The following is a 49,231-nucleotide window of genomic DNA, read 5'->3' as shown; positions in this document are numbered from 1 at the left end:
GCCGGGAGCGATGCCCTGATGGCCGTCCTGATGGGGGAGCCGGTACGGGAGGGGGACCCCGCGGCGGAGAGCGCGGCGCGGGATATGGCGGTGCTCGGCGAGCAGCTCAAGCTGATCGGGGACGCGCTGGCGACGGCCCCGGCGGAGCCCGGGCCGGAGCCGGATCCGGATCCGGAGTCCACAGCGCCGACCGGGCCGGGGGCGGAACCCGGGGCGCGGTCCCGGACCGTCCCTGCTGCCGACGAGCCGGCCCGGGAGCAGCCGCCCCGGCAGTGGTGGGTGCGGGAGGAGGTGCCGGACACCGTACTGCCGGTGGCTGCCCCGGGGGGCCGTCGCCGGCGTCGCCCGCTGCTGGTGCTCGCCGCCTCCTTCGCCGCGCTGGCCTCCCTGGTCGGGGCCTTCGCGCTCATCCAGTACTACGTGGCGCACCCGTCCTCGATGTCGGCGGCGAAGGACTCCGCCCGGAGCGCCGACGGTGCCACCGGCTCCGTACGGCTCTCCCCGGGCGAGATGGTGGCCTGCTCCAGCCTCATCGTGGAGGGGGCCGTGGCCCGGGTGGAGCGGGGTCCGGCCGCATGGCTGACGGTCACCCTCGACATCGACACCTATCTCAAACCCGCGCGCGGCCCGGCGCGGGATCAGTTCCGGCTTCCCGCGGAAGCCGAGAACGTCACGGTCGGGACCCGCCTGCTCGTGATCATGGGGCGGGCCGACCACGACCGGGAACCGAGTCACTACTACGTGGGGTCGGACGTCGCCTCCGAACGTGACTGGGTGGACCAGGGGCTGCTGGAGGCGGCGACACAGGAACTCGACTGCCCGGGAAGGGGCTGAGCCGGAACCGGGCGGCCGGGAACGGGGGAAACGGGGGACCCCACGGGGGAAACACGGGGCACGGGGGAAAACGGGGGACCCCCGGAAAAGGAGCGGGGCGGGCGCCCGTCAGGACGCCCGCCCCCTCCGTACCGTCCGGCCGCGGCCTCTGACCAGGGCCGCGGCCGGACAATACACCCGGCGTGGGTACGCCGGTGCGGTTCGGAAGGGGGCCCGGAGCTCCGGGCGTACCCCTTCCTTCAGGACCTCCCGGTTACGGGACGACCTGTCCGATCACCACACTGCCGGTGCCCGCCGCGGTGCCGCGGGTGTTCACCAGCCGTACGTCACCGAAGAACTGACGCCCCTCGGGAGCCGCTCCGGCCACCACGACCTCTGCGGCGACCTGCGCCGACTCACCGGTGCCGAGCTTGATCTGCCGGTTCTCGTCGACCTGGATCCTGCCGAGGCCCGGGGCGAAGAAGACGTCCCGGTAGTCGTACTGGGTGCCGGACGGGCCGACCTCGTAGCCGTCCACCACGATCCGGTACGTGCCCGGCGCGGGCTTCTCCAGGCTCACGGCCTCCTCGGAGTCCGCGTCCGCGGACATCGCGACCCGGGCGCCCGCCTGGTTGTAGACCATCAGGTCCAGGTCGGCGTTCCGGTCGGAGGTGTTGCCGATGGCGACGTCGAGCCGCTCGACGCCCTCGCCGATCACCACGGTGGTCTGCTGGAGCTCACCCTTGGCGATGGTCGGCCGGGTCACCTTGGCGGAGCCCAGGGAGCCGCCCGCGAGCCGTCCGTCGATCGGCGCGATCTTGTTGGTGACCTGCCACTGGACCGGCGCCGGGGTGCCGACCTTGACCTCGGGCAGCGTCTGCACCGCCGGGGTGAAGTCGGCGCCCAGCAGGGTGACGTCCAGCTGGTACGGGTTGTTCAGCAGCGGCGAGGTCCGCCGCGACTCGACCTCGATCTCCCAGACGCCCGGCGCCGGCTCGTCGTACGAGCGCACGTCGGGGCGGCAGGTGTTGGACGGGTTCGGGTAGTTCGGGTAGCAGTAGATCGTGGCGCTGTCCTCCATCTGCACCCCGTACGGGTGGATGGAGATGAACCGGGTCTGGCTGTCCTTCGCCAGTCCGCCGAGCGCGACCTCCAGGGTCTTCGCGCCCTCGGGGACGGTGATGAAGTACGAGCGGTGGCTGTTGCGCTCCACCGAGCCGGACGCCGAGAAGGCGTACGAGGGGGCCGCCAGCGGCGTGGAGACCACGACGGTCGACATGATCTGCTTGTCGATGCCCTCGGTGCGCGGGTCGTCCGCCTCCAGGATGGCGCTGTGGACGCCGTCCGTCCGGGGCCTGGCCTGCACGGTCACGGTGACCGGCTGGTTCAGCGGCAGCCGCACCCGGTCGCCGGTCAGCAGCCGGAAGGTGCCGTCGTTGTTCCGCCAGTCCAGCTCGTGCCAGACGGCACGGTCCGGGCCGGTGGTCCGGGTGACGGTGATGTCGTACGTCTTCGACTGGCCGGCCTTGAGGCCGCCCTCGCGGTCGTAGAGACCGGTACCGAAGCCGGGGGTCTTCAGCGCGAAGTCGATCGCGGTGTCGACCGGGGCCTTGACGGTGTACTCATGGGCGGCGACGCCGTCCTTGATGGACTTCCACGCGTCGACGGTGTCGATCAGACCGGCGCCCTGCTCGTGCGCCTTGACCCCGGGGATCCGGTCCGCGGTGCTGGTGAGGGCGGTCCGCAGCTTGGCCGGGGTGAGGTCGATGCCGCGCTGCTTGGCGGCCGACAGCAGCAGCGCGCCCGCGCCCGCGACCTGCGGCGAGGACATCGAGGTGCCCTGGATCATCGAGTAGCCGGGCGGCAGCGCGTAGCCCGCCTCGCGGACCGGGCCGCCGGGCGACCAGGTCTGGGTGGTCTGGATCGCCGAGCCGGGGCCGGTGACGGTCGGCGTGAAGCCGCCGTCCTCCCGCGGGCCGCGCGACGAGAACGGCATCATCTGGTACTTCTTCGTCACCAGGGAGCCGTAGTTGGCCGCCCAGCTCTCCTTGGAGATGGACGCGCCGACGGAGATCGCCTTGTCGGCGACGCCCGGGTCGCCCAGGGTGTTGGTGCCGGGACCGTCGTTGCCCGCGGAGATCACCAGCTGGACGCCGTAGGTGTCGATCAGCCGGTTGTACAGCTCCGAGCGGGCGTTGTTGCCGTCGTTGAGCGCCGGGAGACCGCCGATGGAGATGTTGACGATGTCCACGCCCCGGTTGATCACCAGATCGGCGAGGCCCTCGGTGAGCGCGATGTTGGTGCAGCCGCCGCTCCAGGAGCAGGCGCGGGAGGAGACCAGCTTGGCGCCGGGGGCGGCACCGTTCATCTTCCCGCCGAACAGGCCGTTGGCGGCGGTGATGCCCGCGACGTGCGAGCCGTGCGAGCCCTCGATGATGCCGATGCTCGCGTAGTCGGCCTTGGCGCCGGTGGACGGGTTGTAGACGACGTCCTTGCGCAGTTCGATCACGAACGGGATGCGCTCGGCGATCGGGGTCGACGGGTCGTCCTGACCGAAGTAGCCGATCTGGAAGCCGTCCTTGTACTGCTTCATCGGCGTGTCGTCGGTGAAGTCGGCGTTGTTGTTCAGGTCCACCCGGACGGTCCCGGCGGCCGCGTCGTACAGCATCGCCCAGGTGTCGGTGGTGTCGCCGTCGCGGTTGAGGTCGCCGGCCATATCGCCGTTGCGGGTGACCGCCTCGGCGAAGATGTTGAACCGGTAGGTCCCGGCGGGCGCGGTGTAGGCACGGCTGTTGACCGTGAACGACGGTCCCGCGACCTCCAGCCGCATCTGGCGCCAGGTGCCGTCGCCGTCGATGACGGGGTCGGTGGCGGTGACCCAGTCGACGATCTTGCGCTCGCCCGTGGTGGTCTTCTGGAGCGCGGGGTGCGCGATGTCGACGCCGGAGTCGAGGATGCCGATGGTGATCCCGCGGCCGTCGTACGTCGGGTTCTTCTTCACGAAGTCCACGGCGCCCGTCTCGAAGGACGGGTTGTACGGGTTCTTCGCGGGGGTGTTCGCGTCGGGCGCCGGGTAGCTGCGGACCTGCTTGCCGGTGGCGCCGGCGGCCGCCTTGACGGTGTCCGCGGCCGGCGTCGGGTCGTCGAGCTTCACCTCGTGGCGGAGGTCGATGCCATGCACGCTGGGGAGCTTGGCGGCCGTCTTGAGGGCGCTCTCCGCCTTCGCGGTGGGGAGCGTGGCCCGGACATAGCCGAGGGCGTCGTACGTCTTGCCGACTGCGGCGCCGTCGACGGCACCGAGCTGGGCGGCGACCGCCTCGGTCGCACCGGGGGCGGTGGCGACCATGACGGTGACCTGCTTCTCGCCCTTGGCCTGTGCCTCGGCGAGGAGTTCGGCATCGGCCGAGCCGAGCTTCTTGTCGGCGGCCGGTACCGGCTTCGCGCCGCTCGCCGTGCCCGCGCCGGGGTCGTCGGCGGGCGAGGTCGCGAGGGCCGGAGCGGTACCGGCGGCGACCAGAGCGGTCACGAGCGACGCGGCGGCGGCGATCCGGGCCACGCGTCTGCGCCGGGTGGGGGAGCCTCCGGTTATGGGGCTCTGGGTTTCGGGGGTCATCGGCATCCCTGTTGGTGAATGAACGGTTTCCCTGAGGTGCTGCTGTGCAGCGGTGGTGCGGGGGGTGATGCAGGGGTGGTGCGGTGGTGGTGCCGTGGTCGTGGAGCGGTCGTGCAGCGGTCCGGAATTCGGTGCCGGACGACCGCTCAGCCTTTCGTACGGAGCGGGGGTTTGGGGAGAGCCCGCGCGGAATTGTGATGTGACCATGGCAGAAAACCGCCCTCAGGGAGGCGCAGTCAAGGCGTACAAGGAGGTGCAGAAGGGGAGTTAGCGCACGGTGTGGTGCGGTACGCGCGACATGCGCCGACGCGCGGGGCGCCCGGGACGGATGGTGTGACTGGCCGATTGGGCACCGTGGCATGCCGACGCCCCGAGCACCCGGGTGCTCGGGGCGACGGGCCGGCGGCGCTCCGGACGTCCGTCGAACGTCCGTCGGAACGTCCGTCGGGACATGTCCTCGCCGCCGCGTGCCGCGGTCAGGAAGGGCGGGTCGCCTTGCCGTCGAGCCAGAGGGTGTCGGAGTCGTCGCGGTGCGAGCCGGTGGTGCCGACGTGCTTGGCATCGATGCGGGGGCCGTGCTTGATGACGTGGACCAGCGCCATGCCGTGGCCGCGCCCCAGGCCGTAATCCTCCTTCAGCCAGGCGAGGATGGTGCCCGCCTTGGTGGCCGGGGCGTCGAAGCCGCGCTCCTGGGCCAGGGCGATGAAGGCGCGGGGGGTCAGTCCGGTCTTGGTCTCGATGGTGTCCAGATATGCCTGGAACGACATGGGGTCCCTCTTTCCGGTGGGCGATCGTCGACGGTCGGTGGCCGTGGCCGGGCCGGGTCCGGGTCGGACCCGGCCCCGTGGCCGGGCGGCTCAGGCGGGCTGGTAGGTCAGGTCCAGTACGCCGGTGGAGAAGGTGTTCGAGGCGGTGAGCCGCAGCGGGACCCGGCCCGCGTCCCCGGGGAACAGGCGCTTGCCGCTGCCCAGCACGATCGGGTGCACCAGGAGCCGCAGTTCGTCGAGCAGGCCCGCTTCCAGGAGGGTGCGGGTCAGGGAGATGCTGCCGGAGAGGTTGATGTTCGCGCCCGGCTGCTGCTTGAGGTCCTTGAGGAAGGCAATGAGGTCGCCGTCGATGACGGTGGTGTTGTTCCAGTGGGCCTCGGTCAGCGTGGTCGAGGCGACCAGCTTGCGGATGCCGTTGAGCGCGTCCGCCATCGGGCCGCGCCGCTTCGGCCAGGACGCGGCGAACGTCTCGTAGGTCAGCCGCCCCATCAGCAGCGTGTCCGCTCCGGCCTGCATTCCGGCGAGGGCCGCGCCCATCTCGTCGTTCAGATACGGGAAGTGCCACTCCTCCGGCGCTTCCGCCACGCCGTCCAGCGATACGAACAGGCCCGCCACGATTTTGCGTCCTTCGACCGTCATGACCAATCTCCTCCGTCTGATGGCGGCGCCCGGGGTTTCCCGGGGCCGGTACTGGACCGTACAGTACTCAGACGAGTACTGGTCAGTCCAGTACTCTTCGAGGGAGAATTCAGGAGGCTCGTATGCAAGGACCCGAGGACGGCCGGTCCGCCCGCAAACACAAGGCGATCATGGAGGCGGCCACCGGGCTGTTCCTGCGCAAGGGATACCCGGGCACCAGCATGGACGAGATCGCCGCGACGGCCGCGGTGTCCAAGCAGACCGTGTACAAGCACTTCGCGGACAAGGAGACGCTGTTCGGCGCCATCATCACCAACGCCAGCAGCAAGGTCGGCCCGTTCGTCGAGGTCGTCGAGGCCCTGCGGGACACGGACGACCTCGACCGGGATCTGACCGGACTGGCCCGGCATTACATCGTCACCGTCATCGAGCCCAGAGGGCTGCAACTGCGCAGGCTGCTCATCGCGGAGGCCGGCCGGTTCCCCGATGTGGCGGCCGACTACTACCGGCGCGCGCCCGAACGGACCATCGCCGCACTGGCCTCCTGCTTCGAGCACCTCGCGGGCCGCGGGCTGCTGAGGCTGGACGATCCGCTGCTCGCCGCCCGGCACTTCGCCTGGCTCGTCCTGGCCGTCCCCATGGACCGCGCCATGTTCTTCGCCGGCGACGACATCCGGCCCGCGGCCGAACTGGAACGGCTGGCGGACGAGGGCGCCCGCGTGTTCCTCGCCGCCTACGCCGCCCGCTAGAGGCGGCCGGGCCGCGCGCGCCCCGCGGGGCGGCGGGGTCGGGGGTCGGGCGTCCGTGAACCGGTGCTCTCCGGCCCCACGGTCCATGGCCGGCGCGCCGCGGCCCGGTGCCGGCACGCGGGTGTCCGGGCCTCCGGTGCCCGGGCCTTCCGCGCCCGGAGCGGCGAGGCTCAGTGGGGGAGGACCACCACATACGCCGGGGGGTCGCGGTCCAGCGCCGCCAGCAGGGACGTCCGTACCGCGGCCGCCTGCTCGTCCGGCCGGTCCCGCAGGTCCCGTGGCGTCATGAGGACGACGGTGACGCCGAGCTGCTCCAGATGATCGCTGCGCGCGGCACAGCCGCCCGGCGGCCGCCCGCCGGGGCCGGCTCCGGCCTCGGAACCGGCTCCGGGGGCGGTTCCGGTTCCGGGTACGCCGTACTCCGGGACGGTCAGGACCACCGCCACGCACTGCTCCGGCCAGTAGGCGTCGACCCGGCCGAGCGGAGTGCCGCCGGGGAGCTTCAGGTCCACGTTCCACAGCGGGTCCGGCAGCGCGTACGCGTACACCAGCGCATAGAGCCGCTCCTCGGCGCGGGACCTGCCCTCGGCCAGCAGCGCGTCCACCGCACCCGCGACGGGCGGGCGGCGCAGAGCACCCGTCCGGTCCAGCTCCGCGACCAGGGTGGCCGGATCACAGTGCCCGCCGCCGACCGCCTCCGTCACCAGCAGGCGTACGGCGACGGGATCGACCAGCTCCGCGACGGCGTCCGCGACCGCGCGGACCACCGGTGCCACGGGCAGCCCCGTGACGTACTGCGGCTCCGGTACCGAGCCCGCCCGGACGATCCTGGCGAAGCCGGTCGAGCGCAGCCGGCGGGTCCGCGGCACGAGCACGTCGATCCGGTCCAGCTCGCGCAGCGGCGGCACGGTGGCGAACCCGTGCAGGGCGAGGGCGGCGAGGCCGGTGAGTACGGCGGTGACCCGGGAGTACGGCTCCGGCTCCGGTACGGCGGGATGCTGCGGGGTGACGGGCCGCCCGGCGTACAACAGAGCGCCGCGCAGCCGCTCCTCACTCGTCGGAACGCCCCGGCGCAGCAGGTACACCCCGGGCAGCAGCGCCTGCCACGGGCCGCCGGCCCGGCACCGGGCGGCGAGCCGTGCGCCTCCGACACCGCGCTCCCGCAGCTGGGCGGCGGACAGGACACGGTCGCGGACGTCGTCGGCGCGGCCGGGGGCGTAGGTGGTGGCGAGGGCCGGGGACGGGGCCTGGGGGAGGGGCGCGTCGGGGTTCATGCGGAGGGGATGCCCGGGCTGTCGGCGGGCGATAACCCCTGTTACACCCCCGTCGACAACCTGACACGCCGCCGCCCTAAAGTCCCCACGAGACGGGCTCCGCCCGGGGGTGCCCACGACCGGGTGCGGTGACCGTTCCGGTGGGTTCCGCCCCAAGTGCCCGTGACCATGCGCGGCCACCGTTCCGGCAGGCTGTCGTCCGTGGGCCCGGTCGGGCCTCGGGCACCCGCGGGGGTGGCCGCCGCCGCGTTGTGGGCAGGCGTTCCGTGGGCGGAACGGGTGGGCACAACGCCCCGCGGCGCGGTCACTTTTCCGGTGCGCCACGCCCAAGGCCCCGGCCCCGCCCGGCTGCCCGCGCCGGGCTGCTCGGGGCGAGGGGCCCTTGGCGCGGGCGGGCGCTTGTGGGTTGTGCCCACCCGTTCCGCCCTGCGGAACGGTTGCCCACAACGGTGGTTCCCCGGCCCGCCCCGGGCAAGGCCGCTCGGAGGTACCCCGGGGCGGGCGGGCGAGGCGGCCCGGCCGGCCCGGAGGTGCCGCCCGCCGCCACCGCCCCCGGGACCTTGTCCGGGCAAGGCCCCCGCCCCCGGGCATCCTGGCCGGGCAAGGCCCCGTCGGGGAGAGGCGCCGGGCTATCGGGAGGCGTCCCGGGACTGGGCGCGGAGGGCGCGGGTCAGGTCGTCGTGGGCCTCCAGGACCAGCCGCCGCAGGGCCGGCGCCGCATCCGCCCGCTCCGCCAGCCACCGCTCCGCCGCCGCCTTCGCCGACTCCCCCTGGAACGCGGGGAACAGCCCCGAGACGATGCTCATCCCGATCTGGATGGACCGCTCGCTCCACACCCGCTCGACGGCATCGAAGTACTTCGGCGCGTACGGCGCCAGCAGCTCCCGCTGCCCCGACTGCGCGAAGCCGGAGATCGTCGCCTCCACCAGCGCGTTGGACAGCTCGTCGGACTCGACGACCCGCTCCCAGGCCAGGTCCTTGACCTCCGCGGACGGCCGTGCCGCCAGGCACCGGACATGGTGCCGGGTCCCCGACGCGGTGTCGTCGCGCGCCAGCTCCGCACCGAGCGCGTCCGCGTCGGCGACGCCGTGCGCGGCCAGCGGCTCCAGGAAGGCCCAGCGCAGCTCCTGGTCGACGTCCAGGCCGTCGATCTTCGCGGTGCCGTCCAGCAGCCCCGACAGCAGCTGCAGATCCGACGGGGTATCCGCGACGGTCGCGAAGAACCGCGCCCAGGTCAGCTGGTGCTGACCGCCCGGCTCGGCGAGCCGCAGCTCCCGCAGTGCCCCCTGGGCCAGCAGCTTCCCGCCCTCCGCGCGCCACTCCGGCGCCGCGTAGTGGACCAGGGCGATCCGGGCCCAGGCGTGCAGCATCTGCAGCACCCCGATATCGGTCTCGCGCCCGGCGAACCGCAGCACCAGGTCCACGAAGTCCCGTGCGGGCATCAGCGCGTCGCGGGTCAGGTTCCACAGGGCCGACCAGCACAGGGCCCGTGCCAGCGGGTCGTTCACATCGCCGAGGTGCGCCCGGAGCGTGTCCAGCGACCCCTCGTCGAAGCGGATCTTGCAGTACGTCAGGTCCTCGTCGTTGACCAGGACCAGCGCGGGCCGCTCGGCCCCCACCAGACCGGGCACCACGGTCCGGGCGCCGGTGACGTCCGCTTCGGCGGAGGCGTACCGGACCAGCTCCCCGCCCTCGTGCCGGTAGAGGCCCACGGCGATCCGGTGCGGCCGCAGCACGCCCTCCCCGCCGGGGACCCCGTTGCCCGGGTCCTGGACGATCGCCAGCTCGGTGATCCGGCCGGCCGCGTCATGGGTGACCATCGGGGTCAGGGAGTTCACACCGGCGGTCTGGAGCCAGGCCCGCGACCAGGCGGTCATATCCCGGCCGGAGACCTCCTCCAGCACCGACAGCAGATCCGCCAGCCGGGTGTTCCCGTACGCGTGCCGCTTGAAGTAGCGCCGGGCGCCCTCCAGGAACGCGTCCTCTCCGACGTACGCCACCAGCTGCTTCAGAACGCTCGCGCCCTTGGCGTAGGTGATGCCGTCGAAGTTGAGCTTGGCGTCCTCCAGATCGCGGATGTCCGCGGTGACCGGGTGCGTCGACGGCATCTGGTCGGCACGGTACGCCCACGCCTTGCGGTTGTTCGCGAAGGTGGTCCAGCCGTTGGTGAAGCGGGTCGCGCCGACCATCGCGTACGAGCCCATGAAGTCCGCGAAGGACTCCTTCAGCCACAGGTCGTCCCACCAGACCATGGTGACCAGGTCGCCGAACCACATATGGGCCATCTCGTGCAGGATCACATTGGCCCGGCGTTCGTACGCCGCCCGGGTCACCTTGCCCCGGAAGATGAACTCCTCCCGGAAGGTGACACAGCCCGGGTTCTCCATCGCGCCGATGTTGTACTCGGGCACGAACGCCTGGTCGTACTTGCCGAACGGGTACGGGTAGTCGAAGCGGTCGTGGAAGAAGTCCAGCCCCTGCTTGGTGACGAGGAAGACGTCGTCCGCGTCGAAGTGCCGGGCCAGGCCCTTGCGGCACATCGCGCCCAGCGGGATCTCCAGCACGGTGCCGTCGTCCAGCGTCCGGGTGTAGAGGTCGGTCTCGTAGTGGTAGGGACCGGCGACGACCGCGGTGATGTACGTGGAGATCGGCCGGGTCTCGGCGAACCGCCACACCCCGTCCGCAGCGTCCCGCTCCCCGGCGCCGTTGCTCCACACCGTCCAGCCCTCGGGCGCGGTCACCTCGAACCGGAACGGCGCCTTGAGATCGGGCTGCTCGAAGTTGGCGAACACCCGGCGGGCGTCGGCGGGCTCGTACTGGGTGTACAGGTACACCTCGCCGTCCTCCGGGTCGACGAAGCGGTGCAGCCCCTCGCCCGTCCGGCTGTACGCACACTGCGCGTCCACGACCAGCACATTCTCCTCGGCCAGGCCGTCGAGCCTGATCCGGGAGCCGTCGAAGACCTCGGCCGGGTCCAGCTCCCGCCCGTTGAGGGTCACGGCGGTCACGGAGGGCGCCAGCAGATCCGCGAAGCTGTCGGCGCCCGGCCGGGCGGAACGGAAGCGGATCGTCGTCACGGACCGGAAGGTCAGCGGCCCGGCGGCGGTCGCGTCCGTAGTCGTTTCCGCGGTCGCGGTCGCGGACGTCACGTCGAGGGCCACCTCGTACCCGTCGACCGACAGCAGCTCGGCCCGCTCGCGGGCCTCGTCGCGGGACAGATTCTCACCCGGCACGGGCACTCCTTCGTCTCTCGGCTCAACGGCCCGATCCTCCCATGCGCCTCCGGAGGCCGGACGGGGGGAATCGGCCGGTCACCTCGCCTGTTGTTCGAAGGAGCGTCCGAACGGCAACGGTTCCCCTCGAGGAGAGACATGTCTGACAACGGCAGGACCCCCGCGGACTTCTGGTTCGACCCGCTCTGCCCCTGGGCCTGGATGACCTCGCGCTGGATGGTGGAGGTGGAGAAGGTCCGGGACGTGGAGGTCCGCTGGCATGTGATGAGCCTGGCCGTACTGAACGAGGACAAGCTGGACCAGCTGCCCGAGGAGTACCGCGAGGGTCTGAAGCAGGCCTGGGGGCCCGTCCGGGTGGTGATCGCGGCCCAGCAGCTCCACGGCGACGCGTACACCGGCCCGCTGTACACCGCCCTGGGCACCCGCTTCCACAACGAGGGACAGGGCCCGTCCCGGGAGGCGATCGCCGAGGCGCTGGCGGAGGTGGGGCTCCCCGCCGGACTGGTCGAGTACGCCGACCGGGACACCTACGACACCGAGCTGCGCGCCTCCCACCAGGAGGGCATCGACAAGGTCGGCCAGGAGGTCGGCACCCCGGTCATCGCCGTCCCCGGCGCCGACGGCGAGCAGATCGCCTTCTTCGGCCCGGTCGTGACCCCCGCGCCGCAGGGCGAGGCGGCGGCCCGGCTCTGGGACGGCACCCTGCTGGTGGCGTCCACCCCGGGCTTCTTCGAAATCAAGCGCACCCGTACGGCGGAGCCCGACTTCTCCAACCTCTGAGCAACCCGGCCCGCCGGACCGGCAGCCGTCCGGCGGCATGCCAGTAGCCGGGACGAACGGAAGGACCCCCGCGAGTCACGTCCTCACGGGGGTCCTTCTTCATTCCGCCCACACGTGAAGGTTGAGAAGACGATCACGAGCAGGACGACGGGTGACGGCCGGGGCTCCCGCCCCGGCCGCGCCGGGTCAGGGGGCGATCAGCGGGGTGCGCTCCTTGGCCTGCTCGAAGCGCTTGGCGACGTCCTGCCAGTTGACGACGCGCCACATCGCCTCGATGAAGTCCACCTTCTGGTTCTTGTACTGGAGGTAGAAGGCGTGCTCCCAGGCGTCGAAGACCAGGATCGGCACCGAGCCCTGGCCGACGTTGCCCTGGTGGTCGTAGACCTGCTCCACGATCAGACGGCGGCTGACCGGCTCGTAGGCGAGCACACCCCAGCCGGAGCCCTGGGTGGTCGCGGACGCCTTGGTCAGCTGGGCCTTGAACTTGTCGAACGACCCGAAGGACTCGGCGATGGCGTCCGCCAGCTCGCCGACGCCGTCCTTGTCCAGCGGCTCGCCGCCGCCGTCGCCGGTCATGTTGTGCCAGTAGATGCTGTGGAGGATATGGCCGGAGAGGTGGAACGCGAGGTTCTTCTCCAGCCCGTTGATCGCTCCCCAGGCGTCCTTGTCCCGCGCCTCGGCGAGCTGCTCCAGGGTGTCGTTGGCGCCCTTGACGTAGGCGGCGTGGTGCTTGTCGTGGTGCAGCTCGATGATTTCCGGGCTGATGACAGGCTCAAGAGCCGCGTAGTCGTAAGGCAGCTCGGGAAGCGTGTAGATGGCCATGATGTCCGGTCCCTCCGGGTGACGCTTATTGCACATCCTATGCACCTGCACGCTATCAGCGGGAACAGCCGACTCACGGTCATGCCTTGGTCCTAGTCCGGAGGGTGGGTAGCCCTCCTGCCAGGGGCGGAGCACGGCCGTCCGGGGGCTTGCGCATGGGCCTGTCCGGAGCCCCGGCCGGGCACGCGGAGCTCCCTGCCGGGGACGTGCCGGGACCCCCGGGCGGGCCGGACCCCCGGGGATGCGCCGGGACCCCCCGAGCATGGCGGGACACCCCGGACGCGCCGGAGCCCCCGGGGGGCGGACCCGGGGGCTCCTGGCGCGGGCGGCGGTCGGCCGCACCCGGCTTCCGCGGGCGGCGGTCAGCCGCGCCCGACGGCGTAGCGGCGGATCTCCGCGGCGATGAACGTCGCGGCCTTCCGGGCGACTTCCCGGCTCGCCCCGCCCACATGCGGTGTCAGCACCAGATTGGGCGTGGCGAAGAGCCGGGATCCCGGACGCGGCGGTTCCTCCTCGTAGACGTCGAGGGCGGCCGCCGCGAGGTGTCCGCTGTCGAGGGCGTCGCAGAGGGCCTCGGTGTCCACGATGGCCCCGCGGGCCGTGTTGACCAGGACCGCGCCGCGCGGCATCAGGGAGAGTTCGTGCGGCCCGATCATGCCGCGGGTCTCGGGGGTGAGCCGGGCGTGCAGCGTCAGTACCCGCGAGCGGACCAGCAGCGCCTCCAGGGAGGCCGTCCGGGTGCCGTGGACATCGCCGCGCACATAGGGGTCGTAGACCGAGACCGTGGAGCCGAAGGCGCCCAGCACCCGGGCGACCCGGCTGCCGACCGCCCCGTGCCCGACGACGCCGACGGCGGTGTCCTCCAGCTCCGTACCGCTGTGCTCGTACGTATAGCAGGAGCCGTCCCAGTGGCCCTTCGCGGTGAGGGAGTTGTGCGCCTCGGGGATGCGGCGCATGGCGCAGAGCATCATCCCGAGGGTGAACTCCGCGGTCGCGGCGGCGTTGCGGCCGGGCGCGCAGACCACCCGGACGCCCCGCGCCCGCGCCGCCGCCGTATTGACGTTGACGGGCCAGCTCCGGCAGACCGCGATCAGCCGGAGCGCGGGCGCGGCGTCCAGCACCCGTTCGGTGAAGGGCGCCATCTGCGTGACGCACACTTCGATTCCGTCCAGCGCGGCGATCAGCGCGTCCTCGCTGTCGCTGGCCTCCTCCACCTCGCCGACCGCCCCGAAGGGCTCCAGTGGCCAGGGCAGGGTCAGTTCGCTGAGGTCGAGCGCCGCCGCGTCGGCCAGATCGCGCCGGAGGGCCTCCGCGATCAGGGCGTTGCGGACGAAGTGGTCACCGGCAGCCAGGACTCTCATGCATCGCCTCCGCGGATGGCGGCGCGGGCCCACCGTTCCCGGCCCGGTCTCCCGGCCGCCCGGGCCGTCCGCCGATCGTCGCTCGGGGACCGCCGTCCACCGGCGCGCGGGGCCGGTCCCGGCGATCCGCCGATGGGATCCGAGCTTGGAACGGCGGGGGCGCAGCGTCAATCCCGTGTGCGGGACTATCGCTCGGTGCGTGCGGACCGCTGCCGTGCGTAGCCGACGGCCGCGAGCGCGGCGATCAGTCCACCGGTGTAGTAGAGCTGGTTGCGGGTCTCCGGCTCCCGGGCCATCAGCAGGAAGACGGCGACCATTCCGGCCAGCGCCAGCCAGGTCAGATAGGGGTACGCCCACATCCGCACCACCAGCTTGGACGGGTCCTCCCGCTCGGTGCGGCGGCGCAGCACCAGCTGCGACACGGCGATGAAGATCCACACGACCAGGATGATCGCGCCGATCATCTTCAGCAGCCACATGAAGACGTCGTCGGGCCGCCAGTAGCTCAGCAGGACGCAGCCGAAGCCGAAGACGGAGGAGGCGAGGACGGCGTACCGCGGGACCCCGTTGCGTGTGGTGCGGCCCAGTGCCGCCGGGCCCTGGCCGCGGGCGACCAGCGAGCAGGCCATCCGGGAGGCGCCGTAGATATTGGCGTTCATCGCGGAGAGCAGGGCGATCAGCACGACCACGTTCATGATCTGGTCGGCGGCCGGGATGCCCAGATGGTCGAGGGTGGCGACGTACGGGCCCTTGGTGACGACATCGGGGTCGCCCCACGGCACCAGGGTGACGATGACCGCCATGGAGCCGATGTAGAAGACGGCGATGCGCCACATCGCGGTGCGGACGGCCTTGGCCACGCCCTGCACCGGGTGCTCGGACTCGGCCGCGGCGATGGACACGGTCTCCAGACCGCCGTACGCGAAGACGGAGGCGAGGAGGCCGACGATCAGCCCGTCGACACCGTTGGGCATGAATCCGCCGTCGCCGGTGAGGTTCGCGGTGCCGGGCGCGTCGGTACCGGGCAGCAGTCCGGTGATGGCGAGCCCGCCGATCACCAGGAAGAGCACGATCGCGCCGACCTTCAGAGCGGCGAACCAGAATTCGAACTCGCCGAAGTTCTTCACCGCCGCCAGGTTGGTGAGACAGAAGACGGCCATGAAAAGGGCGACCCAGGCCCACTCCGGGGTGCCCGGCAGCCAGCCCGTCATGATCTTGGCGGCGCCGATCGCCTCCAGGCCGACGGCGACGCAGAGCAGGAACCAGAAGGCCCAGCCGGCGGTGAAGCCGGCCCAGGGGCCGATCGCCCGCTCGGCGTGGACGGAGAACGAGCCGGAGGCCGGATTGGCCGCCGACAGCTCGCCCAGCATCCGCATCACCAGCATGACCAGCAGCCCGGAGAGCGCGTAGGCCACGACGATGGACGGACCGGCGGCGGCGATGCCCGCGCCGGAGCCGACGAACAGTCCGGCGCCGATGACACCGCCGAGGGCGATCATCGACAGATGGCGCTGCTTGAGACCGGGGGAGAGCGTGACGTCGGCCGGGCGGCGCTCGCCGCCGTCGCCGGGCTGCCCGGTGGGTTCCGCCTGTTCGGCGGGGGCGGAGGTACGGGACATGGGGACGCCCTCTTCGTAGCGGTCGGGGAGATTCGTCGAAGGGGCCACAGTCTGAGTGGGCGTACCGCCCAGAGGGAACGGGTGTCCGCTATACGGTCACCAGGCTCACACACCGCATCCACGCGCCTACTCGCGGGTAATACGGGATCGGTTCCCTGCCCATTGGTGAGATCCTACAGAACACCCAGGGCTCGCCCCGGGGCTCCGATGGCCTGTTAGGGGCGTGACCAGCGTCACGTGCCGCCCCGGGTGTAAGCGGTGCTTTGTGGATTCCCCATGAACGGCTCGGGTCCGCCTTTGTCGGCGACTGATGGTGAGGCGGTGAAGGACCGTCGGTTACGGTCACCGTGTTCCCGCCGCCCGGGCCCTCTCCCGCACCTCTCTTCCTGCCGTTCCTGCCGTTCTGCCGTTCTGCTGTTCCTGCCTTCCGACCTTCCGGAGTTCCGATGAGTACTGCCACCCTCACCTCCCGCCCCGGCGTGGTCCTCGCGGACCTGCTCCCCGCCTCCCGGACCCGCGATATCGCGCTCGTCGTCGGCGGCGCCGCGCTCACCGGTCTGGCCGCCCAGATCTCCCTCCCGGTCCCCGGCTCCCCGGTACCCGTCTCCGGCCAGACCTTTGCCGCACTGCTCGTCGGCACCGCGCTCGGCGCCCGCCGCGGCTTCCTCTCCCTCGGGCTCTACGCGGTCGCGGGCATCGCGGGCATGCCGTGGTTCGCCGAGGGCGCCTCCGGCTGGGGCATGCCGTCCTTCGGCTACATCCTCGGCATGCTGCTGGCCGCCACCGTCGTCGGCGCGCTGGCCCGCCGCGGCGCCGACCGCTCGGTCCCGCGCACCGCGGCCGCCATGGTCCTCGGCTCCGCGATCATCTACGCGATCGGCGTCCCCTATCTCGCCCTCGCCACCGGAATGACGCTCTCCCAGGCGGTCGCCGCGGGCCTCACCCCGTTTTTGATCGGCGACGCGCTGAAGGCGGCCCTGGCGATGGGCGCGCTGCCCGCCGCATGGAAGCTCGTGGGCCGCAAGGGCTGAGCGGGTCCGTCCCGCCGCGGGTGCCCCGGGCCGGTCCCGGGGCACCGCCGTAACCGGGCACTCCCGGTCCGTATCCGGGCACATCCGGTCCGCGGAGGCGCGCCGGTGGTACGGCCGGTACCCGGCCACGGTCCGGCGGCACGGTGCGTGCCACACTCGGACCATGCGCGTGTACCTCGGTTCCGACCATGCCGGATACGAACTCAAGAACCACCTCGTCGAATGGCTCACGGCCCATGGCCACGAGCCCGTCGACTGCGGTCCCCATATCTACGACGCCCTCGACGACTACCCGCCCTTCTGCCTGCGCGCCGCCGAGCGCACCGCCGCCGATCCCGACAGCCTCGGCATCGTCATCGGCGGCTCCGGCAACGGCGAGCAGATCGCCGCGAACAAGGTGAAGGGCGTCCGCGCCGCGCTGGCGTGGAGCGAGCAGACGGCCGCCCTGGGCCGCGAGCACAACAACGCCAACGTGATCGCCGTCGGCGGCCGGATGCACTCCGTGGAGGAGTCCACCAAGTTCGTGGAGATCTTCCTCAACACGCCGTACTCCGGCGAGGAGCGGCACACCCGCCGTATCGAGATGCTCTCGCGCTACGAGGAGACCGGCGAGCTCCCCCCGATCCCCGAGGGGCACCCGCAGCAGCCGTAGGCCCGCCCCGCGCCCCCGCCGTCCGGCGGGGGCGCGGCCGTTTCCCCGCCGCCGTACCACCGCCCGTACGAGGAGCAGCACCGTGCCCGAGGGGCATACGATCCACCGGCTCGCCGCCGACCACCGGGACCGGTTCGCCGGCCGCCCGGTCCGGGTGAGCAGCCCCCAGGGGAAGTTCGCCGACGCCGCCGCGCTGCTCGACGGGCAGCCCCTGGAGGAGACCGAGGCGCACGGCAAGCACCTGTTCCTCGGCTTCGGCGCCCAGGGCTGGGTCCATATCCATCTCGGGCTCTTCGGCCGGGTCGACTTTGGTACGCCTCCGCTGCCCCCGCCGCTGGACACCGTCCGGCTGCGGCTGGCCGCCCCCGGCGCCTATACGGATCTGCGCGGACCGACCACCTGCGCGCTGATCACCGACGCCGAGAAGGGCGCGATACACGACCGGCTGGGCCCGGACCCGCTGCGCCCGCCCGGGGACCCGCTCTCCGGCGACCCCGACCGCGCCTGGGCCCGGATCAGCCGCTCCCGTACGACCGTCGCGGCCCTGCTGCTGGACCAGAAGATCGTCGCGGGTGTCGGCAACGTCTACCGCGCCGAGGTCCTGTTCCGGCTCGGTATCGACCCCTACCGCGCGGGGCGCGATCTGCGGCGCGCGGAGTGGGACGCGATCTGGGCGGATCTGGTGGAGCTGATGCACGAGGGTGTACGGCACAACCGCATCGACACCGTGCGCCCGGAGCACACGCCGGAGGCGATGGGGCGCGCGCCGCGGGTGGACGACCACGGCGGCGAGGTGTACGTCTACCGCCGGGCGAACCTCCCCTGCCATGTGTGCGGGACCCCGGTCCGGACGGCGGACCTGGCGGCCCGGAACCTCTTCTGGTGCCCCGGCTGCCAGCGCGCCTGAACCCCCGCCCCGGGGCCCGGGACGGGGGTTCGGACTCCTCCGGCGGTCCCGGCCGCGCCGGGACCGGACGGTCAGAAGTCGTGCGGATACCAGGGCGCCGCCGCGGAGCCGAACGCCGTGGAGGCGGCGGCCAGCGCCCCCGGCCGCAGCTCCCGGACCTGCCCGGCCGAGGCCAGTGAGGCCAGTGAGGTCCCGCCCAGATAGGCGGCGCCCAGGGCCCGTACCGGAAGGGCCAGGTCGGCCGGGTCCGCCGTACGCTCGCAGACCGCGCCCGAGGCGTCGGCCGACAGCCGCCAGCGGCCGGTGTTCCAGTCGCAGAACCCGTCCTCGATGTCCAGGACGACGTCCACCGGCGCCGCGTACCCCCGTGCCGTGAGCGCCGCGCCCGCCTCGACCAGCCGGACGTACAGCCCGTCCCACTGCCGCAGCCCGCACCGCCGCTGGTCCGAGACGAGATGGAGCAGCGGATCGTCGAGGGGCAGGCTGTGCCTGGTCAGCGTCGACGCCAGGTCGATACCGAAGAGATAGCGCCAGAGCGCCGCCCGCGAGGCGGGGTCGTCCGCGTACAGTTCCTGGACCTCGACCGTGCCCGACGGGCCCGAGGCGTCCCACGCCGAGCGGTTGCGGTAGCGCGCGAAGCCGGTGACCTCGCCGTCCGTCTCCGCGAGCACACAGCGCAGCGGCGCGGACGGATCGTTCTCCAGTACCTGGAGGGTGTCCCAGCCGGGCAGCCGGGCGATCATCCCGGGCCGCTGCGGTACCGCCCGGGCGTATACGGCCTCGCACTGCGCGAGGGCCTCCAGGGGCGGGGCCGTCCGTATCCGGACCGCGTCGGTCCCGTCCGGCAGCGGTCCCAGGCCCACCCGGGACGTGTCGATCTCGGCCCGCAGGAGCCGGCTCGCCCCGCCGTATCCGTAGCGGCCGTAGATCGCGGGCTCGGAGGCGGTCAGCATGGCGACCGCCTCGCCCGCTTCCCGCATACCGTCGAGCTGGCGGCGCATCATCGCGCCGAGGATCCCGCGCCGCCGGTGTGTGGCCGCGACGCTCACCATGGTGACGCCCGCGATCGTCGCCGAGCGCCCGCCGGGCACCGTCACCTCGAACCGGAACGATCCGGCGGTCCCCACGATCAGCTTGCCGTCCCGGACGGCCAGGGACCGTCCCGGGTCCGTGATCCGGCGGACCGCGTCCCGGTGTTCCGCCCCCTTGCCGGCACCCCCGAAGGCGCGCTCCAGCACGCCGTACCACTCGTCCCAATCCGCCTCGGACAGCACATGAAGCTCAGTACTGGTCATACGACCATCCCTACCGCAGCGGACCCTCGACTACCAGCGGTTTTTCCGCTGCCTCAACGGTCACACAGGACACAGGTAGTGAGTCCTGTCATATGCCATGATGATCGGGCGATATGTCGACAGTGCGATCCGATTTCGAACGCATTGTCTGAGGGGTCCCCCTGCACGAACGGCCGATGGGTCGATAGGGTCACACGACAATGGCCCACCGCAACGCAGCAGCTTCGATGAGGGCCCGGATGCGCAAAGCCGTGCACCGGGTCCGGGTCGCGCTGCGCAAATCCGCCGTCGACTACTTCCGCGGTGACGGCTCCGACACCATCGCCCTCACCGGGCTCCTGCTCACCGTCCCGCTGCTGACCTGGGGCACCACCCTCAACTCGGAGTGGCTCTCCCCGGCCGCCCTGGTCCTGCCGATCGTGGCCGGCGCACTGCTGCTCCGCCCCGCCAGCCTGCTCGGTCTCTACGCGGCCTGCGCGGGCGGCCTGATCGTCGAGTCCTTCGCCCTGGGACCGTACGGGGACGGCCCGGCCCGGGTCACCCCGGGCATCGTGCTGGTGGTCGCCGCCTGCGGATTCTTCGGGCTGCTGATCGCCCAGTTCCGGGCCAGGGTCGGCGTGCCCTGGCGGCGCGGCGGCACCATGCTCTTCGACCTCCGCGAACGCATCCGGGTCCAGAGCGCCCTGCCCCGGCTGCCCAAGGGCTGGCACCGCGAGATGGCGCTGCGCCCGGCGGGCGGCCAGTCCTTCTCCGGGGACTTCGTCGTCGCGGCCCGCACCAACGGCGGCCGGACCCTGGAGATCGTCCTCACCGATGTCTCCGGCAAGGGGATGGACGCGGCCTCCCGCGCCCTGCTGCTCTCCGGCGCCTTCGGCGGGCTCCTCGGCTCCCTGCCCCCGCACGGCTTTCTGCCCGCCGCCAACGGCTATCTGCTCCGCCAGGACTGGGACGAGGGCTTCGCCACATCCATCCATCTCGTTCTCGACCTGGACTCCGGCGACTTCGAGCTGTACTCCGCCGGACACCTCCCGGCGCTCCAGCTCAACGCGGGCAGCGGGATCTGGGAGGAGAAGGCCGCCGAGGGGCCGCTGCTCGGGGTCTACGACGGGGCGCAGTTCGACCCGGTGAAGGGCTCCCTGCGGCCCGGCGACGTCCTGATGCTCTTCACCGACGGCCTGGTGGAGGCGCCGGGCCGCGACCTCAGCGAGGGAATGGACCGGCTGACCGGCGAGGCCGACCGCTATGTCCCCACCGGCTTCGAAGGCGCCGCCTGGCATCTGATCGAAGCGGTCGCCAAGGACGTCAACGACGACCGCGCCCTCCTGCTGCTCTGCCGCGGATCCTGACGCTCCCCGCCGAGGGGGTGCGGGCGGCTTTCGCCGTCAGGCCGTGAGCCCGCGGGACAGCCGCCCGCTGATCACCGACGCCCACACCATCGCGGTGATCCCGCCGGACGCGATCGCCAGGGAACCGCCCGCGCCCCCGCTCATCGCCCAGACATTGCCGGCCAGCAGCGCCGTACCGGCTGCCAGGGACACCGCGGCAAGGCCCCGCTCACCGCCGCGGGCGAAGGCCCGGCCGAGCACGTACAGCGCGGCGATCAGGCTGATGAACGTGAGTGACCCGGCGGCCATATGCGCGGCGCTCGCCGCCGAGACCGTCTCCGGAACCCCGGCGGGCGCACCGGCGAAGCCGTCGCCCGGATCCACCACGAAGACCCCGGCGAGGACCGTCCCGACACCGTAGGACAGCAGCAGCCGGGGCGCCCAGATGCCGCCCGGCCTGCCGCGCAGTGCCCGCCGCAGCCCGGCCGAACCCGCGATCGCCAGCAGACCGGTGACCACGAAGTTGGTGATCTGGATCCAGCCGGGGCCGCCGTTGGCGAGCATGCTCAGCGGGTGCCGGGTGATGTCGTAGCCGTCCCGTGCCACCGCCTGGGCCAGGGAGACGGCCGCCCAGAGCGGACCCGCGGCGGCACCGGCGGTGAGCAGGGCCCGGGTACGCCGCACGGCCGGGTCGGCGGGAAGGGCGGCGGCGGGGGAGACGGCCGGGGAGACGGTGGGAGTGGTGACGCTCATGGCGGGCTTCCTTTCCTCGGCGGGACCGTCCCCGCCTGCTCGGTTCTCACCCCGTCGTCGAACGGCCGATACGACAGGGAATGCCGCCGTTCCCTGTCGCATACTCTGTTCGATGCCTGGGCAGAGCACGGCGATCGGACGCCGGGCCGGAACGAAAGCGAGAGCGCGATGCGGTACCTGATGATGACCAAGGCCCCCGCCGAGCCCACCGCCCCCGACGAGAAGCTGTTCACCGAGATGGCCGCGTTCATCGAGGAACTGACCGCCTCCGGGACGCTGCTCGCCACCGGCGGCCTCGCCCCGCAGGGCGTCCGGGTCGTCTCCTCCGGCGACGAGATCACCATCACCGACGGCCCCTTCACCGAGGCCAAGGAGGCGGTCGTGGGCTTTGCGCTGGTCGAGGCCCGGGACCGGGACGAGGCGATCGAACTGGCCCGCCGCTTCCGCCGGATCGCGGGCGACGGCGAGAGCGTCATCCAGGAGGTCTTCGGCGGCTGACCGGCGGCTTGACCGGCGGCGGGCGGAGCGGCCCGAACGAAACGAGCAGCGGGAAAGAACAGCGGGAGGGAGAGCGCACGGTGGCGGATGTCCGCGGCGCCGTCGGCGCGGTCTGGAAGCAGGAGGCCGCGCGCATCGTCGCGGCTCTCACCCGCCTGGTCCGCGATATCGGACTGGCCGAGGAACTCGCCCAGGACGCCCTGGTGTCCGCCCTCGAACAGTGGCCGGAGTCGGGTGTCCCGGAGAATCCGGGCGCCTGGCTGATGGCCGTGGCCCGGCGGCGGGCCGTCGACACCATCCGCCGTGCCCGGAACCTGGAGGAGAAACAGGGGCAGTTGGCCTACGAGGCCCGGGAACGGCAGCGCCGGGACGCGGCCCCGGACTCCGCCGCCGGCGGCCCTGAAGACGGCCCCGGAGACGGTACGGGCGGGGCCGGCGCCCCGGACGACGACGCCTCCGGGGAGCCCGGCGGGGCCGACGACGTACTGCGTCTGATGTTCCTCTCCTGCCACCCCGTGCTGCCCACCGCGGCCCGGGCCGCCCTCACCCTCCGGCTGGTCGCCGGGCTCTCCGCCGCCGAGATCGCCCGCGCCTTCCTGGTCACCGAGACCACCGTCGCCCGCCGGATCGCCGATGCCAAGAGGACCCTCGCCGAGGCCGGGGTCCCCTTCGAACTGCCGCCCGGCGCCGAACTTGCCGAGCGGCTCGGCTCCGTACTGGAGGTCGTGTATCTGATCTTCAACGAGGGGTATACGGCCACCGGCGGCGACGATCTGCGCCGCCCCGGGCTCACCCTGGAAGCCCTCCGGCTCGGCAGACTGCTGGCGGGCCTGGCCCCCGCCGAACCCGAAGTCCACGGTCTGGTCGCGCTGATGGAGATCCAGGAGTCCCGCGCCGCCGCCCGCACCGGCCCGGCCGGGGAGCCGGTCCCGCTGCACGAGCAGAACCGCGGCCGCTGGGACCCGCTGCTGATCCGCCGCGGCTTCGCCTCGATGCTGCGCGCCCGCGACACCGCGCGGACGGCGGGCGGATCGCCGGGGCCGTATGTCCTCCAGGCCGCGATCGCCGTCACCCATGCCCAGGCGCCCACCGCCGCGGACACCGACTGGCCGGGTATCGCCGGGCTCTACGCCGCGCTGGTCCAGCTGCTGCCCACCCCGGTCGTCCGGCTCAACCGGGCCGTCGCCGTCGGCCACGCCCACGGCCCGGCGGCCGGGCTCGCCCTCGCCGACTCACTCGCCGCCGATCCCGCCCTGCGCGACTACCACCTGCTGCCGGGAGTACGGGGCGATCTGCTGGCCCGGCTCGGCCGCCACGACGAGGCCCGGCTGGAGTTCGAACGGGCCGCCGCCCTCACCGCGAACACCGCGGAACGGGCCTTCCTGCTCCGCCGCGCCGACGCCTCGGCCCTCGCCGGGGCCCGCGCGGCGGCCTCCGGCACCACCGACCCCGGCCCCACGGGTCCCGCACCCGCGTCCGCCGGTTCCGCGGGCGGCCTCGGTGCCGCCGTCGACGCCTTCCTCGCCCACGGCGGTCTCGGCGCCGCCGGCGTCCGCTCCTACGCCCAGACCCTGACCCGGCTGCGCCGCGCCCTCGGCGAGCGGTTCCCCCTCGCCGGGCTCACCCCGGAGACCGTGGCCCGGGTCTTCGCGAGCGCCTGGCCGACCGCCGCGCCCGCCACCTGGAACCGGCACCGCTCGGCGTTCCGCTCCTTCGCCGCCTGGGTACCGCTGGACCCGGCCGCCGCCGAGGGACCGCCCCGGCGCTCCGGCGCCCCCGCCGCGGTCCGCCCATTCGCCCCGGAGGCACTCGAAGCGCTCTGGCACCGGCCCGGCCTCCCGCTGCGGGAACGGACGCTGTGGCGGCTGCTGTACGAGTCGGCGGCACCGGTCACCGCCGTACTCGCGCTCGATGTGGCCGATCTGGACCTGGCCGACCGCACGGCCCGCTCCGGCCGGTACCGGATCACCTGGCGGTCGGGGGCCGCGCGGCTGCTCCCGGAGCTGATCGGCGACCGTACCGCAGGACCGCTCTTTCTCACCGACCGCCGTCCGGGACCGGCCCGCGCCGCCGGGGCGGACCCGGTGACGGGCCGGGCGCGCCTGAGCTACGAACGGGCCGAGTACCTCTTCAAACGGGCCGGAGCCGGGCTGGACCCGGACGGCGCGGACTGGACCCTGGGCCGGCTCGGCCGTTCGGACCCGGCCCGTGACCGGGCCGCCCCGGCGGACAAGGGAAAGGGGACCGGGCGCCGTTGACCCGGCGGCCGGTCCCCGCTCGCGCGTGACGCGCGTTCCGTCAGGCGCTCAGCAGAGCACCGAGGACGCGGTGTCGTTCTCGTTCCCGGGCAGGTTCACCCGGTAGCCGTTCCGCATGTCATGGATGGCACCGTTCCGGTTGGCGTCCACCCACCAGTAGCAGGTGCCTCCGCTGTCGTTGGACCACGACGACAGCTGATCGTTGAAGCCGTAGTCCCCGAGGAAGCCGATGGCATCACCCGGCCTGATGGCGATCCCCCCGCCGGTGAAATTGACGTCCCGGTAGAGACAGAGGCTGTTGGACGGACAGTTGGCGCCCGAGAAGTGCACGGGCGCGGCCGCGGCGGCCGCCGTCACCGGCCCGGACACCGCCGGAGAGGTCGAGGCGGTGGCGGACGGCGCGAGGGCCAGCCCCGTGGTCAGCGCGGCGGCGGCGAAGAGGGCGATACGGCGCATGGTGAAGCCTCCTGGTCTGCGGCGAAGAGCCGGGATCTCCCGGTACCGGGGAACGATGTCCGGCCACCGGACCGCCCAATCCCGGCCCTCACCCGGACGGCACGGGCGCGCGGGGGCGCGGAGGGTGCCGCCGGTGCACATGCGGGCGCGGCGGCCGCCCGAGGGCAACCGCCGCGCTCCGTACCGCTCTTGACCTCACGGCTCCGGCCGCAGGGCGGCCGGCCGCGGGAATCCCGGTGGTACGGCTCCGGGGTGTACGGCTCCGCGCGCCCCGCTCAGGCGACGCCGGCCCGTTCGCGCGCGGGGAGCACCTTCGCCAGCAGTCCGGACTGCCCGGCCGCCAGCGGGCCGAGGACCGCCAGGATCAGGACGTATCCCGCGATGAACGGGGAGAGCCGGTCGTCGAGTCCGGCGGCCGCCGCCATCGTGGCGAGGATCAGCGCGAACTCGCCGCGCGCCAGCAGGGTGGTGGAGATATTGGCGGCCGGGCCGGGGCCGAAGCCGTACATCCTGGCCGCGGCGACTCCGGCGAGGACGTTCATCGCCAGGGTCAGGACGACCGCGGCGAGCACCGGCCAGAGGACGGTCGGCAGATCGCCCGGGTCGATGGAGAGGCCGAAGGCGAAGAAGAAGATCGCGCCGAAGGCGTCCCGCAGCGGATGGACCAGCTTGCGGATCCGGTCCCCGGAGGAGGTACTGCCCAGCATCAGGCCGACCATGAAGGCGCCGATGGCGTCCGCGACCCCGAACCACTCGGAGACACCGGCCAGGAACACGGCGGCGCCCAGGAAGGAGATGACGAGCAGCTCGTCGTCGCGGGTGTCGATGAGCCGGCCCACGACCCGGGTGCCGAACCGGGCGGCGAGCGCCAGCAGCAGCAGGAAGCCGAACGCCTTCCCGGCGTCCATCACGGCCGCCGACAGACTGTCCGCCCCGGAGAGGATCGGCTGGAGCGCGGCCAGGTAGAGGGCGAGGAAGATGTCCTCGACCACGATGATGCCGAGGATGGGCTTGGTCTCGGGATTGCCGAGCCGGCCGAGGTCGACGAGGACCTTCGTCACGATCGCGGACGAGGAGATGCCGAGGACTCCGGCGAGCACCAGGGCCTCGGAGGTGCCCCAGCCCAGGGCGAAACCGAAGCCGAGTCCGGCGCCGACGTTCAGGGCGAGATAGGTCCCCCCGGCCAGCGCCATCCGGCGGCCGCCGCGCTTGAGGTCGTCGAGATGGAATTCGAGACCCAGGTAGAAGAGGAGGAGGACCAGGCCGAGCGCGGAGAGCATCTCCAGGTCGTGCGGGTCCGAGACCAGGACGAAGCCCGGGGTGTGCGGGCCCAGGAGGATCCCGGCCAGGATGAAGAGCGGAATGGTCGGCAGGCCGATGCGGCCGCCGAGCCGGGCGAGGAAGGCGGCGGCCAGAAAGGCCCCGCCCATGGCGATGAGGGTGTCTGCGTGTCCGATGGCTCAATCCTTCGCGGTTTCGCCGGCCGGTGATGACGGGGACGGCGGCCGGCTGGGATGAGTCAAGAGGGCGTCAAGGAACCGTCAGTAATTAGTTTACCAAAAGATTGATGTCCGCAACTAAAGGGGGTCGTAGACCGCCACCCGGCCGGGGCCGCACCCGCCACCCGGCCGGGACCGCACCGCCGCCCGCCACCGCCGCCCCACCCCGGGACCACTGGGGCCCGCCCGCCCCCGCACGGGCCGTTCGCCCCCCGGCCGGATTCCGCCCTCGGACGAATCCGTTCCGGATCCGCATGGACCGCGCCGCCGCCGGTCACGATCTCCCGCAGGCGCGGCGGCACCCCGGACCACCGGGCCCGCCCGCCCCCGCGAGACCGAGCGACCGAGAGTGTGATCAGCTGTGGCGATTTCCCTGTCCGTGGTGCTCCTGATGGGCATCGTCCTGGTCCTGCTGATGCGCTCCGGGGCGCTCAAGGCCGGACCCGCCCTGGCGGCCGTCCTCTTCGGCTTCTTCCTGGCCTCGACCGGAATGGCCCCCGACATCAGGGAGTTCCTCGACTCCCTCGCCGACGGCATCAGCGGCATCGGCTTCTGACCCCGGCGCCCGGCGGCCTCCCCGTACCGCCGGGCAGGGGCCGCCACCTGCCGGAAGTCCGGCCCCGAGGGGCCGGGTACGGGCCCGGGGGAGGGGGCGGAAATCGCCACAGCGCGACCCGGAGCGGATACGGCAAAGGCCCGTGGCCGGTTCGGAAACCGGCCACGGGCCTGTGTCATGGAGCGGGCGACGGGAATCGAACCCGCGTAGCCAGTTTGGAAGACTGGGGCTCTACCATTGAGCTACGCCCGCAAGCGCCCAGGAGGCGCCGTGCCGCAGGTCCGCGGCACGAAGAGCATCGTAGCGGGTTCCGGGCGCCCCCCGCACGCCCGTATCGCCGCGAGCGGTTCCCGGCGCCGCCGGCACCACCCGGCGTCCGCCTCCGCGGCCCTCCGTGCACCCGTGCGCCCTGCTCCCGACCGCAATAACCAGCGGCCGTACGGCCTGCGAACATGTACCCTACGTGTCGCACCGACGGGGTGTGGCGCAGCTTGGTAGCGCGTCCGCTTTGGGAGCGGAAGGTCGTCGGTTCGAATCCGGCCACCCCGACCACCGTCATCGGCGCCCCGCAAGATCGCATTGTGGGGCGCATCCTGCATGCAGCTACTATGCAAACTGCGTGCCCGCGTGTCCGGACACTGGCCGGCGCCGACCAGCTTGTGCGAAACGGCCCGGGCCGGTGAGCCGAGCCGCGCCGAGGGGCGGGGACGCGGTATGACCCCAGTATTCAGCCATCAAGGAGACCGAACCGTGAAGAGCGCCGTGGAGACCCTGAACCCGACCCGGGTTCGGCTCACTGTCGAGGTGCCCTTCGAGGAGCTCAAGGACAGCCTCGACGCGGCGTACAAGAAGATCAACCAGCAGGTCACGGTCAAGGGCTTCCGCAAGGGCAAGATCCCGGCCCGGGTGATCGACCAGCGGTTCGGCCGTGGTGCGGTCCTGGAGGAGGCGGTCAACGACGCGCTTCCGAAGTTCTACTCCGAGGCCGTGCGTGAAGCGGAGATCAACCCGCTGGGCCAGCCCGAGGTGGACATCACCGAGCTGAAGGACGGCGAGACGCTGAACTTCACCGCCGAGGTCGACGTCCGCCCCGAGATCGAGATCCCGGACTACTCCGGCATCGAGGTCGAGGTCGACGCGGTCGAGGTCACGGACGAGGACATCGACAAGGCGGTCGAGCAGCTCCGTGAGCGCTTCGTCACCACCTCCCCGGTCGAGCGCGCCGCCGCCGACGGCGACACGGTCACCGTCGACCTGGAGGCCAAGGTCGACGGCGAGGTCCTCGCCGACGGTGTCGCGAGCGACGTCTCCTACACGATCGGCTCCGGCCAGCTGCTCGACGGCATCGACGACGCCGTCACGGGCCTGGAGGCCGGTGGCGAGGCCACCTTCACCTCCGAGCTGAAGGGCGGCTCCGCCGAGGGCAAGGAGGCCGAGGTCACCGTCAAGGTCACCCAGGTCTCCGCCCGCGAGCTGCCCGCCCTGGACGACGACTTCGCCCAGCTGGCGAGCGAGTTCGACACCCTCGAGGAGCTGCGCGCCGACAGCCGCAAGCGCCTGGAGAACAGCAAGACCTACGACCAGGCCACCCAGGCCCAGGAGCGGGTCCTCGAAGAGCTGCTGAAGATCACCGAGGTGCCGATCCCCGAGAAGCTTCTCGAGGAGGAGGTCAACACCCGCAAGCACAACCTGGAGCACCACCAGCTCGGCCAGATGGGCCTCGACCTGGAGAAGTACCTGGAGATCCAGGGCAAGACCGTCGAGGAGTTCGACGCCGAGACCCGCGAGCAGGCGGTCAAGGGCATCAAGACCCAGTTCGTCCTCGACGAGCTGGTCTCCAAGGAGAAGCTGAACGTCAGCCAGGAGGAGCTCACCGAGCACCTCGTGCGCCGTGCCGCCTCCTCCGGCATGAGCCCCGACCAGTTCGCCCAGGCCGTCGTCGAGGGCGGTCAGGTCCCGATGCTGGTCGGCGAGGTCGCCCGCGGCAAGGCGCTGGCCGTGGTCGTCGAGGCCGCCAAGGTCGTCGACACCAACGGTGAGGTCGTGGACCTGGACGACGAGGACGAGACCGAGACCGCCGCCGAGACGGTCGAGGCCGCTGTCGACGCCGACGCGGACGCCGACGCCGACGCGGAGAAGGCCGACAAGGCCTGAGGCGCAAGCAGTCGCAGGGACGGCCCCGGCCGTCCCCGGGAACGCCGGCAGGGCCCGGACGCACACCGCGTCCGGGCCCTGCCCCTTCCCCGCTCCGGTACGCCCCGGACCCGGCACCCGCCCGGAGTCCGCGGCCCGGCCCGGGAAGCTCCCCGCGCCCGGCCCGGCCCCGCGCCCGGCCGCATTCCCCCGGGCGTGACCTTGCGCTCCGAGCGAACAGTTCGGGAACCGGGATGGCGTTGTCCGACCTGCGCGTTAGGGTCCATGAATACGAGGGGCAGGCGAGTATCCCGCCCCCGGCTGAAAAGACGCTGAGACGGCGGGCAGCCGTCAGAGACGAGCAGGTGGACACGTGACGAATCTGATGCCCCAAGCCGCCGGTGAGCCGTCCCTCGGTGGCCTCGGCGACCATGTCTTCAACCGGCTGCTCGGCGAGCGCATCGTCTACCTCGGCCAGCAGGTCGACGACGACATCGCGAACAAGATCACCGCACAGATGCTGCTCCTGGCCGCCGACCCGGAGAAGGACATCTACCTCTACATCAACAGCCCCGGTGGCTCCGTGACGGCCGGTATGGCGGTCTACGACACCATGCAGTTCATCCCGAACGACGTGGTCACCATCGGTATGGGCATGGCGGCCTCGATGGGCCAGTTCCTGCTCACCGGCGGCACCCCCGGCAAGCGCTTCGCGCTGCCGAACACCGACATCCTGATGCACCAGGGCTCGGCCGGTCTCGGCGGCACCGCCTCCGACATCAAGATCCAGGCCCAGTACCTGCTCCGTACGAAGCAGCGCATGGCGGAGATCACCGCCCGTCACTCCGGCCAGACCGTGGAGGCGATCCTGCGCGACGGCGACCGCGACCGCTGGTTCACCGCCGAGGAGGCCAAGGAGTACGGCCTCATCGACGACATCATGTCGTCCGCGTCGAACGTCCCGGGCGGCGGCGGCACCGGCGCCTGAGCGACCGCGTACCCCCACCGCACAGCCACCCCGGCCCGCGGCGGCGCCCCCGGCGCCACCGGGCCCCTCGAACCGGAAGGCCGAGAACACCCATGAGCACCTTCTCCGCGAGCGGCCTCTACACCGGCCCGCAGCCGGACAACCGCTACGTCGTCCCGCGCTTCGTCGAGCGCACCTCCCAGGGCGTCCGTGAGTACGACCCGTACGCCAAGCTCTTCGAGGAGCGCGTGATCTTCCTCGGAGTGCAGATCGACGACGCCTCCGCCAACGACGTCATGGCCCAGCTGCTGTGCCTGGAGTCGATGGATCCGGACCGCGACATCTCGATCTACATCAACAGCCCCGGCGGCTCCTTCACGGCGCTGACCGCGATCTACGACACGATGCAGTTCGTGAAGCCCGACATCCAGACCGTCTGCATGGGCCAGGCGGCCTCCGCCGCGGCCGTGCTGCTCGCCGCCGGCACCCCCGGCAAGCGGATGGCCCTGCCGCACGCCCGGGTGCTGATCCACCAGCCGTCCTCGCAGACCGGCCGGGAGCAGCTCTCCGACCTGGAGATCGCCGCCAACGAGATCCTGCGGATGCGCAGCCAGTTGGAGGAGATGCTCGCCAAGCACTCCACCACCCCGCTGGACAAGGTCCGCGACGACATCGAGCGCGACAAGATCCTGACCGCCGACGACGCCCTGGCGTACGGTCTGATCGACCAGATCGTCTCGACCCGCAAGACCACGGCGGCCGCAGCCGCCTGACCCGGTGCCGTCACACTTGGCGCGGTCCACGACAATGTGAACCGCGCCAAGAGGGGCCCGAACGGGGCCCCCGGCACGGTACCGTCGAATATGAGGCACCAGGAGCGGCTGCACCAGGCCGCTCCCAGGCGAAGGGGAAGCACCTCGTGGCACGCATCGGTGACGGCGGCGATCTGCTCAAGTGCTCGTTCTGCGGAAAGAGCCAGAAGCAGGTGAAGAAGCTCATCGCAGGCCCCGGTGTGTACATCTGCGACGAGTGCATCGAACTCTGCAACGAGATCATCGAGGAGGAGCTGGCCGAGACCTCCGAGGTGCGCTGGGAGGAACTGCCCAAGCCGCGCGAGATCTACGAGTTCCTGGAGGGGTACGTCGTCGGGCAGGAGCCCGCGAAGAAGGCCCTCTCCGTCGCGGTCTACAACCACTACAAGCGGGTGCAGGCCGGCGAGACCGGCGGGCCGAACGGCCGTGACGACGCCATCGAGCTGGCCAAGTCGAACATCCTGCTGCTGGGCCCCACCGGCTCCGGCAAGACCCTGCTCGCCCAGACCCTCGCCCGGATGCTGAACGTCCCGTTCGCGATCGCCGACGCCACGGCGCTCACCGAGGCCGGCTATGTCGGCGAGGACGTCGAGAACATCCTGCTGAAGCTCATTCAGGCCGCCGACTACGACGTCAAAAAGGCCGAGACCGGGATCATCTACATCGACGAGATCGACAAGGTCGCCCGTAAGAGCGAAAACCCGTCGATCACCCGGGACGTCAGCGGCGAGGGCGTCCAGCAGGCGCTGCTGAAGATCCTGGAGGGCACCACCGCCTCCGTACCCCCGCAGGGCGGACGGAAGCACCCGCACCAGGAGTTCATCCAGATCGACACCACGAACGTGCTGTTCATCGTGGGCGGTGCCTTCGCCGGTCTGGAGAAGATCATCGAGTCCCGGGCCGGGGCCAAGGGCATCGGCTTCGGCGCCACCATCCGCTCCAAGCGGGAGATCGAGGCGAGCGACCAGTTCCAGGAGGTCATGCCCGAGGACCTGGTGAAGTTCGGGATGATCCCCGAGTTCATCGGCCGGCTCCCGGTCATCACCTCGGTCCACAACCTCGACCGCGAAGCGCTGCTGAAGATCCTGGTCGAGCCGCGCAACGCCCTGGTCAAGCAGTACCAGCGGCTTTTCGAACTCGACGGGGTGGAGCTGGACTTCGACCGTCCGGCCCTGGAGGCCATCGCCGACCAGGCGATCCTGCGCGGCACCGGCGCCCGTGGACTGCGCGCCATCATGGAGGAGGTCCTCCAGTCGGTGATGTACGAGGTGCCGTCCCGCAAGGACGTCGCCCGCGTCGTCATCACCGCGGACGTGGTCCGCAACAACGTGAACCCCACCCTGGTGCCCCGGATCGTCCAGAGCGACGGCCGCCACGAGAAGTCGGCGTAACGCCCCGCCCGCCCCGCAGGCAACGGCCTCCGCCCCCGTACCGCGTGTACGGGGGCGGAGGCCGTTCCGGCGTTCTGGTCCGGTGTTCCGTTCCCGCGGTCAGACCTTGGTGCGCGAGGTGTTGTAGAGCTTCGCCGCCAGGTCCGCCAGCTTGGCCTGGTCCATCGGCTTCGCCGCGGTCCCGGTACCCGAGAGCATCGACAGCTCCATATGCATCACCACGACCACGCTGCTGTAGTCGGCCCAGACGCACATCGGGACCTCGAACTCCTGCTTCCCCGAGGTGTCCTTGGCGTTCTGGCACTTCAACACGGCGCCGCTGAAGCCGTCCGGCTGCACCGCGTCGCGGCTGCCGAGGAGCTTCACCTTGCCCTCCTTAGCGGCGTCCTTCTCGACCAGCTCGAAGAAGTTGTCGGCCGCCTGCTCCGGCTTGTCGACCTTGCCCCAGAAGCCGGTCAGCACCAGCATCTTGCCGGTCGTCGGGTCGGCGCCCGCCTTGTAGCCCGCGGCCACCTGCACGGGGTCCTTGATCCCCATTGCCTCGGCGTCCTTGCGGTCCGACTCCTTCATCTTCTCGTCGCCGGAGTCGCTCTGCCGCTCGTACTCGCCCACCGAAGCGGCCGGGGTGATCTTGTAGCCGCGGGTGCTGTCGGCGACCGAGCCGCCCGAGCCGTCACCGTCGCCGAGCAGCAGATAGCCACCGCCGCCGATCACCGCGAGCGCCACCACGGCCGCGGCTATGACCAGACCGGTTTTCTTCTTCTTCGGCGCGGCCGGCACCGGGGGCTGGCCCGGGTAGCCGGGCTGCTGACCGTACGGACCGGGCTGCTGGGGCGCACCCCACTGGCCCGGCTGCTGCGGCGCACCGGGGTGACCGGGCTGGCCGGGGTGTCCGGGAGCGCCCGGTGCCGCACCGGGCTGGCCGGGCTGGGCGTACGGATTGGGCCCGCCCTGCTGGGGGAAGCCGTAGCCGCCCGGCGCCGGCTGACCGTAGGGACCCGGCTGCCCGGGGGGCTGCTGCGGGTAGCCGTAGCCGGGCTGCTGGGCCGGAGGCTGCTGCGCCGGACCGCCGTAGGGACCCGGCTGACCGTACGGTCCCGGCTGCTGCGGCTGGCCGTCGTAGGGTCCCGGCTGGTTCTGGCTCATCCTCTGAGTTCCCCCTGTGGATACGCTTATCTGGATCTCACATCCTCACCCACGGGCCGATCTCCCGCGGCGACGGGGGTCACACCGTTACCGAACCTTCCCGTTTCCGTACCGCCCTGTGACACCCCCTAGACTGAGCCCGTGACCGAGAACACTCAGCAGCAGCCAGCCAGCACCCCCGAACTGCCGACCCAGTACGCGCCGGCCGAGGTAGAGGGGACGCTGTACGAGCGCTGGGTAGGACGCGGTTACTTCGAGGCGGACGCCAAGAGCGACAAGACCCCGTACACGGTCGTCATCCCGCCGCCGAACGTCACCGGCTCGCTCCACATGGGCCATGCCTTCGAGCACACCCTGATCGACGCCCTCACCCGCCGGAAGCGGATGCAGGGCTACGAGACGCTGTGGCAGCCCGGTATGGACCACGCCGGTATCGCCACCCAGAACGTCGTCGAGCGGGAGCTGGCCAAGGAGGGCAAGTCCCGCCACGACCTCGGCCGGGAGGCGTTCGTCGAGCGCGTCTGGCAGTGGAAGGCGGAGTCCGGCGGCCAGATCCAGGGCCAGATGCGCCGCCTCGGCGAGGGCGTCGCCTGGAGCCGGGACCGCTTCACCATGGACGAAGGTCTGTCCCGGGCCGTCCGCGCCGTCTTCAAGAAGATGTACGACGACGGGCTGATCTACCGCGCCGAACGCATCATCAACTGGTGCCCGCGCTGTCTGACCGCCATCTCCGACATCGAGGTCGAGTACCAGGACGACGACGGCGAGCTGGTCTCGCTGAAGTACGGCGACGGGGACGAGACCCTCGTCGTCGCGACCACCCGCGCCGAGACGATGCTGGGTGACACCGCGGTCGCCGTCCACCCCGACGACGAGCGGTACGCCCATCTCATCGGCAAGCGCATCAAGCTCCCGCTGACCGACCGGAGCATCCCCGTCGTCGCCGACACCCATGTCGACCCGGAGTTCGGCACCGGCGCCGTCAAGGTGACCCCCGCCCACGACCCCAACGACTTCGCCATCGGCCAGCGCCACGGCCTGGAGTCCGTCGAGGTCCTCGACGAGCGCGGCATCATCACCGTCCCCGGCCCCTTCCAGGGCCTGGACCGCTTCGAGGCCCGCTCGGCGATCGTCGCCGCACTGCGCGCCGAGGGCCGGATCGTCGCCGAGAAGCGCCCGTACACCCACTCCGTCGGCCACTGCTCCCGCTGCCGCACCACCCTGGAGCCGAGGGTCTCGCTCCAGTGGTGGGTCAAGGTCGAGCCGCTCGCCAAGGCCGCGGGCGACGCCGTCCGCGACGGCAAGGTCGCGATCCACCCGGCCGATATGACCCAGCGCTACTACGACTGGGTCGACAACATGCACGACTGGTGCATCTCGCGCCAGCTGTGGTGGGGCCACCGGATCCCGGTCTGGCACGGCCCGGACGGCCAGATGGTCGCCGTCGGCCCCGACGAGGAGCCGCCGTCCGGCGAGGGCTGGGAGCAGGACCCCGATGTCCTCGACACCTGGTTCTCCTCCGGCCTGTGGCCCTTCTCCACCCTGGGCTGGCCCGAGCAGACCCCGGACCTGGAGAAGTTCTACTCCACCGACGTCCTGGTCACCGGCTACGACCTGATGTTCTTCTGGGTCGCCCGGATGATGATGTTCGGCCTGTACGCCATGGACGGCGAACCGCCGTTCCGTACGGTCGCCTTCCACGGCATGGTCCGCGACGAGTTCGGCAAGAAGATGTCGAAGTCCGCGGGGAACACCGTGAACCCGCTGGACTGGATGGACACCTACGGCTCCGACGCGGTCCGCTTCACGCTGGCCCGCGGCGCCAACCCGGGCACCGACGTCCCGATCGGCGAGGACTGGGTCCAGGCGTCCCGCAACTTCGCCAACAAGATCTGGAACGCCACCCGGTTCGCCCTGATGAACGGCGCCACGGTCGAGGGCGAACTGCCCCCGGCGGAGCAGCTGTCGGCGGCCGACCGGTGGATCCTCTCCCGGCTGAACAAGACCGTCGCCGACGTCGACGCGTTCTACGAGGACTACCAGTTCGCCAAGTTGTCGGACGCGCTCTACCACTTCGCGTGGGACGAGGTCTTCGACTGGTACGTCGAGCTGTCCAAGACCACCTACTTCGCCGGCGGCGACCAGGCGAAGGTCTCCGCCCGGGTCCTCGGCGAGGTGCTGGACGTCAGCCTGCGGCTGCTCCACCCGGTGATGCCGTTCGTCACCGAGGCCCTGTGGACCACGCTCACCGGCCGGGAGTCCGTCGTCGTCGCCGACTGGCCCGCCGACAGCGGCTTCCGCGACGAGGCCGCCGAACGGGAGATCGAGCTGGTCCAGCGGGTCGTCACCGAGGTCCGCCGGTTCCGCTCGGACCAGGGCCTCCAGCCCGGCCAGAAGGTGCCCGCCCGGCTCGACCTGGCCGGTACGGCGCTCGCGCCGCACGAGGCCGCGATCCGCCAGCTGCTCCGGCTCCAGGCGGCGGGCGAGGACTTCAGCGCCACGGCGACCCTCCCGGTGGCCGGGGCGACCGTCGCCCTCGACCTCTCCGGCACCATCGACGTCGCCGCGGAGCGCAAGCGCCTCGCGAAGGACCTGGCGGCGGCGGAGAAGGAGAAGGCGCAGGCCGAGGCCAAGCTGGGCAACGAGGCGTTCCTGGCGAAGGCGCCGGACCAGGTGGTCGACAAGATCCGCGGCCGGCTGGCGGCCGCGGAGGCGGACATCACCCGCATCACCAACCAGCTCGCCGCCCTCCCCGCGGCCTGACGCTGCGCTCCGCGGGCGGCGGAATCTCTCCAGCGCCCCCGGCCCCGGGTTCCGACCCGTGGTCCGGGGGCGCTCCCTTTTCCCGGGGGGTAGGGGAGGGGGTTTAGGGGCGCTGGGGGTCCCCCCACGCCGCTAGGCGTAGGGGGCGGAACTGCGCGAACGGCCACGACGGCGCCGCAGTCGGAACCCGGTCTCATCCTGACGGCGGGATGCCGCCGCCCCGGGGCATCGGCCCCGTTTGCCGGGAAAGCCCGTCTCCCGACCACCTGCCATGGGTGGCTTGTCGCGCAGTTCCCCGCGCCCCTGGGTACTCGAACTCCAGCGCCTTGCCCAGGCCGGCCCAAGGCCCGGAGGCGGTGCTCCCCGGGAGGGCCCGGCGCTCGGGGTGCGGGACCCCCGGATGCGCCCCGCGCAGGGGGTGGCGCGCATCATGGGGGGCATGTCGCCCGCCCGGTACGCCCTCCTCCGCATGGTCGCGGCGGTGCGCGGGCGCACCAGCCGCTGGGCCGGGTCGCCGCCCGCCCTCGATGTGATCGCCGCGGCGAGCTGCTTCTCGCTGATGGTCCTGGACGTCCCCGGGCTGGCCGGTGCCGACAACTCACTCACCGGTTTCACCGCGACCCTGGTGCTGGCCGCGGGCGCCTCGACCCTGGTGCTGCGGCGCCGGGCGCCCTGGGTGCCGTACGCGGTGGCGCTGGCGCTGCTCGGCTGGCTGCACGAGCTGACCCTCATCCAGTTCGCGCTCTACTCGCTGGGCCGGTTCCGGGGCCGGGCGGCCGCGGTCGCGGCGACCGCGGGCTATGTTGTCGTCGCGTACGCCCTGTTCCTGCTGCCCGGCTGGCCGGAGTACCGGGGGGACTCCCTCAGCTCCTTCCTGAGCCTGGTGGTGCCGATCGGGGTGCTGGCCGCGGGGGTGGGGATCGCCGCCTACCGGCACGACCTGGTCCGGGAGCTCCAGGAGCAGCGGGCCCGTACCGCCGCGGTGGAAGCCGTCCAGAACGAGCGGATCTCCGTCGCCCGGGACGTCCACGACCTGGTCGGCCGGGAGCTGACGGTGCTCGCCGTACGGGCCGAGGTACTGGCGGCCCGGTCCCGCGGCGGCGCCCATCAGAAGGACTTCGAGGAGCTGGCGGACACGGCCCGCCGGGCGCATCTGATGCTGAACGACACCCTGGTGCACCGGGCCGACGAGCGGACGGCCACCCCGGGGCTCGACGGGCTCGCGGCGCTGGCCGAGGAGAGCGGGGCGATGGGCAGCCCGGTGATACTGCGGATCGCGGACGCCGCGCACGCCCTGTCGCCGCTGCGGCAGGCCGCGGTCTACCGGGTGGTCCAGGAGTGTCTGACCAATGCCGCGAAGCACGCCCCGGGGGAGCGGGTCACGGTGACCATCGGCCCGGACGGTGCCGGGCTGCGGGTGGTCGCCCGCAACGCCCTCCCGGCGGCCGCCCCGCCCACCGAGCCGGTCTCCAGCGGCACCGGCACCTTCTCGATGCGGGAACGGGTCGCCAGCATGGGCGGTGTGCTGACCGCCGGTGCGGTGCGGGACGCCTACGAGGTGGTCGCCGTCCTTCCGGCGGGCGGTGACGGACCCCGGGCACCCGGCGCCGGCCGCGGATCGGCGGGCAAGCCGGCCGGCGGGCGCTGACGGACCCGCGGCGCGAGCCGTCCGCCGCGCCGTGAACCCCTGGGAGTGATCACCCGCCCGCGGCCTAGACTGGGTCCGTGAGTGAGCACCCCGCCGACCCCCAGCCGCACGAGCCGGAGCCGTACGAGCGCGATGTCTTCGACGACATCGTCGACGCGGAGACCGACCGCGACCCCGATCTGGCGGTGATCGAGGCGGGCAGCCGTACGCTGCGCGCCCAGGCCGGTCCGCCGGACGCCCAGGTTCCCGAGCCGCCCGCCGACCCCGAGGTCGCGGCCGCGCTGCGGGCCGTGGAGGCCGAGCTGGCCTCGCGCTGGGGCGAGACCAAGCTGGAGCCGTCGGTCCGGCGGATCGCGGCGCTGATGGACGTGCTGGGCGAGCCCCAGCGGGCGTACCCCTCGATCCACATCACCGGGACCAACGGCAAGACGTCCACGGCCCGGATGATCGAAGCGCTGCTGGCCGCGTTCGAGCTGCGCACCGGCCGCTACACCTCGCCGCACGTCCGCTCCGTGACCGAGCGGATCAGCCTGGACGGCGCCCCGGTGAGCGCCGAGCGCTTCGTCTCCGTGTACGAGGACGTCAAGCCGTATGTGGAGATGGTGGACGCGGCCGAGGACTACCGGCTGTCGTTCTTCGAGGTGCTGACCGGTATGGCGTACGCGGCCTTCGCGGACGCGCCGGTCGACGTCGCCGTCGTCGAGGTCGGCATGGGCGGCGAGTGGGACGCGACCAATGTGATCGACGCGACGGTGGCCGTGGTGACGCCCATCGACCTCGACCACACGGACCGGCTCGGCGGGACGACCGGCGAGATCGCCACCGAGAAGTCGGGCATCGTCAAGCAGGGCGCCACCGTCGTCCTGGCGCAGCAGCCGGTGGACGCGGCCCAGGTACTGCTGAAGAAGGCCGTCGAGGTGGACGCGACGGTGGCCCGTGAGGGCATGGAGTTCGGGATCGTGTCCCGGGAGGTCGCGGTCGGCGGCCAGCTGCTGACCCTGCGGGGTCTGGGCGGCGAGTACCCGGAGGTCTTCCTCCCGCTGTACGGCGCCCACCAGGCGCACAACGCGGTGGTGGCCCTGGCGGCGGTCGAGGCGTTCTTCGGCGTGGGCGCGGAGCATGCCCGGGAGCTGGATGTGGAGACGGTCCGCCGGGCCTTCGCCTCGGTGTCCAGCCCGGCCCGGCTGGAGGTCGTACGGCGCAGTCCGACGGTGGTGCTGGACGCGGCGCACAATCCGGCGGGCGCCCGGGCGACCGCCGAGGCGATCACCGAGGCGTTCGGCTTCTCCCGGCTGATCGGTGTGGTGGCGACCAGCGCCGGCAAGGACGTACGCGGTCTGCTGGAGGCGTTCGAGCCGGTCTTCGCGGAGATCGTGGTCACCCGGAACTCCACCGAACGGAGCATGGACCCGGACGAGCTGGCGGCGATCGCCGTGGAGGTCTTCGGGGACGAGCGGGTGGTCGTCGAGCCGCGGCTGGACGAGGCGCTGGAGGCGGCGGTGACGCTCGCCGAGGAAGAGGCCGAGTACGCGGGCGCCGGGGTGCTGGTGACGGGTTCGGTGTTCACTGCCGGGGAAGCCCGGCTGCTGCTGGGGAAGGGCTGACCTCTGATGCGTACGCTCGCCGCGTCCACCCTGATAGGGGAGTTCTTCGTGATCGGCTTCGCCGGTCTGGTGGCGATGAAGGACGACAGCCTTTCGCCGGGCACGGTCTGGACGGTCTGCGGGATCGCCATGGTGCTGTCGCTGCTGCTCTGCGGCATGCTGACCCGGCCCGGCGGGGTCCAGTTGGGCTGGGCCCTCCAGATCGGGCTGGTCGCCAGCGGTTTCGTGGTGCCGATGATGTTCATCCTGGGGGTCGCCTTCGCCGGTCTGTGGTGGGCTTCCGTCCACTACGGCCGGAAGATCGACGAGGCGAAGGCCCGCTGGGCGGCGCAGGCGGCGGCCCAGGGCAGTCCTGATCCGGTCTGAGCAGGTGTGCGGTACGGCCCGGTCCGATACGACGAGGCCACGGCCCGGCGGGGGTTCTCCCGCCGGGCCGTTTCCGTTTCCGGGCCCGGAGCCGCCCCGGAGGGCCCGGTCGAACCCCCGGACGCGCCGGTTGAACCCCCGGATACCCCGGTCGAACCCCCGGACGGGACCCGGTGCGACTGTTCGAGTGACGGGATGTAGCCTCACACCACCGCACAGGACCGTCCAAGGAGCTCCAGAACATGACCCAGCGCACCCTCGTCCTCCTGAAGCCGGACGCGGTCCGCCGCAAGCTCGTCGGCGAGATAGTGGGCCGTATCGAGGCCAAGGCCGGCTGGACCGTCGAGGCGCTGGAGCTGCGGCAGCTCGACCGCGCACTGCTGGAGCAGCACTACGCGGAGCACATCGGCAAGCCGTTCTACGAGCCGCTGGTGGAGTTCATGCTCTCCGGGCCGGTCGTGGCCCTGGTGGTCGACGGCGAGCGGGTGATCGAGGGAGTACGCCGACTGGCGGGCCCGACCGACCCGATTGCCGCGGAGCCCGGCTCCATCCGGGGGGATTTCGGCAGCATCGTCCGGGAGAATCTCATCCATGCCTCGGACTCCGAAGAGTCCGCCATTCGGGAACTGAAGATCTTTTTCCCCGGTCTTTCCTGAACCCGCTCTTTTCTGATCGGACGTCAGTCCTCACCGTTACGGCGGAGCCGTACGGCGCCCCGAGCAGCGCCCTCCGGCTCCGCCGACGGGGTCAATGGAGATCGGTGACCTGGGGCGACCGAAGGAATTCGGTCGCCCGTCGGCATATGCGGAAACTTTTCGGGAACGCATCGCTGCGACACCACGTCACCTATACAGAGGCGGTCCACCGCGCCGCTTCACCCGGTGCGGCACTACGATGGAAGCCGCCACTCCACAAGCATCCACCCTCGCCCTCCTGAAGAGCCGTCAAGGCTCCGTGAAGGAAGGCCACACGCATCCTCTTGGGGAAGAACATGTCGTTCATCGGCCGTGATATGGCTGTCGACCTCGGGACCGCCAACACGCTGGTGTACGTCAGGGGCCGGGGGATCGTTCTCAACGAGCCGTCCGTCGTCGCCATCAACACGAACACCGGTGGCATTCTCGCGGTCGGCGCCGAGGCGAAGAAGATGATCGGCCGGACGCCGGGCAACATCGTTGCCGTCCGGCCGCTGAAGGACGGCGTCATCGCCGACTTCGAGATCACCGAACGCATGCTCCGCTACTTCATTCTGAAGATCCACAAGCGGCGCTATCTGGCCCGGCCGCGTGTGGTGGTCTGTGTGCCCTCCGGTATCACCGGAGTCGAGCGCCGCGCCGTCATCGAGGCGTCCACCCAGGCCGGCGCCCGCCAGGTGCACATCATCGAGGAGCCGATGGCCGCGGCCATCGGATCCGGGCTGCCGGTCCACGAGGCCACCGGCAACATGGTCGTCGACATCGGCGGCGGCACCACCGAGGTGGCCGTCATCTCCCTGGGCGGAATCGTCACGGCACAGTCCATCCGGGTGGCGGGCGACGAGCTGGACAACGCGATCATCCAGCACATCAAGAAGGAGTACTCTCTCCTCCTCGGAGAGCGGACCGCCGAATCCATCAAGATCACCATCGGTTCGGCCTATGATCTCGACCAGGACGAGCACACCGAGATCCGCGGTCGCGACCTGGTCTCCGGGCTGCCCAAGACCGTGGTCATCTCGGCCGCCGAGGTCCGCAAGGCGATCGAGGAGCCGGTCAACGCCATCGTCGACGCCGTGAAGACCACCCTGGACAAGTGCCCGCCGGAGCTGTCCGGCGATGTGATGGACCGGGGGATCGTGCTCACCGGCGGCGGTGCGCTGCTGCGCGGCCTCGACGAGCGGCTGCGCCGGGAGACCGGGATGCCGATCCATATCGCCGAGGACCCGCTGGACTCGGTGGCGCTCGGCTCCGGCAAGTGCGTCGAGGAGTTCGAGGCGCTCCAGCAGGTGCTGGACGCCCAGCCCCGCCGCTAGCCCCGGACGGCGCGAGCCGCCGGGGCCGGCGCCCCGGCGGTACCGCACCGCCCCGGAGCGCCGGACCGGCCGGACGCACCGGCGGTGGCACGCCCAACAGAAGAACGTGCAGGAGGGCACACCGGCGGACGCGGTGTGCGGGGGAGGGCGATCGGCCCCGGAGCCGTGGCGGCCTCGGGGACACCCCCTGGACGGGTGTCTGCCGACCCGTGCGGACGATCGTTGAGCAGGACGGACGAAACACCACATTCCGACGAGGAAGGCACGGCCGCCGCACGTGAGGGACACACGAGAGAGCCGGCTGCTCCTGGTGCTGCTGATCGCCATCGCGTTCGCACTGATCACGGTGGACATCCGCGGCGGCGAGGACTCTCCGGTCGACGGCGCCCGGCAGGCCGCCGCCGCCGTCTTCGGGCCCGTACAGAACGGCGTCGCGACCGCCGTGGATCCCGTGGGCAACGCCATCGGGGCGGTCCGGGACTCCGGGGAGCGGCACGACCGGATCAGCGAACTGGAGCGGGAGAACGCCGAGCTGAAGGCGAAGCTCGGCAGCGACGACCGCAACCGCAGCCGGGCCCGGGAGCTGGACAAGCTGCTGCGGACGGCGGGGGCCGGCCAGTACCGCGTCAAGGCCGCCGAGGTCATCGCCATAGGAGCGGCCCAGGGCTTCTCCTGGACCGTCACCATCGACGTCGGCTCCCGGGACGGCATCAAGCGGGACATGACCGTACTCAACGGCGACGGTCTGGTCGGCCGGGTCACCACCGTCGGCCCGGGCACCTCCACGGTCCTGCTCGCCAGCGACCCCGGCTTCACCGTCGGCACCCGGATGGAGAAGACCGACGAACTCGGCTTCGCCACCGGACAGGGCGACCGGCCCCTGTCGGTCCAGCTCCTCAACGGCAAGTCCAAGGTGAAGAAGGGCGACCGGCTGGTCACCTTCGGCTCCCAGGCGTCCCGCCCGTTCGTGCCGGGCGTACCCATCGGCGAGGTGGTCCGGGTCGACCCGCTCGGCGGCGACCTCACCCGGACCATCCACGTTCGCCCCTATGTCGGCTTCAGCCGCCTAGACATCGTCGGCGTCGTGGTCTCGGCGCCCTCCAGTGACCCCCGGGACGCCGTACTGCCCGCCCGCCCCAAGGCCACCCCGATCCCGACCGTCACCGTCACCGTGACGCCCTCCGGTTCCCCGGGCGGCGCCCAGGAGGCGGGCGACGGGGCCGCCGCACAGGGCACCGACCCGCAGCTGGGCGACCGGCAGCCGGACACCCCCGTCGGCACCCCGGATCCGGCCGGCACCCCGGATCCCGGCGGCAGCCGGGGCCCGGGGCAGGACACCGGCAGCACTCCCGGCCGCACCGAAGACCAGCAGTAGGAGACCTGATGAGCCTCAACCGACTGCTCCTGTCGTCCGCCCTCGTGGTGGTCGCGCTCGTCGTGCAGGTCTCCGTCCTCGCCCGTCTCCAGCTCCCGGGCGCCGTCCCCGATCTGCTGCTGCTCACCGTCCTCGGCCTGGCCTTCGTCTACGGCCATGTCTCCGGCGCCCTGATCGGCTTCGGCGCCGGGCTGCTCGCCGATCTCGCGCCGCCCGCCGACCATGCCGCCGGACGGTACGCCCTGGTGCTCTGCGTGATCGGCTATCTCGCCGGGCTGGCCCGCCCCCAGGACGGCAAGGTGCGCTCCGCCACCGGCCCGATGGTGGTGGTCGTCGCGGCGGCCGTCGGCTCGACCCTGCTGTACGCGGGGGTGGGAGCCCTGGTCGGGGACACCGCGGCCGGCCAGGTGGGCCTGGGCGGGCTGCTGTTCAGCGCCGCCGTCTACGATCTGCTGCTCGCGCCGTTCACCGTGCCCTTCGTGATGGCCCTGGCCCGGCGGGCGGAGAACGATCCGGTGGCCGAGGCCCAGAGCGGCGGCGGGGACGTCTCCTCGGGCTGGCTGGCCTCCGGCACCGGACTGCGGATCGGCAGCCAGCGCGGCGGGCTGCGCCTGCGGTCCGCCCGGTCGAGAGCGTCCCGCGCGGGCCGTATCAAGGGCGTCAAGCGGCTGTGACCGAGGGAGGGGAACACACACCATGAGCAATATCCCGGAGACCGGGCGGACCCCCCGGGTCCAGATCCGGCTCGTCGTCATCCAGGTCCTGGTCTTCTCCCTCCTGCTCACCCTGGGCGGCCGGCTCTGGTACCTCCAGATCCGCAACGGCCAGGAGTACACGGACGAGGCGAAGAACAACGGCGTCCAGCGGGTGGTCCAGCCCGCGGTGCGCGGCTCCATCCTGGACGCCCGCGGTATCGCCCTCGCCGACAACGAGACCCGGCTGGTGGTCTCCGCGTCCCGTACCGAGCTGATGAAAATGCCGGACGACGGCAAGGCCGTCCTCACCCGGCTGGCCGCGGTCCTCGGCATGACCCCGAAGGAGGTCATGGACAAGGTCCGGCTCTGCGACTCCAAGACCCCCAAGCCCTGCTGGAACGGCTCGCCGTACCAGCCCATCCCGGTCACCGACGAGGCCACCACCCAGCAGGCGCTCCAGATCCGCGAACGCGCCGAGGACTTCAAGGGCATCACCGCCGAACCCACCGCGGTCCGCCGCTACACGGCCCCCGGCAAGGCCAATACCGCCCAGGTCCTCGGCTATCTCTCGCCCGTCACCGACGCCGAGATCGAGCAGGCCAAGAACAGCGAATCGCCCTACCTCCGCTCCGACCAGGTCGGTCGCTCCGGTATCGAGCGCACCTACGACAAGGCACTGCGCGGCAAGGCGGGCATCACCCGCTACGAGGTCGACAACCTCGGCCGGGTGATCGGCGAGGCCGCGCACGACAAGGCCCGGGCCGGCTCCAATCTGGTGACGTCCATCGACGCCCGGGTGCAGGCGGTCGCGGAGTACGAGCTGAACGAGGCGATGAAGGCCGCCCGCAAGGAGTTCGACCGCAACACCCGGGAGAACTACAAGGCCGACGCGGGCGCGGTCGTGGTGATGGAGAACAAGACCGGCCGGGTGATCGCCATGGCGTCCCTGCCGACATACGACCCCAATGCCTGGGTCGGTGGTATCTCCGCCAAGGACTATGCCGCCCTGACCAGCACCGATTCCAATTTTCCGCTGCTGAACCGGGCCATTCAGGGCCAGGCGGCGCCGGGCTCCATCTTCAAGGTGGTGTCGTCCGCGGCCGCCGTCCGGGCCGGATACTCGTTCAACGACACCTACCCCTGCCCGTCGTCGCTCTCCTTCGGCGGCCGCGAGTTCAAGAACTTCGAGTCCAAGGGGTACGGCTCCATCAATCTGGGCCGGGCGCTGGAGGTCTCCTGCGACACCGTCTACTACGGACTCGCCTACAACGAATGGCGCAAGGACGGCGGCATCAAGCCCAAGAAGGACGCCAAGAACTGGTTCTACCGCACGGCCCACGGTTTCGGGCTCGGTGCGGAGACCGGTATCGACCTGCCGAACGAGGTCAAGGGCCGGGTCCCGGACCGGGAGTGGAAGCAGCGCTTCTGGGAGGCCAACAAGGAATCCTGGTGCAAGACCGGCAAGAAGGGCGGGGACTACGGCGAGCAGGTCGCCTACGAGAACTGCCTCGAAGGCAACCAGATGCGCGCCGGTGACTCCGTGAACTACTCCATCGGACAGGGCGACATCCTGGTCACCCCGATCCAGATGGCGACGATCTACGCGGCCATCGGCAACGGCGGCACGCTCTGGAACCCCACCGTCGGCAAGGCGGTCATCAGCCCCGACGGCAAGTCGGTGGAGCTGATCAAACCGAAGTCCCACGGCAAACTGCCGATGGACAAGAAGACCAGGAACCAGATAAACGACGCCCTCGCGGGAGTCGTGAAGACCGGCTCGGCCGCCTGGCGGTTCCAGGGCTGGCCGCACGACAAGATCCCGATGCACGCCAAGACGGGTACCGCCGAGGTCTTCGGCAAGCAGACGACCTCCTGGTTCGCCACGTACACCGACGACTACACGATCGTGATGACGATCGCGCAGGGCGGTACCGGCTCGGGCGCCTCCGGTCCGGCCGTCCGCAATATCTACGAGGCGATGTACGGGCTCGACGAGAAGGGCGGCCAGGACCTCAAGCGGGCCCTGCTGCCGAAGCCGCAGCAGACCCTGCCGAAGGTCCAGCCCGACGGCAATATCTACGCGCCCGAGATCAGGCCGTACGTCCCGCCGAAGCCCGAGGGCGAGGAGGGCACGGCCGACGGCGGCACCCCGCCGGACCAGAACCAGAACCAGCAGAACCAGAACCAGGACCGGGACCAACAGGACCAGGACCAGCAGCTCGCGGGACCGCCCGCTCGGAGGGACTGAGACCGCATGGCCGGCACCAATGGCTTCTCCGTCTCCGGCTACGGACCGCAGCGCGGCGGGCTGTGGACACAGCTCAGCTCCCGCGACTCGATGGTCCGCCGTCTCGACTGGCCCCTGCTCTTCGCCGCCCTCGCGCTCAGCGGCATCGGCTCCCTGCTGGTGTGGTCCGCCACCCGCAACCGCACCGAACTGAACCAGGGCGACCCGTACTACTTCCTCTTCCGGCACATCCTGAACACCGGTATCGGCTTCGCCCTGATGATCGGCACGATCTGGCTCGGCCACCGCACCCTGCGCGGCGCCGTCCCGGTCCTCTACGGCATCTCGGTGGCGCTGATCCTGCTGGTGCTCACTCCGCTCGGCGCCACCATCAACGGCGCCCACGCCTGGATCGTGATCGGCGGTGGCTTCTCCGTCCAGCCGTCCGAGTTCGTCAAGATCACCATCATCCTGGGGATGGCGATGCTGCTCGCGGCCCGGGTGGACGCGGGCGACATGGCCCATCCCGACCACCGTACGGTCGCCAAATCGCTGGTCCTCGCCGTCGTACCGATGCTGATCATCATGCGGATGCCCGATCTGGGGTCCGTGATGGTGATGGTGGTGATCGTCCTCGGGGTGCTGCTGGCCTCCGGCGCGCCCAACCGCTGGATCCTCGGGCTGATCGGCGGCGGCGTCGGCGGAGCGGTGCTGGTGGCCGCGCTGGGGCTGCTCGACGAGTACCAGATCAACCGCTTCGCCGCCTTTGCCAATCCCGAGCTGGACCCGGCGGGCGTCGGCTACAACACCAACCAGGCCCGGATCGCCATCGGCTCCGGCGGGCTGATGGGCACCGGGCTCTTCAAGGGCTCCCAGACCACCGGCCAGTTCGTCCCCGAACAGCAGACCGACTTCGTCTTCACGGTCGCCGGGGAGGAACTGGGCTTCGTCGGCGCCGCGCTGATCCTGGTACTGCTCGGCGTGGTGCTCTGGCGCGCCTGCCGGATCGCCCGCGAGACCACCGAGCTGTACGGCACGATCGTGGCCGCCGGGATCATCGCCTGGTTCGCCTTCCAGGCCTTCGAGAACATCGGCATGACGCTCGGCATCATGCCGGTCGCCGGACTGCCGCTGCCGTTCGTCTCGTACGGCGGATCCTCGATGTTCGCCGTCTGGGTGGCGATCGGACTGCTCCAGTCGATCAGGGTCCAGCGGCCGATAACGGCCTGAGCAGGCCCGTCGGAGCGGCCGGGCACACCGTCCCGGCCGTTTCCGGCGTGTTCCGGGACTGCCGCGGCGAATCATCGCGAACTAGATTCGATATATGGCGGACACGAAGCGCGAAATCGAGCGGAAGTACGAAGCCACCCCCGACACCACCCTGCCGGACCTGACCCGGGTGACCGGAGTCTCCACCGTCGTCGACCACGGCACCACCGAACTCGACGCGGTCTACTACGACACCTCGGACCTGCGGCTCGCCGCCGCGTCCATCACCCTGCGGCGCCGCACCGGCGGAGAGGACGCGGGCTGGCACCTCAAACTCCCCGTGGCGCCCGGAGTGCGCGACGAGATCCGGGCCCCGCTCTCCGCGGCCGTGCCCCGCACCCTGAAGGCCCTGGTCCGGGCCAGGACCCGGGACGGCGCCCTGGAACCCGTGGTCCGGCTCCGCTCGGCCCGTGACGTCCTGCACCTCGTCGACACCGGCGGGGCCCTGCTCGCCGAGGTCGCCCGGGACACCGTACGGGCCGAACGCCTCGACGACGGCCGGACCGCGGCCTGGACCGAGATCGAGGTGGAACTCGCCGACGGCGCCGACCCCGCCCTGCTGGAGAAGGTCGGCAAAAAGCTCCGCAAGGCCGGGATCAAGGGCTCGGACGCCCCCTCCAAACTGGCCCGCGCCCTCGGCGAGACCGGACTGGCGCCCGCCCCCCGACCCGGCCCCGCCGCCGGTCCCGGCAGCGCGGGCGCCGAGGTGCTCGGCTACCTCCGCGACCAGGTCACGGCCCTGCTCGCGCACGACCCCGGGGTCCGGCGCAACCTCCCCGACGCCGTCCACCAGATGCGGGTCGCGACCCGCAGGCTGCGCAGCGCGTTCCGCTCGTACTCGGGAGTGCTGGACCGCACGGAAACCGACCCGCTCGGCGAGGAGCTGAAGTGGCTGGCGGGCGAGCTGGGCGCGGCCCGGGACACCGAGGTCCTCGCCGAACGCCTCCGGGGCCGGCTCGACGCCCTGCCCAGGCCCCTGCTGGTGGGCCCGGTCCGCGGCCGCCTGCGGATCTGGACCAACGCCCGCGGCTCGGGCTCCCGCCGCCGGGCGATCACCGCCCTCGACAGCAGGCGGTACACCGCCCTGCTGGCCTCCCTCGAAGGGCTGCTCGCCGGGCCGCCGCTGCGGAAACGGGCCGCGGGCACCCCGGAGACGGTGCTGCCCCGGGCGCTGCGCAAGGACTACGCGCGGCTCGCCGACCGGATCGAGTACGCCCTGTCGCTGCCCGCGGGCCACGACCGCGACCTGGCCATGCACGACGCCCGCAAGGCCGCCAAACGGGCCCGCTACGCCGGTGAGGTCGCCGTCCCCGCCCTCGGCCGCCCCGCCGGGCGCTTCGCCAAACGGATGAAGGCGGTCCAGACGGTCCTCGGCGACCACCAGGACAGCGTGGTCGCCCGGGACACCCTGAAGCTGCTGGCGGCCCAGGCCCACGCGGCCGGGGAGTCCGCCTTCACCTGGGGTCTGCTCTACGGCCAGGAGCAGCGCTCGGCCGCCGACCGGGAGCGGGAACTGCCCGGGGTGTGGTCGAAGGCCGGCCCCGAGCAGCTGCGGGGCGCCGTCGGAAGCTGACCCTCCGCCGCGGGAGCGGGCTCGGGGCCCGTTCGGGGGAGTGGGGGCACGGCCGATCGGGGTACGCTGGATGGTCACCCCTGCCAGCTCACGAAAGCCCTGAGATCTCTGAGATGTCTGCTGCCGAGTCGGTCTTCCCACAGCTCGAGGCTCTGCTCCCGCATGTGCAGAAGCCGATCCAGTACGTCGGCGGTGAGCTGAACTCCACCGTCAAACCGTGGGAGTCGTGTGACGTCCGCTGGGCGCTGATGTACCCGGACGCGTACGAGGTCGGACTGCCCAACCAGGGCGTCATGATCCTCTACGAGGTACTCAACGAGCGCGAGGGTGTGCTCGCCGAGCGGACGTACA

Annotated in this window: 37 protein-coding genes, 2 tRNA genes and 2 pseudogenes; 27 read left to right on the top strand and 14 right to left on the bottom strand. The window is 71.7% G+C overall.

Annotated elements, in window-relative coordinates:
• On the top strand, positions 1-834 hold an 834-nt coding region (locus ACWDR0_RS24775; protein WP_456353951.1), incomplete at its 5' end, for a hypothetical protein.
• Positions 835-1,087: 253 nt separating this feature from the next.
• Here the strand turns inward: ACWDR0_RS24775 and ACWDR0_RS24770 are convergent.
• The 3 genes from ACWDR0_RS24770 to ACWDR0_RS24760 form a co-directional block, all read right to left on the bottom strand.
• Positions 1,088-4,432, bottom strand: coding sequence for a S8 family serine peptidase (locus ACWDR0_RS24770; RefSeq protein WP_456353950.1), 3,345 nt, complete (start codon positions 4,430-4,432; stop codon positions 1,088-1,090).
• Positions 4,433-4,902: 470 nt separating this feature from the next.
• Entirely contained in the window at positions 4,903-5,193 is a 291-nt protein-coding gene (locus ACWDR0_RS24765; protein ID WP_456353949.1) for a DUF4287 domain-containing protein, read from the bottom strand.
• Between the two features lie 90 nt (positions 5,194-5,283).
• Positions 5,284-5,832 carry a dihydrofolate reductase family protein gene (locus ACWDR0_RS24760; RefSeq protein WP_456353948.1) on the bottom strand — a complete coding sequence of 183 codons (549 nt, stop codon included), beginning with the start codon at positions 5,830-5,832 and terminating at the stop codon, positions 5,284-5,286.
• Positions 5,833-5,954: 122 nt separating this feature from the next.
• On the opposite strand from ACWDR0_RS24760, the gene ACWDR0_RS24755 reads away from it, so the two are divergent.
• On the top strand, positions 5,955-6,581 hold the full coding sequence (locus ACWDR0_RS24755; protein WP_456353947.1) for a TetR/AcrR family transcriptional regulator: 627 nt from the start codon (positions 5,955-5,957) through the stop codon (positions 6,579-6,581).
• Between the two features lie 170 nt (positions 6,582-6,751).
• On the opposite strand, the gene ACWDR0_RS24750 is transcribed toward ACWDR0_RS24755, so the two are convergent.
• Both ACWDR0_RS24750 and pepN read right to left on the bottom strand, forming a co-directional pair.
• Complete coding sequence (locus ACWDR0_RS24750) at positions 6,752-7,855, bottom strand: hypothetical protein (RefSeq protein ID WP_456353946.1); 1,104 nt, start codon at positions 7,853-7,855, stop codon at positions 6,752-6,754.
• A 629-nt stretch (positions 7,856-8,484) separates the two neighbouring features.
• On the bottom strand, positions 8,485-11,088 hold the full coding sequence (gene pepN / locus ACWDR0_RS24745; protein ID WP_456353945.1) for an aminopeptidase N: 2,604 nt from the start codon (positions 11,086-11,088) through the stop codon (positions 8,485-8,487).
• A 138-nt stretch (positions 11,089-11,226) separates the two neighbouring features.
• Between pepN and ACWDR0_RS24740 the strand changes: the two genes are divergently transcribed.
• A complete protein-coding gene (locus tag ACWDR0_RS24740) occupies positions 11,227-11,868 on the top strand; it encodes a mycothiol-dependent nitroreductase Rv2466c family protein (protein WP_456353944.1) in 642 nt (213 codons plus the stop codon).
• A gap of 186 nt (positions 11,869-12,054) precedes the next feature.
• Here ACWDR0_RS24740 and ACWDR0_RS24735 read toward each other — a convergent pair whose 3' ends face one another.
• The 3 genes from ACWDR0_RS24735 to ACWDR0_RS24725 form a co-directional block, all read right to left on the bottom strand.
• A complete protein-coding gene (locus ACWDR0_RS24735) occupies positions 12,055-12,690 on the bottom strand; it encodes a superoxide dismutase (RefSeq protein ID WP_456353943.1) in 636 nt (211 codons plus the stop codon).
• Between the two features lie 362 nt (positions 12,691-13,052).
• The gene (locus ACWDR0_RS24730) at positions 13,053-14,051 is read right to left on the bottom strand and encodes a 2-hydroxyacid dehydrogenase (protein WP_456353942.1); all 999 of its coding nucleotides are present in this window, start codon (positions 14,049-14,051) and stop codon (positions 13,053-13,055) included.
• 185 nt (positions 14,052-14,236) lie between these two features.
• Positions 14,237-15,670 carry an amino acid permease gene (locus ACWDR0_RS24725; RefSeq protein WP_456353953.1) on the bottom strand — a complete coding sequence of 478 codons (1,434 nt, stop codon included), beginning with the start codon at positions 15,668-15,670 and terminating at the stop codon, positions 14,237-14,239.
• A gap of 446 nt (positions 15,671-16,116) precedes the next feature.
• On the opposite strand from ACWDR0_RS24725, the gene ACWDR0_RS24720 reads away from it, so the two are divergent.
• The 3 genes from ACWDR0_RS24720 to ACWDR0_RS24710 all read left to right on the top strand — a co-directional run bounded on the left by ACWDR0_RS24720 (position 16,117) and on the right by ACWDR0_RS24710 (position 18,260).
• Positions 16,117-16,701, top strand: a complete 585-nt coding sequence (locus tag ACWDR0_RS24720; protein ID WP_456353941.1) for a biotin transporter BioY — start codon at positions 16,117-16,119, stop codon at positions 16,699-16,701.
• 163 nt (positions 16,702-16,864) lie between these two features.
• The gene (locus ACWDR0_RS24715; protein WP_456353940.1) at positions 16,865-17,353 is read left to right on the top strand and encodes a ribose-5-phosphate isomerase; all 489 of its coding nucleotides are present in this window, start codon (positions 16,865-16,867) and stop codon (positions 17,351-17,353) included.
• An 82-nt stretch (positions 17,354-17,435) separates the two neighbouring features.
• Positions 17,436-18,260: an Fpg/Nei family DNA glycosylase gene (locus tag ACWDR0_RS24710; protein WP_456353939.1), complete on the top strand. Its 825-nt coding sequence runs from the start codon at positions 17,436-17,438 to the stop codon at positions 18,258-18,260.
• Positions 18,261-18,331: 71 nt separating this feature from the next.
• Here the strand turns inward: ACWDR0_RS24710 and ACWDR0_RS24705 are convergent, their stop codons facing one another.
• On the bottom strand, positions 18,332-19,555 hold the full coding sequence (locus ACWDR0_RS24705) for a GNAT family N-acetyltransferase (RefSeq protein WP_456353938.1): 1,224 nt from the start codon (positions 19,553-19,555) through the stop codon (positions 18,332-18,334).
• A gap of 239 nt (positions 19,556-19,794) precedes the next feature.
• Between ACWDR0_RS24705 and ACWDR0_RS24700 the strand changes: the two genes are divergently transcribed.
• A complete protein-coding gene (locus tag ACWDR0_RS24700; protein ID WP_456353937.1) occupies positions 19,795-20,901 on the top strand; it encodes a PP2C family protein-serine/threonine phosphatase in 1,107 nt (368 codons plus the stop codon).
• 36 nt (positions 20,902-20,937) lie between these two features.
• On the opposite strand, the gene ACWDR0_RS24695 is transcribed toward ACWDR0_RS24700, so the two are convergent.
• Positions 20,938-21,633 (bottom strand): DUF998 domain-containing protein, encoded by a 696-nt coding sequence (locus tag ACWDR0_RS24695; RefSeq protein ID WP_456353936.1) that lies wholly within the window; start codon positions 21,631-21,633, stop codon positions 20,938-20,940.
• Positions 21,634-21,801: 168 nt separating this feature from the next.
• Here ACWDR0_RS24695 and ACWDR0_RS24690 point away from each other — a divergent pair, with 168 nt between their 5' ends.
• Positions 21,802-22,131 (top strand): YciI family protein, encoded by a 330-nt coding sequence (locus ACWDR0_RS24690; RefSeq protein ID WP_456353935.1) that lies wholly within the window; start codon positions 21,802-21,804, stop codon positions 22,129-22,131.
• 80 nt (positions 22,132-22,211) lie between these two features.
• A pseudogene (locus ACWDR0_RS24685) lies at positions 22,212-23,537 on the top strand (RNA polymerase sigma factor); the annotation flags it as partial.
• A gap of 900 nt (positions 23,538-24,437) precedes the next feature.
• On the opposite strand, the gene ACWDR0_RS24680 reads toward ACWDR0_RS24685, so the two are convergent.
• Together ACWDR0_RS24680 and ACWDR0_RS24675 are read right to left on the bottom strand one after the other, a co-directional pair.
• Positions 24,438-24,845 (bottom strand): peptidase inhibitor family I36 protein, encoded by a 408-nt coding sequence (locus ACWDR0_RS24680; RefSeq protein ID WP_456353934.1) that lies wholly within the window; start codon positions 24,843-24,845, stop codon positions 24,438-24,440.
• A gap of 275 nt (positions 24,846-25,120) precedes the next feature.
• Complete coding sequence (locus ACWDR0_RS24675) at positions 25,121-26,275, bottom strand: cation:proton antiporter (RefSeq protein ID WP_456353933.1); 1,155 nt, start codon at positions 26,273-26,275, stop codon at positions 25,121-25,123.
• A gap of 430 nt (positions 26,276-26,705) precedes the next feature.
• Here ACWDR0_RS24675 and ACWDR0_RS24670 point away from each other — a divergent pair, with 430 nt between their 5' ends.
• Positions 26,706-26,900 (top strand): hypothetical protein, encoded by a 195-nt coding sequence (locus tag ACWDR0_RS24670; protein ID WP_456353932.1) that lies wholly within the window; start codon positions 26,706-26,708, stop codon positions 26,898-26,900.
• A gap of 178 nt (positions 26,901-27,078) precedes the next feature.
• Here ACWDR0_RS24670 and ACWDR0_RS24665 read toward each other — a convergent pair.
• Positions 27,079-27,152, bottom strand: a tRNA-Gly gene (locus tag ACWDR0_RS24665).
• A gap of 223 nt (positions 27,153-27,375) precedes the next feature.
• Here ACWDR0_RS24665 and ACWDR0_RS24660 point away from each other — a divergent pair.
• The 5 genes from ACWDR0_RS24660 (at position 27,376) to clpX (ending at position 32,203) form a co-directional block, all read left to right on the top strand.
• Positions 27,376-27,452: transfer RNA gene (locus ACWDR0_RS24660), tRNA-Pro, on the top strand.
• A gap of 198 nt (positions 27,453-27,650) precedes the next feature.
• Entirely contained in the window at positions 27,651-29,054 is a 1,404-nt protein-coding gene (gene tig / locus ACWDR0_RS24655; protein ID WP_456353931.1) for a trigger factor, read from the top strand.
• A 364-nt stretch (positions 29,055-29,418) separates the two neighbouring features.
• Entirely contained in the window at positions 29,419-30,021 is a 603-nt protein-coding gene (locus tag ACWDR0_RS24650) for an ATP-dependent Clp protease proteolytic subunit (protein WP_456353952.1), read from the top strand.
• 92 nt (positions 30,022-30,113) lie between these two features.
• Complete coding sequence (locus tag ACWDR0_RS24645; protein ID WP_456353930.1) at positions 30,114-30,773, top strand: ATP-dependent Clp protease proteolytic subunit; 660 nt, start codon at positions 30,114-30,116, stop codon at positions 30,771-30,773.
• Between the two features lie 146 nt (positions 30,774-30,919).
• Positions 30,920-32,203 carry an ATP-dependent Clp protease ATP-binding subunit ClpX gene (clpX, locus tag ACWDR0_RS24640; protein WP_146480022.1) on the top strand — a complete coding sequence of 428 codons (1,284 nt, stop codon included), beginning with the start codon at positions 30,920-30,922 and terminating at the stop codon, positions 32,201-32,203.
• A 99-nt stretch (positions 32,204-32,302) separates the two neighbouring features.
• On the opposite strand, the gene ACWDR0_RS24635 is transcribed toward clpX, so the two are convergent.
• The gene (locus ACWDR0_RS24635; RefSeq protein WP_456353929.1) at positions 32,303-33,349 is read right to left on the bottom strand and encodes a hypothetical protein; all 1,047 of its coding nucleotides are present in this window, start codon (positions 33,347-33,349) and stop codon (positions 32,303-32,305) included.
• A 141-nt stretch (positions 33,350-33,490) separates the two neighbouring features.
• On the opposite strand from ACWDR0_RS24635, the gene ACWDR0_RS24630 reads away from it, so the two are divergent.
• The 12 genes and pseudogenes from ACWDR0_RS24630 to ACWDR0_RS24575 all read left to right on the top strand — a co-directional run.
• Complete coding sequence (locus ACWDR0_RS24630; protein ID WP_456353928.1) at positions 33,491-36,112, top strand: valine--tRNA ligase; 2,622 nt, start codon at positions 33,491-33,493, stop codon at positions 36,110-36,112.
• A 439-nt stretch (positions 36,113-36,551) separates the two neighbouring features.
• A complete protein-coding gene (locus tag ACWDR0_RS24625) occupies positions 36,552-37,760 on the top strand; it encodes a sensor histidine kinase (RefSeq protein WP_456353927.1) in 1,209 nt (402 codons plus the stop codon).
• A gap of 77 nt (positions 37,761-37,837) precedes the next feature.
• Positions 37,838-39,364 carry a bifunctional tetrahydrofolate synthase/dihydrofolate synthase gene (gene folC / locus ACWDR0_RS24620; RefSeq protein ID WP_456353926.1) on the top strand — a complete coding sequence of 509 codons (1,527 nt, stop codon included), beginning with the start codon at positions 37,838-37,840 and terminating at the stop codon, positions 39,362-39,364.
• Between the two features lie 6 nt (positions 39,365-39,370).
• A complete protein-coding gene (locus tag ACWDR0_RS24615; RefSeq protein WP_456353925.1) occupies positions 39,371-39,730 on the top strand; it encodes a DUF4233 domain-containing protein in 360 nt (119 codons plus the stop codon).
• A gap of 242 nt (positions 39,731-39,972) precedes the next feature.
• Positions 39,973-40,386 carry a nucleoside-diphosphate kinase gene (gene ndk / locus ACWDR0_RS24610; protein WP_456353924.1) on the top strand — a complete coding sequence of 138 codons (414 nt, stop codon included), beginning with the start codon at positions 39,973-39,975 and terminating at the stop codon, positions 40,384-40,386.
• 335 nt (positions 40,387-40,721) lie between these two features.
• On the top strand, positions 40,722-41,741 hold the full coding sequence (locus ACWDR0_RS24605; RefSeq protein ID WP_006349316.1) for a rod shape-determining protein: 1,020 nt from the start codon (positions 40,722-40,724) through the stop codon (positions 41,739-41,741).
• 277 nt (positions 41,742-42,018) lie between these two features.
• Complete coding sequence (gene mreC, locus ACWDR0_RS24600; protein ID WP_456353923.1) at positions 42,019-43,116, top strand: rod shape-determining protein MreC; 1,098 nt, start codon at positions 42,019-42,021, stop codon at positions 43,114-43,116.
• Between the two features lie 8 nt (positions 43,117-43,124).
• On the top strand, positions 43,125-43,790 hold the full coding sequence (mreD, locus tag ACWDR0_RS24595; RefSeq protein WP_456353922.1) for a rod shape-determining protein MreD: 666 nt from the start codon (positions 43,125-43,127) through the stop codon (positions 43,788-43,790).
• 22 nt (positions 43,791-43,812) lie between these two features.
• Positions 43,813-46,059, top strand: coding sequence for a penicillin-binding protein 2 (mrdA, locus tag ACWDR0_RS24590; protein ID WP_456353921.1), 2,247 nt, complete (start codon positions 43,813-43,815; stop codon positions 46,057-46,059).
• A 6-nt stretch (positions 46,060-46,065) separates the two neighbouring features.
• Positions 46,066-47,268 carry a rod shape-determining protein RodA gene (rodA, locus tag ACWDR0_RS24585; RefSeq protein ID WP_456353920.1) on the top strand — a complete coding sequence of 401 codons (1,203 nt, stop codon included), beginning with the start codon at positions 46,066-46,068 and terminating at the stop codon, positions 47,266-47,268.
• Positions 47,269-47,362: 94 nt separating this feature from the next.
• On the top strand, positions 47,363-48,880 hold the full coding sequence (locus tag ACWDR0_RS24580) for a CYTH and CHAD domain-containing protein (RefSeq protein WP_456353919.1): 1,518 nt from the start codon (positions 47,363-47,365) through the stop codon (positions 48,878-48,880).
• Positions 48,881-48,993: 113 nt separating this feature from the next.
• A pseudogene (locus ACWDR0_RS24575) lies at positions 48,994-49,231 on the top strand (TIGR03960 family B12-binding radical SAM protein); the annotation flags it as partial.

The organism is Streptomyces sp. NPDC003691, from assembly GCF_053981115.1.
Note: the sequence above shows the minus strand (reverse complement) of the source record. Positions and strands in the feature narration are given on the sequence as shown.

Excerpts from the sequence above, each read along its gene's own strand:
- ACWDR0_RS24605 (WP_006349316.1), top strand. The coding sequence starts at position 40,722 with ATGTCGTTCATCGGCCGTGATATGGCTGTCGACCTCGGGACCGCCAAC.
- ACWDR0_RS24735 (WP_456353943.1), bottom strand. The coding sequence starts at position 12,690 with ATGGCCATCTACACGCTTCCCGAGCTGCCTTACGACTACGCGGCTCTT.
- ACWDR0_RS24645 (WP_456353930.1), top strand. The coding sequence starts at position 30,114 with ATGAGCACCTTCTCCGCGAGCGGCCTCTACACCGGCCCGCAGCCGGAC.
- ACWDR0_RS24615 (WP_456353925.1), top strand. The coding sequence starts at position 39,371 with ATGCGTACGCTCGCCGCGTCCACCCTGATAGGGGAGTTCTTCGTGATC.
- ACWDR0_RS24580 (WP_456353919.1), top strand. The coding sequence starts at position 47,363 with ATGGCGGACACGAAGCGCGAAATCGAGCGGAAGTACGAAGCCACCCCC.
- ACWDR0_RS24715 (WP_456353940.1), top strand. The coding sequence starts at position 16,865 with ATGCGCGTGTACCTCGGTTCCGACCATGCCGGATACGAACTCAAGAAC.
- ACWDR0_RS24675 (WP_456353933.1), bottom strand. The coding sequence starts at position 26,275 with ATGGGCGGGGCCTTTCTGGCCGCCGCCTTCCTCGCCCGGCTCGGCGGC.
- ACWDR0_RS24705 (WP_456353938.1), bottom strand. The coding sequence starts at position 19,555 with ATGACCAGTACTGAGCTTCATGTGCTGTCCGAGGCGGATTGGGACGAG.
- ACWDR0_RS24680 (WP_456353934.1), bottom strand. The coding sequence starts at position 24,845 with ATGCGCCGTATCGCCCTCTTCGCCGCCGCCGCGCTGACCACGGGGCTG.
- mreD (WP_456353922.1), top strand. The coding sequence starts at position 43,125 with ATGAGCCTCAACCGACTGCTCCTGTCGTCCGCCCTCGTGGTGGTCGCG.
- ACWDR0_RS24760 (WP_456353948.1), bottom strand. The coding sequence starts at position 5,832 with ATGACGGTCGAAGGACGCAAAATCGTGGCGGGCCTGTTCGTATCGCTG.
- ACWDR0_RS24750 (WP_456353946.1), bottom strand. The coding sequence starts at position 7,855 with ATGAACCCCGACGCGCCCCTCCCCCAGGCCCCGTCCCCGGCCCTCGCC.
- ACWDR0_RS24770 (WP_456353950.1), bottom strand. The coding sequence starts at position 4,432 with ATGCCGATGACCCCCGAAACCCAGAGCCCCATAACCGGAGGCTCCCCC.
- ACWDR0_RS24720 (WP_456353941.1), top strand. The coding sequence starts at position 16,117 with ATGAGTACTGCCACCCTCACCTCCCGCCCCGGCGTGGTCCTCGCGGAC.
- ACWDR0_RS24625 (WP_456353927.1), top strand. The coding sequence starts at position 36,552 with ATGTCGCCCGCCCGGTACGCCCTCCTCCGCATGGTCGCGGCGGTGCGC.
- rodA (WP_456353920.1), top strand. The coding sequence starts at position 46,066 with ATGGCCGGCACCAATGGCTTCTCCGTCTCCGGCTACGGACCGCAGCGC.
- ACWDR0_RS24650 (WP_456353952.1), top strand. The coding sequence starts at position 29,419 with ATGCCCCAAGCCGCCGGTGAGCCGTCCCTCGGTGGCCTCGGCGACCAT.
- ACWDR0_RS24695 (WP_456353936.1), bottom strand. The coding sequence starts at position 21,633 with ATGAGCGTCACCACTCCCACCGTCTCCCCGGCCGTCTCCCCCGCCGCC.
- ACWDR0_RS24765 (WP_456353949.1), bottom strand. The coding sequence starts at position 5,193 with ATGTCGTTCCAGGCATATCTGGACACCATCGAGACCAAGACCGGACTG.
- ACWDR0_RS24690 (WP_456353935.1), top strand. The coding sequence starts at position 21,802 with ATGCGGTACCTGATGATGACCAAGGCCCCCGCCGAGCCCACCGCCCCC.
- ndk (WP_456353924.1), top strand. The coding sequence starts at position 39,973 with ATGACCCAGCGCACCCTCGTCCTCCTGAAGCCGGACGCGGTCCGCCGC.
- ACWDR0_RS24740 (WP_456353944.1), top strand. The coding sequence starts at position 11,227 with ATGTCTGACAACGGCAGGACCCCCGCGGACTTCTGGTTCGACCCGCTC.
- ACWDR0_RS24635 (WP_456353929.1), bottom strand. The coding sequence starts at position 33,349 with ATGAGCCAGAACCAGCCGGGACCCTACGACGGCCAGCCGCAGCAGCCG.
- mrdA (WP_456353921.1), top strand. The coding sequence starts at position 43,813 with ATGAGCAATATCCCGGAGACCGGGCGGACCCCCCGGGTCCAGATCCGG.
- ACWDR0_RS24700 (WP_456353937.1), top strand. The coding sequence starts at position 19,795 with ATGCGCAAAGCCGTGCACCGGGTCCGGGTCGCGCTGCGCAAATCCGCC.
- ACWDR0_RS24730 (WP_456353942.1), bottom strand. The coding sequence starts at position 14,051 with ATGAGAGTCCTGGCTGCCGGTGACCACTTCGTCCGCAACGCCCTGATC.
- ACWDR0_RS24755 (WP_456353947.1), top strand. The coding sequence starts at position 5,955 with ATGCAAGGACCCGAGGACGGCCGGTCCGCCCGCAAACACAAGGCGATC.
- ACWDR0_RS24725 (WP_456353953.1), bottom strand. The coding sequence starts at position 15,670 with ATGTCCCGTACCTCCGCCCCCGCCGAACAGGCGGAACCCACCGGGCAG.